The organism is Azonexus sp., from assembly GCF_049652925.1.
Classification (GTDB): domain Bacteria; phylum Pseudomonadota; class Gammaproteobacteria; order Burkholderiales; family Rhodocyclaceae; genus Azonexus.
This window is the reverse complement of the sequence record NZ_JBASFI010000014.1, coordinates 1-56473: the sequence shown is the minus strand read 5'-3', so window position 1 is coordinate 56473 and position 56473 is coordinate 1. Positions and strand designations below refer to the sequence as shown.

Here is a 56473-nt window from a genome sequence, read left to right as displayed (position 1 = left end):
GGAAGGCTTGGCGGTGGGCATCGCAGCAGCGGCCGGGGCCGACCACGGCATGAGCCTCGGCATCGCCTTGCAGAACATCCCGGAAGGCTGGATCGTCGCCAGCGCCATGGTGGCGCTCGGTGCCGCGCCCTTGCGGGCGGCCTTGATCGCGCTGGGCACCGGTCTCGTCGAACCGGTCGGCGGCTTGTTCGGGGTCATCGCCAGCACGATGGCCGGCGCTGCTTTGCCGATGGCACTGGCCGCAGCGGCCGGGGCGATGCTCTGGGTGGTCAGCCACGAAATGATTCCAGCCTCGCACCAGCCGGGTCGAGTCGGCGCCGGGACGGCCGGCCTGGCCGCCGGTTTTGCCGTGATGACAGTCCTGGCGGCGGCGTTTTGAGCCGGTTTTAGCCGGGAAAAGCCATTCCCACGGTCAACCAGAAAAAAGCCTCAAAAATTGAAATGCCCCTCGCCCTCTGGTAAGGGGCAAAAACTCTCAGAGCGAGCGTTCGATAATCACGCCGACGCGCTTGACGCCCGGCATCATGCCGAGCTTGGCGACGGACACCCGCACCCAATGGACGGCAAAGGTTTCCAGCACGTAGCTGGCCACATGCTCAGCCAGGGCCTCGATCAGATTGAAATGGACAGCCGACAGATCGGTCCGCAGACGGTCGACGACCACGGAATAATCGACCGTGTCGCGAATATCGTCGCTGGCCCCAGCCGAGGCTGTCGATACGCCGATCTGCAGTGAAATTTCGACCGTCTGCGGCATCGCCTTTTCACGCGGATAGATGCCTATCCAGGTTTCGGCGCGCAGTTCTTCGAGGAAAATGATGTCCATAGGGCGGTCGACCGCAGCAGCGGTGTAAAATTTGGCGCGATTGTACCCCAGCGACCAAAGTCACCTAAGCAACCCATGCAAATAGCCCTCGCCCTCGTTGCCGCCTACCTTCTCGGCTCCGTTCCTTTCGCCATGATTTCCTCGAAGCTCTTCGGCCTGGCCGACCCGCGCACCTACGGTTCGGGCAATCCCGGCGCCACCAACGTGCTGCGCAGCGGCAACAAGAAGGCCGCGCTATTCACCCTGATCGGCGATGCGCTCAAGGGCTGGGCCGCCGTCTTCATCGCCGAGCAGATGGGCTTTTCGAACACCGTCATCGGCCTCGTCGCGCTCGCCGTCTTCCTCGGCCACCTCTACCCGGTTTTCCTCAAATTCAAGGGCGGCAAGGGCGTCGCCACCGCGGCCGGCGTCCTTATTGCGCTCGACCCGCTGCTCGGCCTCGCCGTCGCCGGCACCTGGCTGTTCATGGCCTATGCCTTCCGCTATTCATCGCTGGCCGCCGTCGTCGCCGCCGCCATGGCCCCGGTCATTTCCGTCCTGATGCACGGCGGGAACGGCCAGACGGTCGTCGTCGGCATCCTCGGCATGGCCCTGATCGGCAAGCATTGGCAGAACATCCAGCGCCTGATGGCCGGCCAGGAATCGAAAATTGGCAGCAAGAAAAAGGCGTGAGGCCAAGGTCTCGCCCCAACAACGCCGGTTCGCCGGCATTTTTTTCGTCGACGCGATAGCCAATCCCAATCCGTCACATTCGATCAATCGATTGGATCAATAAATCTGCGCTGCCTACACTGAGTCCATCAGGTCATCACGACCCGAATCACTTCAGGAGGCCACCATGATTTCGAATTTCATTGATCGCTGGTTCGACGAGCTGTTGGCATGGCAACCCTGCGTCGACATCCTGGCGACCCTGCCCGACAACTTCTGAGCAATGAACCAAAGCGGAGCGCCCCCGTCAAACGGTGCCTCCGTTCTCAAAACCAAGGAAACCGCATGACCCAGACAGTCACACTCGGCGGCAACGCCATCACCATCGCCGGTAAATTCCCGCAAATAGGCTACACGGCCCCCGCCTTCTCGCTCGTCGCCAAGGATCTCTCCGACATCGCCCTCGCCAGCTTTGCCGGCAAGCGCAAGATCCTCAATATTTTCCCGAGCATCGACACGCCGACCTGCGCCATGTCGGTCCGCCAGTTCAACGCCAAGGCCAATACGCTGCCGAACGCCGTCGTCCTGTGCATCTCGGCCGACCTGCCCTTCGCCCAGGCCCGCTTTTGCGGCACCGAAGGCCTCGATAACGTCGTCACCCTGTCCACCCTGCGCGGCAGCGAGTTCATCGAAGCCTACGGCGTCGCCATCACCAGCGGCCCGCTGGCCGGGCTGACCGCCCGCGCCGTCGTCGTCCTCGACGAAAACGACAAGGTCATCCACAGCGAACTGGTCAGCGAAATCAAGAACGAACCCGATTACGCCGCCGCCCTGGCCGCCCTCTAAGCCAAGCCATGCGTTCAGGCACCTTCGATGAATTCGAAGCACAAGCCCTCGCCGAAGGATTCGACGAGGTGCTTGAACGCAGCTGGCCGGCTGATGCCGTGCTCGATGCGCACACCCATCCGTTCGCCGTAAAGGCCAGGGTCGTGCGCGGCGACATGTGGCTGACCGTCGGCACTGACACACGTCACCTCAAAGCCGGCGACGACTTTGCGCTGGAGCGCGAGGAGCAGCATGCCGAACGCTACGGCAACGCCGGCGCTACCTACTGGGTGGCCCGTCGGAACTGAACGGAGGCCACCATGGGCAAAAAATGCTGCAAGCGCCATCCGCCGTGTAAAGACTGCCCGAAGCTGAAAAAAACACAAGAAAAAGGGCATTGCCACGGTCAACCGGAAATTTTGGCCAATTCTCAAATCGCCGCCTGACGGCGACCTTCAAACCTTCCGGTAACGGGCGATCAGCGCAGCAGTTCGCTCAGCGGCCAGCGCGGCTGAATGGCGAAGCTACCCGCCGCTTTGGCCGGCGTCCCGGCCTGCAAACGCAGGCAACCGGCCAGCGCGATCATCGCGCCGTTGTCGGTACAGAATTCCAGCTCCGGGTAATAAACGCTGAACCGCTTGCGCCTCGCCTCGTCGTCGAGCGTCGCCCGCAACTGCTTGTTGGCGCCAACACCGCCGGCCACCACCAGTTGCTTGAGCCCGGTCTGCTTCATCGCCTTGAGCGACTTCTTGACCAGCACCTCGACGATGGCTTCCTGAAATGCCCGCGCCGCATCGGCCTTGAACGTATCGGTCATCTCGTCGGCGTGCTCGCGCACCAGCGTCAACACGGCCGTCTTCAGCCCCGAGAAGCTGAAACTCAGATCGCCCGAATGCAGCATCGGCCGCGGCAATTCATAAACCCCCGGCGTACCTGATTCAGCCAACTTCGACAGCAAGGCCCCACCCGGATACGGCAAGCCGAGCAATTTGGCGCTCTTGTCGAAAGCCTCACCCGCCGCATCATCAAGCGTTTCGCCGAGCAGTTCGTACTCGCCGACGCCAGTCACCCGCATCAATTGCGTGTGACCGCCAGAAACCAGCAAAGCGACGAATGGAAAGGTCGGCGGCGTAGCTGACAACAGCGGCGACAGCAAATGTCCTTCGAGGTGATGCACCGGAATGGTCGGCTTGTCGATGGCCAGCGCCAGCGCTTCGGCAAAGGCGCAGCCTACGAGCAGCGCACCGGCCAGACCCGGGCCACGCGTGTAGGCCACGGCATCGACATCATCCAGCGTCCGCTTACCCTGCGCCAGCGCCTCGCGCAGCAAGGGAACAACGCGCCGAATATGATCGCGCGAGGCCAGTTCCGGCACCACGCCGCCGTACTCGGCATGCATCGCCACCTGCGAATGAAGGGTGTGCGACAAGAGGCCGGCGGCGCTGTCGTAGAGCGCAACACCCGTTTCGTCGCAGGAGGATTCAATGCCAAGAACTAACATGGCGCGGATTTTAACACTTGGAACAACATGGTTTTCTCGCATATACTTATGGGCTACCCGCAAACTCTGCGGAACAAAATTTGCGCGCACTGCCTTTTACTTGACCTGGCAGGCGCCTAACGGAAGGGGGTGATTTATATGCCAAACGTTCGTGTCAAGGAAAATGAGCCGTTCGAAGTTGCTATCCGCCGCTTCAAGCGCACCGTCGAAAAAACGGGTCTGCTGACCGAGCTGCGCGCCCGTGAGTTTTACGAAAAGCCCACCGCCGAGCGCAAGCGTAAGGCTGCCGCTGCTGTCAAACGCCAGCACAAGCGCCTCCGTAGCCTGACCCTGCCGCCGAAACTTTTCTAATCAGAAAAATTTCGCAGCACAAAAGAGCCGCCCGCCCAACAGCTGGCGGCTCTTTGCTTTAAGAAAGCCAAAAATGAGTTTGAAAGCACGTATCACCGAAGACATGAAGTCGGCCATGAAGGCCAAGGAAACGGCCAAGCTGAGCGCAATTCGTCTGCTGCTCGCCGCCCTCAAGCAAAAGGAAGTCGACGAACGCGTCGAACTTGATGATGCAGAAGTCGTCGCCATCATCGAAAAGCTGACCAAGCAGCGCAAGGACAGCTTCACCCAATACGAAGCCGCCGGCCGCCAGGAACTGGCCGACGCGGAAAAATTTGAAATCGCCGTCCTAGCCGTCTACCTGCCGGAAAAAATGAGCACCGAGGAAACCGCCGCCGCCGTCGCCGCCGCCGTTGCTGCAACCGGCGCCAAAGGTCCGGCCGACATGGGCAAACTGATGGCCGTACTCAAGCCGCAACTTGCCGGCAAGGCCGACATGGCCGAGGTATCGAAACTGGTCAAAGCGGCGCTCGCCGGTTAAGCAGCGAGGCACGTCGTGATTCCGGATTCCTTTATCCAGGATCTGCTGGCCCGGGTCGACATTGTTGACCTGGTGGATGGCTACGTGCCGCTCAAGAAAGCCGGCGCCAACTACGCCGCCTGCTGCCCTTTCCACAACGAAAAGTCACCGTCCTTCACGGTCAGCCCGACCAAGCAGTTCTACCACTGCTTCGGTTGCGGCGCGCACGGCACGGCAATCAGCTTCGTCATGGAATACCAGGGACTCGGTTTCGTCGATGCCGTCAAGGACCTCGCCACACGCGCCGGCATGCAGGTGCCGGAAAGCGAAGGGCGCAGCTTCAAGGATGAAAAGCCCGGCCAGACTCGCACGCTGATCGACATCATGGCGCGCGCCGCCCATTATTACAAAGACCAGCTCAAGGCCTCGCCACGCGCCATCGAATATTGCAAGAAACGCGGGTTGACCGGAGAAATCGCCGCCCGCTTCGGCATGGGCTACGCCCCGGATGGCTGGCAGAACCTGCAGGAAGTTTTCCCCGACTACAATGCCGACGAACTGAAAATAGCCGGACTGGTCATCGAAAACGAGTCCGGCCGCCGCTACGACCGCTTCCGCGACCGCCTGATGATTCCGATCATCAACCCGAAAGGCGAAATCATCGCCTTCGGTGGCCGGATCATCGACCAGGGCGAACCGAAATACCTCAACTCGCCGGAAACACCGCTGTTCGAAAAAGGCCGCGAACTGTTCGGCCTGCCGCAAGCCCGTCAGGCCCTGCGCGAAACCGATACCGCCATCGTCACCGAAGGCTACATGGACGTCATCGCCTTGGCCCAGAACGGCGTCGGCAATGCCGTCGCCACGCTCGGCACGGCAACGACCGCCACCCACGTCACCAAGCTGCTGCGCCAGGTCGACCGCATCGTTTTCTGCTTCGATGGCGACAACGCCGGTCGTAAAGCAGCGTGGCGCGCCCTGGAAAACTCGCTGGAAGCGCTTGCCGACAACAAGCGCCTGGCCTTCATCTTCCTGCCGCAGGAACATGACCCCGACAGCTACATCCGCGAATTCGGCAAGGAACAGTTCGACCGGCAGGTCATCCAGGCCATGCCGCTCTCCGAATTCCTGCTGAGCGAACTACGCCAACGCTGCGACCTGAGTAGTTCGGAGGGCAAAGCCCAACTAATCTACGAAGCCAAGCCGCTGCTGCTCAAGCTGCCAACGCCCCTGCTCCGCCTGCAGTTGGTCAAGCGTCTGGCCGAAGCCAGCGGCTTTGCCCAGGGCGAAGTCGAACGCCTGTGCGAACTCAAATCCTACACGCCAGTTGCCCCGCCCCGGGCCAAGCGGACCGCCCCGTCGCTGACCCGCAACCTGCTGCGCATTGTGTTGCACAAGCCACAACTGGCCAGCCAACTGCCAATAGATCTTCTGCCCGACACACCTGAGCGCGCTGCGCTGGTTCGCCTGCACGACTTGGTCAACGCCAACGACGAAACCAGCAGCTATGCCGGGTTGCGTGAGCAACTGCGCGGCCAGCCCGAGGAAAGCATGATCGAAAACGCGGCCTCGGAACTTCTCGGCCAACCGTTTGACGAAGATGAAGCAGACGAAGAGTTTCGCGACACCCTCGATAAATTGCAGGAAGGCGGCCAGAAACGCGCCTTTGCCGAATTGCAGGCGAAAGCTCATCAATTCGGGGTGGCCGGACTCAGCGCTGCGGAAAAAATGGCTTACATACAGCTACTCAGCAAGCAAGCGAATCGCAGCTAAGTTGTGGTAAAATTTATGGTTTTCTCGAATTCTATGGATCGTGTTCATGGCTAAGGCAAAAGACCCCGTTAAGGAAGCCCCGAAGGCTCGCATCAGCAAGGCCAAGGAGAAGGCAGCCGAGAAGGCGCTGCTGCAAGGCCAGATGGCTGAAGTTCCCGAACCGCTCGACGCCGAAGCGCGCAAGACGCGCCTCAAGACGCTGATCAAGCTCGGCAAGGAACGTGGCTACCTGACCTACGCCGAGATCAACGACCACCTGCCGGACGATGTCGTCGACGCGGAAAGTATCGAAGCGATCATTTCGACGTTCAGCGAAATGAGCATCCAGGTTTTCGACGAAGCGCCGGCTGCCGAAGACCTCCTGATGTCCGACACCGCCGCGGTTGCTGCCGACGACGAAGAAGTCGAAGCGCAAGCCGAACAGGCGTTGTCCACCGTCGATTCCGAATTTGGTCGCACCACCGATCCGGTCCGCATGTACATGCGCGAAATGGGCACGGTTGAACTCCTCACCCGCGAAGGCGAAATCGAGATTGCTAAGCGCATCGAGGAAGGCCTGAAGCACATGATCCAGGCGATTTCCGCCTGCCCGACGACGATTACCGACATTCTCGACATGGCTGCCAAGGTCGAAAATGACGAGATGCGTATCGACGAACTGGTCGACGGGCTGATCGACCCGAACGCCACAGAAGAAGTCGCCGCGGCCCCCGAAATGCCCGAAGCCGAGGAAGAGGAAGCGGACGACGAGGATGAAGACGGCGAAGGTGGCGCTGCCGGCGCTGCATCCGCCTCGCTGCTGCAACTCAAGACCGATGCCCTGGAGCGCTTCAAGGCCATCAAGAGCGTGCACGCCAAGATGCAGAAGCTGCTGTCGAGCAAGGGGCCGCATGACAAGGCCTACCTCAAGCTGCAGCAACAGATTTCCGATGAACTGCTCAACATCCGCTTCACCTCGCGCTCGATTGAACGCCTGTGCGACAGCGTGCGCGGCATGGTCGAACAAATTCGTGGTTCCGAGCGCAAGATTCAGCAAATCTGTGTCGACCGCGTCAAGATGCCGCGTCCGCACTTCATCCAGACCTTCCCGGGCAAGGAAACGACGCTCGAGTGGGTGGACGGCGAAATCGCCTCCGCCCCCAAGACCTATCTCGCCATCCTGACCCGCAGCGCGCCGGACATCAAGGAAGAGCAGAAGAAGCTGATCGCCCTCCAGGATCGCATCGGCATTCCGCTCAAGGACCTCAAGGACATCAACAAGCAGATGTCCACCGGCGAAGCCAAGGCGCGTCGGGCCAAGCGCGAAATGACCGAGGCCAACCTCCGTCTGGTCATCTCGATCGCCAAGAAATACACCAACCGCGGCCTGCAGTTCCTCGACCTTATTCAGGAAGGCAACATCGGCCTGATGAAGGCGGTGGACAAGTTCGAATACCGCCGCGGCTACAAGTTCTCGACCTACGCCACGTGGTGGATCCGTCAAGCCATTACCCGCTCCATCGCCGACCAGGCGCGGACCATCCGCATCCCGGTGCACATGATCGAAACGATCAACAAGATGAACCGGATCAGCCGCCAGATCCTGCAGGAAACGGGTGCCGAACCCGATCCGGCAACGCTGGCCAAGAAGATGGACATGCCGGAAGACAAGATCCGCAAGATCATGAAGATTTCCAAGGAGCCAATCTCCATGGAAACCCCGATCGGCGATGACGATGACTCCCATCTTGGCGATTTCATCGAAGATCAACTGACGCTGGCGCCGGCCGATGCAGCCATGTACTCCAGCCTGCGCGGCGTTACCAAGGAAATTCTCGACACCCTGACGACGAGGGAAGCCAAGGTCCTGCGCATGCGCTTCGGCATTGAAATGAACACCGACCACACGCTGGAAGAAGTCGGCAAGCAGTTCGATGTCACCCGCGAACGTATCCGTCAAATAGAAGCAAAGGCGCTGCGCAAGCTGCGTCATCCGACCCGTTCCGACAAGCTGCGTAGCTTCCTGGACCAGAACGGCAACTAAGTTTCCGGGCCTGTAGCTCAGTTGGTTAGAGCAGAGGACTCATAATCCTTTGGTCCACGGTTCAAGTCCGTGCAGGCCCACCATAAAAATAAGGGGTTACAGAAATGTAACCCCTTTTTCTTTGCCTACGGTTCAACAGGACTACTCCAAGGCTATGCTCATCTCAGTGTGACGACCGGGACGTCCCGCCCTATTTTTCGAAAAATATGCCTCAGTTTATTGCTGTGGGAACGAAGCGGCCGCTCCAGCCCTGAGTTTCGATTTGCAACTGATTTGATATGCGACGGCGCAATGTAAAAACACCTCCGTTGGCAATTGCGAGGCTTAACATCCAATTCGCGGCAGGCCCCAAAACTATCTGCTCTTTGGACATCCGTGCCTCAAGATCAAACCCTGTTTTGCAGATTACACCGGAGATTTCAGCCCATAACCCGTCGCCCGTCTTGATGAATTCGAGCAATAGTTTCCCATTGCGCTCGATGATCGACACCACCATCGGCTTTCCATCATTCATCGAGATTTCTGCCCAGCGATTGGGAAAAATGGGGTCGCCAGCCAAAATGCGGAGTTCTTTAATTGTCGACGCGCAGCCAGAACCATCATCTGCATGAGCACCGACCGAGAGCAGGAGCAAGACAATTGCGATGCATGAACCGCGCATATTCAACGCCTATGGGCAAGGCCACAGTATGCCAACCTGGTGTTACCGCACGCTTACAGTAAGACTTCAATTCCGTCGCACCCCTCTCCGCCCAAGCAGTAGGTTATTGGTCCCGCTTGCAGGAAAACACCTATCCCTCATGCGACTTTGCCATCCATCATCGCCATCAAATCATTTTTCGGCTGAAGGTTCGGTATTTCGGTCGGCCACAAAATTTCTGCACTGCTTTGAATTTGATCGATTTTTGCCAATAAAAACTAGCGGATGAAAGTAATCAGGCTCGGCAAGCCGGTTCGGTATATAATGCCGGGTTCGGCACAGCACGGAAAATCCTTTAGGAATCTTGAACTTCGCAAGGCAAATATGCCAAATGAAATACTCTCAGAATCCTTTGGTCCACGGCTCAAATCCGTGCAGGCCCACCAATGAGCGGTTCTGCGACCTAGCCTCCGGGGTTGGTCGCATGTTTTAGAAGTACCCGGTAGGCACTTCGGCGAAAGCCCCGTTGCTAAGACGAAGTGGCAGGTTTTTTAGGCATTTTTGTAAAGGCATTCGACATGAATACAGAATCCATCCTCACGCACCTCAAGAAGCACGGCCAATTGCTCGATGCTGATATTGCGAAAGGCACAGGCATTGCATTGTCGGATGTTCGTACATCGATCCTCGAACTGTCAGCCCAAAAAGCCATTTCGGTGTGCAGCATGACGACGTTCAAGAATGGCACGCCGACCGAAGGCATGTTCTGCCGCGTTTCCGGCTACATGCCATCCGCCGCTCCGGGCCGCAAGCCGGGCGTCAAGACCTGAGGAAAAGGGTCAGCCTGTGGCTGGCCCAGCATCTTCCTGCTATTCAATTACGCGGCCGCGCTGTAGTTTTACCTGGCCGCGTTTTATTTTGCTCTCGATGCGCTTACGCTGGGAATTTCGGCTGGGCTTGGTCGGCCTCCGGACGGCCGGCACAAAGGCCGCCGAAGCGATCAGTTCGCGCAGGCGAACCAGTCCGTCTTCCCGATTTCGCTCAAGGCTGCGATGTTTTTGCGCCTTGATGACGACAACGCCATCGCTACTGATCCGCTGATCGCGCATGGCCCGCAATTTTTCCTTGACCTCATCGGGCAGGCTTGAAGCCGAGATATCGAATCGCAGATGCACGGCATTCGACACCTTGTTGACGTTTTGTCCACCAGCCCCTTGAGCGCGGATGGCGGTGAATTCAACTTCGCTTTCGTTCAAAACAAGGGTGTTCATTTTTTTGCTTCGAGTTGGTCGTAAACCGCCGTCGCCACTTTGGCCAGTTCGCCCTTGGCGGTGCTCGCCGACAGAGCGTAGCCGAATTTACCATCGACCCAGTAAAAAACGTTGACCTGCCCTTCGCGGGCGAAGCGGAAGCCAGTTTCGGGCTGGGTTGCATTTTCGGTCGTCACGTAAAGCGTCATGCGCTGGCCAGTGACGTCCTGATACATAAACTGGGCGACCGGGCCGGCGTTGCCGGGGAGCAGCCGGCCGCCGACCAGTTCATAGCCGAGAGCGCCGAGTTTGGGCGGACTGACCGGCGTGCCGAGACGCTTGGTCAGCCATTTGACCAACGCCTCCTCCTGATCTGCCGTGACCTCGACGGGGCGGCGCGCATCGGGGCTGTATACCACGTGGGCGACGGCTGCCTGACGGGACAGCGGGACGACTATCTGCGCCATGCGTTCGACGCTCTGGTACTGACCATGGCCCAGCCAGCCGGCGACACCGCCGAGCGTGGCGACAACGACGCCGGCGGCTATCTGCTGCAGCGGCCATGATTTCAAATTTGGCAATTTTTTCGGGTTGACCGTGGAATTCACAGGTTGCACGGTCAACGCATGCAGGTGGTCGGGCAATGCCTCGACCAGGACCGGATTGAACAGCGCCTTCAGCGCCTCGTTCTGGGCGCGATAGGCACGAACGCGTTCAGCATCCTCAGGATAGAGAACCAGATAAGCTTCGATCTCGGCCCGCCGCGCTGGCGTCAAAGCGCCGTCAACGTAAGCGTGCAGATCGTCTTCGGTGATATTGAGCGGGCTCATCGTACGACCCTTAGATTGGTGCCTGCCTGCCGGCCATCCATGATCTGGCGCAAGCGTTCGCGTCCGCGCGACAGGCGGGACATTACAGTGCCGATCGGAACGCCCAGTGCAGCGGAGATTTCGGCATAACTCATTTCTTCCAGACCGACGAGCAACAGCACCTCACGCTGGTCATCCGGCAATTGGCGGAGGGCTGATTCAAGGTCGATTACTTCCAGTAGGTCGTTCTGGGTAGGGCGCGTCGGCACTTCACAGGCATCGTCGTCGAGCGAATGTGTGGACAAACTGCCACGCCGCAATTGATCAACGCGCAGGTTGTGCATGATGCCGAACAACCAGGCGCGCAGATCGCTCCCAGCCCGCCATTGGGCGAAGCGACTCCAGGCTCGTTCGAGGGTGTCCTGCACGAGATCGTCCGCCGCCGCGCGATCGCCCAGCATCGCCCGCGCGTAACGGCGCAGGCGAGGCAATTCGGCGATGATCGCGCGGCTGTCCACGGTTCGGTCAGGGTTTAGCTACGTGCCAGACGTTGTTGAAACCGTCACCGGTCTTGTCGCCGGCCTTCATGTCCTTGGCCCAGAAGTACAGCGGCTTGCCCTTGAAGGCCCACTGTTTCTTGCCGTCGTCGCGCATCACGATACTGTAGTCGCCGCTCGCCATGTCGCCGTCCATGGCCATCAACGGCGGCCAGTTGGTGGCGCACGGACCGTTGCACATGCTCTTGCCGCTACCGGCGGCGTCCTTGTCGAAAACATAAAGCGTCATGCCATTGCTGCCGGTGAGCGTGCCATCCGACACCATGGCCGGCGCAGCGGCACGCGTACCGACACCGGAACAGGCGGCCAGCGTGGCCGACATGAGCAGCGTGACAAGCAGGTTTTTCGTTTTCATGATGATCTCCGTTGGTTTTGGGGGGCTACACCAAGGTATACGGAAGACGCCTTCAATTTATTCCATCGGCCCGGCCGAGCCGCCACAACGAAGTCACCTCGGCCGCCCGCGCCGCGTGCAGCGGATCGCTTGCATCACTAGCCTTCGGGTGTTTCGGCCGCGTATCGAGATGCTCGATCACCCTCAGCCCGGCCATCGCTATCCACCCGAGCAGCTTCTGCCGCGAGCGCAGACCGAGATGTTCGGCAATATCCGAAATGATCAACCAGCCCTCCCCATCCGGCTCCAAGTGCGCCGCCAGCCGACCGAGAAAGCCGCGCAACATGCGCGAATCCGGGTCGTAGACCGCGTACTCCACCGGCGAAGTCGGCTGGGCCGGCAACCACGGCGGATTGCAGACAACCAGCCTGGCTCGTCCTTCTGGAAACAGATCTGTCTTCACGAGGCGGACTGCTGCGGTCAACCCCAATTTTTCGACATTTTCGGAAGCGCAGGCCAGTGCCCGCTCGTCCAGATCGGTCGCCACCACCTGCTTGACGCCGCGTCGAGCCAGGATCGCCGCGATGATGCCGGAACCGGTTCCGATATCAAAGGCCAGCTCACAGTTGGCCGGCAGCGGCGCCTTGGCAACGAGATCGACATACTCCCCACGTACCGGCGAAAACACGCCGAAATGCGGGTAAATACGCCCCTCGACCGCCGGCACCGGCACACCCTTCTTGCGCCACTCGTGGGCACTGACGACCGCCAGCAACTCGCGCAACGACAGTACGGAATCCTCGCCAGTCGGCAGCCCGTAAGCCTCGACGCAGGCCTGCCGAACATCCTGCGCCCGCCGTAGCGGAATACTGTAATCAGCACCAAGCGGCACTAGCAACAAGCCGAGCGTCTGCGCCCGTCGGCCCTGGTTCCGACGATGCTGCTCGAATGCCTCGGCTGGCGTGACGGCCTTTTTCTGGCTACCCGAACGCGGCTGACGCTCAGCGCGGCGACTCAAGCCTTGCAACAGGTGGCGGGCATTCTGCCAGTCGCCCCGCCACAGCATCGCCGTTCCCTCGCTGGCCAGTTTCCAGGTCGCATCGACACTCAGTCGGTCGTCGACCACGACAAGCTTGTCATGCGGCGGCAAGCCAGCCTCGGAGCGCCAGCGGGCGGATTTTGTCTCGCCCCCCTCAGCCCAGCGGATCACAGGAAATGGTGCACGCGTCATGGCCCGCATTGTAGGACAGAAGCCAGCGCCCGCCGCCTGCCACTTTGATGCAAAGAGCCTAATTGCTGAAATTGTGAATTATTCGATAGTCGACTACAGCCTCGACGTAAACAATGTCAGCACATCAAACCCATTCGTTGCAGCAATCCAAACTTATAGGACCAGCCCCGTGGCCACTTTGAGCACACTCCCCGCCGGCGGCATCATTGAATCGGCTGGCGCCTTTTTCGGAAACAGCACGCCGAATACAGCCAGACACCAAGGCAGCCCCGAGAGCAACAAACAAAAACACGCCATGGCGCGCCGCCTTGAGCAACTGCACAACGCGCTCGGCGAATCGGAAGTCGCCCCCGCCAAAGCAGCGAACATCAAGAACAGCCCGGTAGTGGTCGAATCCATCAAATCGTTCGGCACAGGCACGCTCATCATCACCGCCATGATCTCGGCCCTATGTGGCGCGGCGATGATGTGGCTGGGTGCACCTCAAGGTGCTCCTCGGTCCGTCCCGGCGCCCCAACCCCTGGCAGTGGCAGCCCCGCAAGCAGCAATCGCAATGCTGAGTGAACCCGTACCCAGCGCGCCCGCCACGACAGAAATCAGCGACAAGACGCGAGTCGGCGAACTCCTCGATACCTGGCGAAACGCCTGGGTACAACGAGATATCGCGAGCTATCTGAACGCCTACGGCCAGCATTTCGCCCCCAACGACGGCAGCTCGCGCGACGCCTGGGTTGCCGCGAGAACGAAGAAGCTTTCAGCCGGCGCCCCGATCGATATCCAGATACGCGAAATCGGCATCGAGCGCCTAAACGCCGATCAATTCAAAGCAACTTTCCTGCAGGACTATGCCTCAGGCAGCTATCGGGAAACGGCGCGAACCAAAGTTTTGTTGATCGCCCGCGAAAATGGCGAATGGAAAATCACCAAAGAGTGGCTGGAAGAAAACAAGCTCGCAATGAAGTAAGCAGAACAGTTCGAAATTGGAAAGTCGGCCGATAAGCCGGGTTCTGTTCCCCCCTTGCGGGGTTCGGCAATCATTCCTCTAGGCCTGCCGTCACCGACAGGCTCAAGCAACCTACCCGGAAGCAGCGCGGGCCACGCCTCAGCTTCCCTATTTGGTCTTGCTCCGGATGGGGTTTGCCGTGCCGCTGAACGTTACCGCCAGCGCGGTGAGCTCTTACCTCGCCGTTTCACCCTTACCTGTGCGCCTTTCGACGCCATCGGCGGTCTATTCTCTGTTGCACTTTCCGTTGCCTTGGGTCACTCGACTTTCGTCTTGTGACTTATAACACCCAGCCGTTAACTGGCATCCCGCCCAATGGAGCCCGGACTTTCCTCCCGGCGCCGAAGTTATCCCCGGACGCCCAGCGATTGCCTGGCCAACTTTCCGCTGCGGATTATACGCGCCTGCAAGCCGGCCCCAGGCCGCATTGTGGAGGCAGGCAAAAAGTAGCCAGATTCGATCATCCAACAGCCGATTCGTGAAATATCTGACAACCCCTACTACCCCTCATGGCTAAGCTAAGGGCATGAGCGGCCAAAACAATGCAAAATACATAGTCGCCGGTTTTTTCTGGAGAACAATTTTATGTCAATGCACAGCGCACTCAGGCGAGCCATCGAAAAGGGAAACCTTGATGCAGTCAGAACGGCCCTGGATCACGGCGCCCTTATCGAGGAAGCCGACATGCACGGCGACCCCGGCCTGCCGATGCGGATCGCCTGTTTCAAGGGCCATGCCGAGATCGTGCGCGAACTGATCAAGCGCGGCGCTGACATCCATGCCCCCAACGCCCAAGGTGCCGGCGGCCCCATCCGCATGGCCAGCCGCGGCCAGCACACTCATATCGTCGAGCTACTAATAGCCCATGGCGCCGAAGTGCCTGAAGATGTCGAGCTGCCGAACGCCAACGGAGGGGAACGCCGCAAGCGTGGCGAACGAAGAAGGCGGGACATCGGCCCACCCAGCGATATCAGGGAAAGACGTCAATCGCGCGAACGCCGAGTCGTCTCCGTCCGCGAAGTCGAGCTGTCTGACCGGCAATGGGAACGCTACTTCGCCCAAACACAACCGAGTCCGCGGCCAACGCATATTCTCGACCTGGCCGATACCGTGTCGATGGTCTTCGAACGCGTCCGCGACTAAGGCAGCACAATTCGGGTCCTGACGGGCCCGTTGTCTTGCGATAAAGCTAAGCTGGCAAGGTCGTTCGGTCGACCACCTTGCGCAGGACAAAACTCGTGTGCACACCGGTCACGCCCTGAATTCGCGTGATCTTGTTGAGCAGCAGATCCTGGTAGGCATCCATGTCCCGGACCACCACTTTCAACTGGTAGTCCGACTGCTGGCCGGTGATCAGCAAACACTCCAGCACCTCGGGAATATCACCGATGGCCGCCTCAAGATTGGCGAAACGCTCTGGTGTGTGCTGGTCCATCGAGATGCCGATCAACGCCATCAGCGACAGGCCGAGCTTCTTGGCGTCAAGCATGGCGCGATAGCCGGTAATCAGTCCTGACTCCTCCAGCACACGAACCCGTCGCAGGCAGGGCGAGGGCGACAAGCCGATCTGGTCGGCCAGATCCTGGTTGCTGATGCGCCCATCGGTTTGCAGGATGGCAAGAATTTGCCGATCGTAACGATCAATCTCCACAATATTTCCTTAATCAATACATATACGCAATTTTCTGCCAACAATATATCCAATAATGCACCAACTCGCAATCGTCTGCCGGCGCCTTTGGCTTAATATTTCGCTATCGAAAAACTTATCCGGAGCACGCCATGATCACCCAGCCCGCCACCAAATACACCGCCTTCCCGCCGGTCCGCCTCGCTGACCGCCAGTGGCCGAACCGGGTCATCGAGAAACCGCCGGTGTGGATGAGCACCGATCTTCGCGACGGCAACCAGGCGCTTTTCGAGCCGATGAACGCCGATAAGAAGATGCGCATGTTCAAGACGCTTTGCGCCATTGGCTTCAAGGAAATCGAGATTGCCTTCCCCTCCGCCTCGGAAACCGAATTCGCCTTCGTGCGCGAATTGATTGATGGTGGCCACATTCCCGACGACGTCACCATCGAAGTCCTCACCCAGGCCCGCGAACACCTTATCCGCCGCACCTTCGAGTCGATCAAGGGCGCCAAACAGGCCATCGTTCACGTCTATAACGCCACCTGCAAAACCTTCCGCGAGAATGTGTTCGGCATGAGCAAGGCAGAAGTCATGGCCATGGCCGTCGATGCCGTCCGCCTCATCCGCCAGCTCGCCGACGAAATGCCGGAAACGAAGGTCACGCTTCAGTACAGCCCGGAACTCTTCACCGCCACCGAACTCGATTTTGCCCTTGAAGTTTGTGATGCAGTTACCGCCATCTGGGGCGCCACGCCGGAACGCAAGGTCATCCTCAACCTCCCGACCACGGTCGAGATCGCCACGCCCAACATCTACGCCGACCAGATCGAGTGGATGCACAAGAATCTCGCCCGCCGCGACAGCGTATTGATCAGCCTCCACCCGCACAACGACCGCGGCACGGCCGTCGCTGCCGCCGAACTCGGCCTCATGGCCGGCGCCGACCGCGTCGAGGGCTGCCTTTTCGGCAATGGCGAACGGACCGGCAACGTCGACCTCGTCACCCTCGCCCTCAACATGTACACGCAGGGCGTTCATCCCGGCCTCGATTTCTCGGACATCAACGCCGTCGCCCGCACCGTCGAACACTGTACCCAGCTCCCGATCCATCCACGCCACCCGTACGTTGGGGATCTCGTTTTCACGGCCTTCTCCGGCTCCCACCAGGACGCCATCAAGAAGGGGTTTTCTGCTCAAGAGGCAGACGAGCAATGGGCGGTGCCCTATCTCCCGATCGATCCGGCCGATGTCGGTCGCTCCTACGATTCGGTCATTCGCGTCAACAGCCAGTCGGGCAAGGGCGGCATCGCCTACCTCATGGAAACCGAGCACGGCGTCGTCATGCCGCGCCGTTTGCAGGTCGAGTTCTCGGGCGTCGTCCAGCAGCACACCGACGCCCATGGCGGCGAAGTGAGTGCTGACGGCATCTGGTCCATGTTCGCCCGGACCTACCTCGACGCCAGCAGCCCGATCCGCTACCGCGAACATCATCTCTTTGAGCATGGCAACGCCCAAGGCATCCGCCTCAACATCGACATCGACGGCACGCCGCACATCCTCACCGGCGAAGGCAACGGCCCGATTAATGCTACGGTGCACGCCTTGCAGAGCGCCGGCATCAACATCCAGGTGCGCAGCTACGAAGAACGTTCGATGGTGCCGATGGGCGAAGATGGCAACGCCCGAGCCTGTGCCTTCATGGAGGTGGCCGGCAAAAACAGCGGCGAGTGCTACGGTGTCGGCGTCGACAGCAATATCGTCACCGCCTCGATCAAGGCCTTGTTGAGCGGCGTCAATCGCCTCGGTGCCGTGCAGATGCGCGGAGAGCAACCGCAGGCGGCCTGACACAACCCAAAATCCCTTGCCAAAACATCGGCAAGGGATTGAATATTCGGCCCTTTTCATTTTCGTCCCTTGCCACACAGGGGATCGGCGCGTAAGATGCGGGCTTCGTCGGAGTAAAAATATCCGACTCCACCGTTCTGCCCGCGTAAATGCCGTTCCTCTGCCGCCCCGTCAATCGACGATTTCCGGCACGCCGAAGTCACCATTTCCCGTCGCAAAGCGCTGTTTCATTGCTCGTCTGAGCGCTTCCGGATACCCGGAAACCGGACGATCATCACTTTCGGGGAATAAATGGTCCGCATTCAGTTCACTATCGATCTTCACTATGAACTGGGTTTTCAGGGCGCCGATTTCGTTTTCAACATCCACGCGGCCAAGACGGCCAGCCAGACGATCATCAACGAACAGTTGGTCATCAGTCAGCAGGTGCCGCACACAATCCAGACCGATCCAGCGACCTGCACCCGCTACCTGCGCCTGACCGGTGCGCCGGGCCCCCTGCACATCAGCTACAAGGCCGTTCTCGACATCAAGCAGCAGGTAGATCAGCCCGACCTGATCCAGGAAACGCCGATCGCCAAGCTCCCGCTGTCGGCCCTGACTTACATCTACCCGAGCCGCTACTGCCAGTCCGACCGACTGGCTGCGCTGGCGATGAGCGAATTCGGCCATCTGCCCAAGGGCTATCGCCGGGTCGAGGCGATTCGCAACTGGGTCAACAAGCATGTGACCTTCAAGGGCAACACCACCAATTCAGCCACTGCCGCGCTCGATACGCTGATTGACCGGGTTGGCGTCTGCCGCGACTTTGCCCACCTGATGATTGCCATCTGTCGCGCCCTGAATATTCCGGCCCGCTTTACCACCGGCATCGACTACGGTGCCGACCCCTTGCTCGGCCCGACCGATTTCCATGCCTACGTCGAGGTCTTCCTCGGTGACCGCTGGTATCTGTTCGACCCGTCCGGCACAGCGATCCCGATGGGCTTTGTCCGTCTGGCCACCGGCCGCGATGCCGCCGATGTATCCTTTGCGACCATCTTCGGCGGCGTTCTCTCGCCACCGCCGGTGATCACCATCAGCGCCATTACCGAAGCCGGCCAGCCGTGGGAATTACCGCGCCACCGGCATGAGGCGCTATCCACCGACGCGGCACCCGCCGCCGTCACCACCCCCTGAACATTTTTACGATTACTGGAGAAGAACACTTGGCAAAAGAAGAACTACTGGAAATGCAAGGCGTCGTCGAAGACGTGCTACCGGATGGTCGTTTCCGCGTAACGCTGGAAAACGGTCACGTGATGATCGCCTACACGGCCGGCAAGATGAAGAAAAACCACATTCGCATTCTGCTCGGTGACAAGGTGACGCTGGAACTGTCGCCCTACGACCTGACCAAGGGTCGCATCACGTTCCGCCACATCGAGAACCGTGGCTCCCCGATGCCACAGCAACGCCGCCGCTACTAAGCAGCCAGCTTTGCCGTAGCCCGACGACCTGGCCTGAACTGCCAGCTATCGTCGTAGTACGCCGGATCTTCGCTGTCCGGCGTAACGCCAGGAATACCCAGCAAGGGTAGCGGTTGAAAATCGCGTGGCCGGGTGTAACGACCGCTGATCAAATCGGCGGCCAGAAGCTTGTCGACCGCAGCAAGCTGCGCTGAATCGCCCATTTCAAGCCAGGCCTCGCTCACCTCGTAAAGCACTGCCTTGGCTGTCAGGCCGCGAAATGGCCTGAGCATCTGCTCATAGGTGGCGTGGCCGAAAATCACGAAACGCATGTTGCGAATCACCTCGGTACGTCCCTCGACGAACAATTGCTTCCACTGGAAATCGCGCAGCAGATCAAGCAGTTCCGGCTGACTGGACAGCACAACGATGCCGCACTCGTCAAAATGGGTCAGCGCATCGCGGGTTGTGCCGCGCGCCTCGCCCGGCGCCTGCATGGCGCGCATGTGGGCGGCGCTGACAGCAATCTTTGTTTGCGGAAAACTGAGCCAGACCAAGGCATTGAAGAAGTCATGCCAGTTGTCGGGGCGGGTTTCCACCTCACCGCTGCCCCAGATCCGACACTCGTACACCAGGCCGTCCGGGCGCGGCGGCACGAAACGAACACGTTGTCCGTTTTCGGTATGGATAGGAAATTGCTCGGCCAATCTGGCCACTGCCGAAGTATCAGGCTCTTGTGGCAGGCGATCCAGCCAATGCCGCAGCGGATTGAATAACGGAGACGCGTAGAGGCTCACTCTTCAGCCGGCGATTCGTCTTTTTCTTCCTTGACGAAAACCAGTTCGCCCTTCTTGACACGGAAGGTACCAATGAACTGGCCCATCCCCTCAGGCGGCTCGCCGTCCATCTTGGCGAAGTTCTCGCAGGTCTGCGTCTCGGTGGCAAACATTTTCTTGCCAGCCTTAATGATGAAAGCCCCGGACGGCACCTGATAAACCTCGACCCTGGTCTTTTCCGTGCCCGAACCGAGGCTGTGCCGACGCATGCAGGCCGGCATCCGGGAAACAACCAGGAAAAGTTCAACCTTGCTGTCCCAGAAATACGGCTGCTCGCGAATCAGCGACAGCACGTGCTCGCGGGTGTTGTCGATTTCATACGTCGCACCGTCGTTGACGCAGGCAGTGAGCAGCGGAGCAGCCAGCAGCGGCAGCAGGAGGTGGCGCAAACGCATGGCGATTTTCCTCAGAGCATTTTCCAGGACAGCGTTTCGCCGGCGCGCAGCGGAACGATGGTGTCGGTGCTGATATACGGGTAGTCGGGCGGTACGGTCCACGCCTGTTTGACCAGCGTGATCTTGCCGCTGTTGCGCGGCAGCCCGTACCAGTCGGGGCCGTTGAAGCTGGCGAAGGCTTCGAGCTTGTCGAGGGCACCGGCCTGCTCGAAGACTTCGGCATAGAGTTCCATGGCGGCATAAGCGGTGTAGCAACCGGCGCAGCCGCAGGCGGCTTCTTTGGCGCCCTTGGCATGCGGCGCCGAATCGGTGCCAAGGAAAAATTTGGGGTTACCGGAAACGGCCGCGGCGACCAGGGCCTCGCGGTGCGTTTCGCGCTTGAGCACAGGCAGGCAATACCAGTGCGGCCGGACCCCGCCCTGGAAGATGGCATTGCGGTTGTAGAGCAGATGGTGGGCGGTGATGGTCGCTGCCACGGTCACCCCGGAATTTTGCACAAATTCTGCAGCATCCTTCGTCGTGATGTGCTCCATGACCACCTTGAGTTTCGGGAAGCGCTGGGTCAGTGGCAGCAGCACCGTGTCGATGAAGACCTTTTCGCGGTCGAAGAGATCAATTTTCGGATCGGTCACTTCGCCATGCACAAGCAGCGGCAGGCCGACGCGCTCCATTTCGGCCAGCGTGTCGTCGGCTTTCCGAATATCGGTCAGGCCGGCATCGGAATTGGTTGTCGCCCCGGCGGGGTAGAGTTTGACGGCCTTGACGAAGCCGGAAGCGGCAGCCTTGGCGACTTCGCTGGCCGGAGTATTGTCGGTCAGGTAAAGCGTCATCAGCGGCTCGAAGGAGGCGCCGGCCGGCTGCGCCGCGACGATGCGCTGGCGATAGGCGGCAGCCTGCTCGACCGTGGTGACCGGCGGCTTGAGGTTGGGCATGACGATGGCGCGGCCAAACTGGGCGGCGGTGTGGGCGAGGACGGAAGCCAAGGCTTCGCCGTCGCGCAGGTGAAGATGCCAGTCGTCGGGGCGGGTGATGGTGATCTGCATGGCGTTTCTCGGTACGGTTTGCGGTAATTTTAACAGGCTGCCCAGCCTAGTCGGGGCGATTCGGCGAGGCAGAACAAAACCGTTCTTTGCAAGTTCGCCACAATGCTTTACAAAATGACAGACGCAAACTGCTAATCTGTTTATGTCGACTTATCCGCGCGTCAGCAGCGGGATGCCGCCCTACCGCGGCCAGCCTGGCATTCCGAATGATCGACGCAAATGCAAACCAGTTTCACTGACCATCATGCACGACAATATCGTTCACCATCTCTCGACAGAGGCCCCCACCACCGGTGGACTTGCCAGCACCTATCTGGTCCATGCCGCGGTGCTCGAAGTTTCCTCACGCGCCGCCCGACCCGACGCAACGCTCTTGGGAAAACTGATTCGCCGCCGGCTGAGTCGCCTGGAGCGGGTTCTCGCCACTCACGGCGGCTCACTCGTCCGGCAAATGCCGCAAGGTCTGCTCGCTGCCTTCGACTCGGCCGAAACAGCCGTGCTCGTAGCGTGTGAAATGCAACGTCGTTGCGCGGTGATCCCACAGATTCTGGAAACCCAGATCGGGCTGAAGATAGGCATCCATGCGGCGACGCTTCAGAACGAAATGGATAGTGCCTTTGATGTTGCCGAAATCGAGGCATCCCGGCTGGCCAACCTGCTTGGAGAAGGCACTATTGTCGTTTCCGGGTCCGTGGTTAAGGCCCTGCCCGAAATGTTGCGCGAAAACAGCGCCGTCCTTGGCCGTGAAAACATCGGCGCCGCTGCCCATCTGGTCGACTGGGGCGCCATTCCCATGCGTCCCGGACCGGCGCCACCCACGCAACCCGAGATAACGGCACCCACGCCAAAGGCCGCCCCACCGGCGGTCTCCCGCCTTGTCTTGCGCAATGGCGGCCGCAGCTACCGCTTTGCCGCCGACAAATCAGTCATCACGATCGGCCGCGCGCCGGACAACGACATAGTGATCAACGCCCCCAACGCCTCCCGCCAGCATTGCCGGATCATTTACCGACTGGACAATCATGTGCTCGTCGATCTGAGCATGAACGGCACTTACGTCAAATCGGGTGATGCGCCGGAAACAATCATCCGGAAAAGCATGGTTACGCTGAGCGGCAGCGGACGCATCGGCTTCGGCCACTCCTGCCGTGGAGATGACGAGCAGACTTTCGAGTTTCAAATCGGCTGACGTCAGCCCGTAATCCGGACGCGCTTATCCAGCCTTGAGCGCCAGCGCCAGATCGTAGAGCGCATTCTTGGCGGCGCCGGTGATCGCCGAGGCCAGCTTGGCCGCCTGTTTGACCGGCAGCCCTTCGGCCAGCAGCAGCTTCAGAACCCGCTCGCCTTCGCCGCTTTCGGCATTGGCCGGGGCGCCGGACAACATCAAAACGAATTCGCCGCGCTGGCGGTTGGGGTCTCCCTTGAGCCAGGCAAGGCCTTCGGCCACCGGCAGGGAATGGATCGATTCGAACAACTTGGTCAGTTCGCGGGCGATGACCAGCGTGCGGTTACCGAATACTGTCGCCATGTCCTCGACCGTTTCGAGTACGCGGTGCGGGGCTTCGTAGAAGACCAGCGCGCATTGATGCTCGCGCAATTCCTCAAGCGCTTGCCGGCGCTGACCACCCTTGCTTGGCAAAAAGCCGTAAAACAGGAAATGTTCGTCGAGCAGTCCGGAACCAGACAAAGCTGTCGTCGCGGCGCACGGGCCGGGCAGCGGAATCACCTTGCAGCCGGCAGCGCGGACGGCGGCAACGATACGGGCGCCGGGATCGGAAATGCCTGGCGTACCGGCATCGGAAATGAGCGCCACGGCTTCGCCGGCCTGCAGCTTTTCGACGATGCGGGCGGCGGCTTCGTGTTCGTTGTGCTGGTGGGCCGGTATGGTCCGCGCCTGGGCGCCGAGTTGCTTGAGCAGCGGGCCGCTGTGGCGAGTGTCCTCGGCAGCGACCCAGGGCACGGTGCGCAGGATTTCTTCGGCGCGACGGGTCAAATCGGCGAGATTCCCGAGCGGTGTCGGGACGACATACAATGCGGCGGATTCTTCCGTCATTTGAAAACCAGATGCAGGCAAAGACCAACGATACCACCACGACGCGCGGCCGCGAAGCCGAAGAGCGGGCGGCGCGTTATCTCGAATCCCACGGTCAACCGGTAATTTCGCGCAATTTCAAAGTCCGCGGCGGCGAAATCGACCTCATTTGCCGCGACGGCAAGGTGCTGGTTTTTGTCGAAGTCCGCCAGCGCAGTCGCAGCGATTTCGGCGACGCCGGGGCCAGCATCACGGCGAGCAAGCGGCGGCGTATTGTCCTCGCCGCCCAGCACTACCTCATCGGCAAGCGGGATTGCGACTGCCGATTCGACTGCGTGCTGATCGACGGTGACCAGCTCGAATGGATCAAAAATGCGTTTTCTGCTGACGATTAGCCTGGTCTTGTGGCTGACGGTTGCTCACGCCGACAGCGTGCGTATGCTGGTCCAGAATTCGCCGCTGGCCGGCAGCCAGTTTTACGCGATGGAAATCTTCTGGTCTGAGATCAAGGTCGGCGATGCTCTGACACTGATCCGCGAACCCGACAACAAGCACGACCGCAACGCCATCCGCGTCGAGTGGCACGGCAACAAGCTGGGCTACGTGCCGCGCGCCCAGAACCGGGCCGTCGCTGCCGCCATGGATGCCGGCGACCGATTGACGGCCCGCGTGTCGTCTTTGAGCGACAACAAAAATCCATGGCAACGGCTGGCGTTCGAAGTCTTCGTCGAGCTGTGAGGTAGAATGCTTTTACTTCTAGCCCCAACTCATTGAACGATATGGATTTGATCGCCCGCGTTGCCAAGCATTTCGAAGACAGCGCCCAAACCAAGCTGAATGCCGTCGAAATGATGGCTGCCCCGATTGCCGCAGCGATCGAAACGATGACCAACTGCCTGATCAACGGGGGCAAGATCCTGGCCTGCGGCAACGGCGGCTCGGCTGGCGATGCCCAGCACTTCGCCGCCGAACTGATCGGCCGTTTCGAGGCTGAACGCCAGGAACTGGCGGCTATCGCGCTGACTACCGACACCTCGATCATCACGGCCGTCGCCAACGATTACTCGTTCAGCCAGATTTTCTCGCGCCAGGTGCGCGGTCTCGGCCATGCCGGCGATGTGCTGCTGGCCATTTCAACCTCGGGCAACTCGGCCAACGTCATCGAAGCCATCAAATCGGCCCACGAGCACGACATGCACATCGTCGCGCTGACCGGCAAGGGCGGCGGGCTGATCGGTGAAATGCTGCGTGACGATGATATTCAACTCTGCGTGCCGGCCGAGCGGACGGCACGAATTCAGGAAACCCACCTGCTCGTCATCCATTGCCTGTGCGATGGGATCGATGCACTTTTATTGGGAGTCGAATGATGCAAAAAGCCAAACTCACCCTCGCCGCTGCGGCGCTGATCACCCTTTTGCCGATGCTTCAGGGCTGCGTCCCGGTCATCGTCGGCGGCGCTGCGGCTGGCGTCATGTCGGCCCATGACCGTCGCTCGACCGGCACCCAGGCCGATGACGAGACGACCGAGTGGAAAGCCAGCAACCATGTTCCCGACCAGTACAAGACCTTCTCGCACATCAATTTCACGTCGTATAACCGGCGCGTCCTGATCACCGGCGAAGTGCCGAACGAGGAAGCCAAGGCCGCCATCGAAGCTGAAACGCGCAAGCTAGACGGCGTCCGCGAGGTGTACAACGAGTTGGGCATCGGCCCGGCCTCATCTCTGGGCAGCCGCAGCACCGATTCGTACATCGACTCCAAGGTCAAGGCCCGGCTGGTCGACTCCAACCAGATTTCGGCAAACCACATCAAGGTCGTCACCGAACGCGCCATCGTGCACCTGATGGGCATCGTCAACGCCCGCGAAGCCAAGGTTGCCGTCGATGTGGCGCGCACCACTTCCGGCGTCAAGAAAGTGGTCAATGTGCTGGAAATCGTTGGTGACGACGACACCCGCCGCCTCGACAACCAGACGCTTGGTGCACGCAATCCGCCGCCGGCCAGTGCGCCAGTCGAAAATCGCTGATTTTTACGTTACGTAGCAAGCCGGGGCGACCGCTCCCGGGAGTGAGGGCTCCCGGGGAGTAGCTCCCCTGCCAGCAAGAGCCGGGGCGCCGTAAGGGGGAAAGAACAATGAATCTGGAAAAGGTCATCTTCGGTTTCTTCATCGTCCTCGCCGCGACGCTGAATTTCGGCTTCTTCATAGGCGACATCGGGCGGCCGGAACTACATAACATCTATGAACTGGCCGCCGCGCTGTTCGTCAGCCTGATCGCCACCGCCCTCAAATTCGGCGACCGCACGCAGATCGGTGCCATCCACCTGTCCACCAGCCTGGTTGCTGACCTGCAACTGATCGCCGCCGCCATCACCTGGGGGGTGGCCGAACACATCACGGGCGTCGGAATGACCGTGCATGTCACGTCCAGCGTCGTCTCGCTGTCCGGCGGCGCGCTGTTCGCCAATATCGTTTCGGTCATCATCCTCATCGTCGAAACCGTCATGCTACGGCGTTAGCCGGGAGCCGCGCGTGAACAGCGCCTTCTTCCTCGTCCTGCGTCGCATGCGGGCGCCGATCATTGGCCTGATCGTCATCTACGCCATCTCGATCATCGGCCTGACGCTGGTACCCGGCGTCGACGCCGAAGGACGGATGGCACCGCCACTCAGTTTCTTTCACGCCTTCTATTTCATCAGCTACACGGCAACGACCATCGGCTTCGGCGAGATCCCGGGCGCCTTTTCCGACGCCCAGCGCCTGTGGGTCACCGTCTGCATCTACCTGACCGTCGTCGGCTGGTCGTATTCGGTAGTAACGCTGATCGCCCTGCTCCAGGACAAGGGCTTCCAGAACACCCTTACAACAAACCGCTTCGTCCGCCGCGTCCGCCAACTGAAAGCGCCGTTCTACATCGTCTGCGGCTGTGGCGAAACCGGCAACCTGATTGCCCGCACTTTCGACCGCCTCGACCAGGCCTTCGTCGTGCTCGAAAAGGACGAACTGCGTGTCGAGGAAATCGACCTCCAGGATTTCAAGACCGACACCCCAGCCCTCGCCGCCGATGCCAGCCTGCCCGACAACCTGCTGCTGGCCGGCCTCAAGCACCCGAAATGCCGTGGCGTGCTCGCTGTCACCAATGACGAGCAAACCAACCTGGCCATTGCCATTGCCGTCCGCCTGCTCAACCCGGACATCCCGGTCATCGCCCGCGCCCGCACGGCGTCGACCACGGCCAACATGGCTTCCTTTGGCACCGACCACATCATCAATCCTTTCGAGCGTTTCGCCGACCATCTGGCGCTGGCCGTTGCCTCCCCCGAACGCTTTCGCCTGATCGAACTGCTGACCAGCCTGCCCGAAAGCCCCATCCCCGAACCGCACCGCCCGCCGCGCGGCCACTGGATTCTGTGCGGCTACGGCAATTTCGGCCATGCCGTTGCCGACCGCCTGCGCAATACCGGCATCACGCTGACCATCATCGACCCAGCCGCCAAGGATGCCGACCAGCAACTGGTCGGCGACGGCACCGAAGCCATCACCCTGCGCCAGGCCGGCATCGAAACTGCCTCGGGCATCGTCGCCGGCAGCGACAACGACGTGAACAACCTGTCGATCGCCGTCACCGCCAGCGAAATAAAGCCCGAGCTCTTCGTCGTGACACGCCAGAACCACGCTGCCAACAGCGCGCTGTTCACCGCCTACGGTGCGGATTTCACCGTGCTGCCCAGCCGCATCGTCGCCCAGGAATGCATCGCCATCCTCACCGCGCCGCTGCTCGCCCGCTTTCTGGAACGCCTGCACAGCCTCGATGAAACCCATTGTCAGCAGTTGGTCGAACGCCTGCATGCCGAATGCGGCGGCCTGACCCCGGCCGTCTGGGACATCCGCCTGAACGCATCCGAAGCGCCAGCCATCTGGCAGGCTTTGTTGCGTGAACGGACGATCCGCCTCGGCGAAATCCTCCCCGATGGAGCCGACCGCAGTCAGCGACTGCCCGCCGTACCGCTGCTGGTCGAGCGGGGCGCAGACTGCCACCTGCTGCCGGACGATGAGTTCCTACTGCAGGCCGGCGATCAATTGCTCATGGCCAGCCCGCTGCACGCCCAGCGCGATCTCGAACTGACGCTCAAAAATGCCAACGAACTGGACTTTGTGCTGACCGGCAAGGAAAATTCGGGCAGTCTGCTCGGTCGCCTGCTCGCGGCCAGATAGTCAGTCTCTAAAGGCCACTCACTCCCCTTTATGTCCCGCAGGGACGGTATCCCCTGGGACAAGGGGAGGGCCGGGGTGGGGATGGGGTTACTCCGGCGACAAAAAAGCATTCCCACGGTCAACCGTAAAAACCGGCCATTTTTGGCAACCACGTCGCCAGCCAGGGCAAGGCCGAAATGATCAGCGCCCCGATGAACATGGCGAACACCGCCGGCAAGACGGCGGCGGCGACGTAGCGGATCGGCTTGCCGAACATCGCCGAGGCGAAATAGATGTTCATGCCAGCCGGCGGACAGAGAAAGCCCATCTCGATATTGGCCAGGAAAATCACGCCAAAGTGCACCGGATCGACGCCATAGGCAATGGCCACGGGCAGGAGCAACGGCACCAGCACAATGATCGCCGCGTAGATTTCCATCAAGGCGCCGGCCAGCAGCAGGAACAGGTTGAGGGCGATGAGGAAGGCGAATTTGTTGGGCAGGACCGACTGCACCCACTCGATGGCCGCATCGGGAATACCGGCGTCGACGAGGTAGTTGGTCAGACCGAGCGCCATGCCGAGGATGAGCATGATGCCGCCGATGACTTCGGCGCAATCGACCAGCGTCTGGCGGAAGTGCGGCCAGTCGAGTTCTCGATGCGCGATGGACTGCGTGAGCAGCGCGTACATGGCCGTCAACGCCGCGCTCTCGGTCGGCGTCGCGATGCCGCTGATCAGCGAGCCGATGGCGATGACCGGCGCCAACAGCTCCCATTTGGCGCCCCACAGCGCGCTGCCGAGACTTTTCGATTTTGGCTCTTTTTCCCGGTTGACCGTAGCAACGCCGCCCCGCCGCAAATAGCCGCCGACCAGCAGCAAGCAGGCGACCATGAGCACCGCCGGCAGCACGCCGGCGAGGAACATCGTGTTGATCGGCACGCGGGCGATGATGGCGTACATGATCAGCGGCACCGACGGCGCCAACAGCACGCCAAGCGCGCTGGCGCTGGTCACCAGGCTGATGCCGCGCTGCTCGGGAAAGCCAGCCTTGGTGAGCAGCGGCAACAGCAGGCCGCCGAGAGCCAGGATGGTGACGCCGCTGCCGCCGGTGAAGGCGGTGAAGAAGGAACAAAGCACCGCCGCGGCAATCGCCGTGCCGGCCACACCGCTGCCGAAAGCGGCCGTGAACACCTCGCCGAGCCGCGCCGCGGCGCCGGTCCGGGCAAACAGCAGGCCGGCCAGGGTGAATAACGGCAGCGCCGGCAGCGAGGGATTGACCGTGATCTGGTAGTGGCTGAGCGGCACCGAGGCGAGCGGCTGGCCCTCGCTCCAGAACAGCGCCAGGGCCAGCCCGCCGAGCACGGCAAAGATCGGTGCACCGCAGAAGAGGATCAGCGTCAGCCACAGGGCGAAGGGCAAAACCGGCAAAGTGCTGCCGTCGAAATGCTGGGCAAAAACGTAGCCGGCGGCTGGCAGGGCCAGCGCCAGCACGAGGCGGCCGGCGAGCTTGGTTGTGATGCGCGAGGCGAGCTTGAGACCAAGCAGGGCGAAGCCGACCGGCATGGCGATTTCGAACATCCAGCCGGCGACGCCGTAGGCAATGTCGCTCGGCATTTCCATTTCGCTGGCGACAAAAGTCCAGCTCGCCTGCGCCAGCATGCCGCAGAGCACGGCGGCGCTGGCCTTGCCGAAAACCACAGCGCTATTGCGGACGAGCGGATTGCGCGAGGCGGTAAAACCGGCGCCGAGTGCGCTCAGGTGCAGGCCGCGCTCGGCGAGCAGCGCCCCGAACATGGCGAGCAGCAGGCCGCAGTGCTGGACGAGCACCGGCGCATTATCGATGCCCGAACCGAACAACGGGCGCAGGACAATTTCAAGCAGCGGCACGAGCAGCATGACGAGCAGCGCGCCACCGGCGATCAGCGCGTCGAATTCACCGAGACGGCGCAGGGGATACATCCTTTTCAGCTCCGAACCGCCCTACTTCTTGCCGGCGCGGAAGGCCTTGAGCAGCGCGACGACTTCGTCAAACTGCTCGACTGGCACGAGCTTGCCGCGGATGCGCGGGTAGAGCCCATCGGCCAGCGCATTCCATTCCTTCATCTGCTCGGCGTTGGGCTTGTTGACCGTCAGACCGCGCTTTTTCATCGCCTCGACCGCCTCGTCGACCTCCTGCCGGGCCTTGGCGCGCAACTGGACACCGGCCTTGGCGCCCGCCTCCCGAACGATAGCCTGACCTTCCGGCGTCAGTTCGTCCCAGGCCTTTTTGGTGATGATCAGGGCGCCGACAATCGGCGACCAGTTCATGTCCAGCATGTTGTTGGCCGTCGTGTAGATCTGCGTCGCCAGCGCGAAATAGGGCGTCGACGGCACGGCGTTGATCATGCCGGTCTGGATGGCCGGCAGGATGTCAGCCGTTTCGAGTGGCACCGGCGTGTAGCCGAGGTTCTTCATGATTTCCTGCTGGTCGGCCTCGGCGCCCCAGGCAAAGAACTTCATGCCCTTGAAATCGTTCGGCGCGAAGGCTGGCGTCTTGCTGAAAAAGCGCACCCAGCCAGCGTCGCCCCAGGCAAGCACGACAAAACCCTTTTCGAGAAACTTCTTTTCCATGGCCGGGCGCATCTTCTCGCGCACGTAATCGACCTCTTCCCAGCTCTTGAACATCATCGGCATATTCTGCAGCGCGGCAATCGACGGCTCGATCTCGCGCAGCCCGACCACCGACAACAGGCCGCCCTGCAACTGACCGATACGCATGCGGCGCACCATGTCAGTCTCTCCGCCCTGGCTGCCATCTGGATAGACCAGATACTTGCCTTGGCCGCCCTGCGCCGTGCGCCAGGCTTCGCCGAGCTCCATGAGCTGGCGGTGGTAGAGCGAATTCTTCGAGGCCAACGTGCCGATGCGCAACTGCTTGTCGGCGGCAAAGGAATTGAGGGCAAGCACGGCGCCGAGCAGGAGCGCGGCCAGTTTGATTTTCATTGTCATCTCCGGGAATTTCAGAACAGGTCAGGCGCCTGCTCCAGCAGCCATGCCGCACGGCGGCGCATGACTTCGTTTTGCAGGGCTTGTGGGCTGTCCGGCGCATCCTTGATGGCCAGCGTCTGTTTGAGCAGCGACTCGAACAAGGCGCGGTCGCCGGCCGGCTGGGCATAGCCCTCGGCCTTGCCGACCAGCGCGCCGGCACTATTGCCCCCGCCCTGGGCTATCGCCTGGTCGTACCAGACCAGTGCCTGGGCCTGAATACCGCCCGGGCGTGAGGCTTCAAAGGTAGCCAGCAACCCGGTCAGCGCCCCCTGACCCCAAGCCGGATCAGCCTGCCAGGCCAGTTGCGTCAGACGCACAGCCTGCGGCAGATCGGCCACCACATCCGGATCATCCTTGGACAGCGAAATCCAGCCGCCCCACGAGGCTGCGGCCCAGTAAGCGAGGCCGACCTGGGCCGGCGCCAGCTTCGGCCAGTCAGTCGCCTGCGGGGGGTTCAGGGCGCCGGCGAAACCAGGACTTTCCTTTTCCAGTGCTGCCATCGCATGCTGATGCGCCCGGCGATAAAGCTGCGCGGCGCGGCGACGCAGGCGCTCAGCAGCCTTGGCATCCTTCGCCTCGACACGATCAGCCTCGAAAGCCACGAAGGCGTAGGCGTACTGCGTGAAGCCGCCGGCCACCGACTCCGCCAGCCCGCGATGGCCGGGGTCGCTGCGCAGCACGGACTCGGATAATTTCAGGTAAAAGGCGCTCGCCTCGCGGGCCAGATCGAGATCGTTTTCGCTGGCCTGACCTTGCGCCGCCAGTTCGTCGGCGATGCTGCCGACCACCAGTTGGCGCGGCGAGCAGGCCGTCAGCAAAACGCTGGCAAGCAGCGCAACGAGAGCCAGAAAGGTGCTGCGCCGGAGCAAGGGCAATTGAGTTCCGCCGGGTTCAATGAAGTGCCAGCACACTAGCCAGCCGATGTTACGTGGGGATGACAGGCCGCGCCGACAGCCAAACGCCACTAAAATAGCGGCCTGTCCTCAATCCGTGATGTCGCCATGACCTACGCCGCCCCCCGCTTCGAAGCGAAAATCTGCCCGCCGGACCAGCTCGCCATCCGTGCCGCCCAACTGCCCCGGCCACTGGTCTTCACCAACGGCTGTTTCGACATCCTGCATCGCGGCCATGTCACCTACCTGGCGCAGGCCGCAGCCCTCGGCACCAGCATGGTGGTGGCGCTCAATACCGATGTTTCAGTCAAACGTCTGGGCAAGGGCGACGACCGACCGGTCAACGCGCTCGAAGACCGCCTGGCCGTCATGGCCGCGCTCGAATGCGTGGCGCTGGTGACATGGTTCGACGAAGAAACGCCGCTACAGCGCATCCTGGAATGCCGGCCGGACATTCTCGTGAAGGGCGGGGACTGGCCGGTGGACAAGATTGTTGGCTGCACCGAGGTACGCAGTTGGGGGGGAGCGGTGCACTCCATACCCTTCATCCATCAGAAATCCACCACGGCGTTGCTGGAGAAGATTCGGCGGCTTTGATTTGCCGCCGGGGTTCCTGCACCCGGTGGGTTTCGCGCTTGGGGGGCCGGTGCCCCGGCGCACGCGCAGGTTTTCGCGCTTGAGGCGCGAGCGTACTTTCTTCTTGCTTCGCCAAGAAGAAAGTAGCCAAAGAAGAAGGCGACCCTGGGTCGGTGCCGGCTGCGCCGGTACCCTGCGCTACTCGGAAAGCCGGGCGGCTGCGGAACTCGGGGCTACGCCCTCAAACAGTCCTCGCCGAAGGCCCCCGGCCTTCCTGCGTTGCTCGGCACCTCTCAAGGGGCCCGGTGAAACGAGCCGTGCTTGAGCTTGGGTGCCTGAATAACAGATTTCATTTTTGGCCCTTTTTTCCGGTTGACCGTGGAAACCCATTTTTTTCGGATAAACGGTCGAGCCCGGACGCCTTTGGGGTCCCCGTGGAAGGCGCTGAGCAACGCAGGTAGGCCGGGGGCCTTCGGCGAGGACTGTCTGAGGGCGTAGCCCGAGTTCCGCAGCCGCCCGGCCTGCCGAGTAGCGGAAGGAACCCGCAGGGCGCCGCCCCCGGGGTCGCCTTTTCTTTGGCTACTTTCTTTTGGCGAAGCAAAAGAAAGTACGCCCGCCAACAAGGCGGAACCCCAAACGCAAATTCCGGACAACCACCAGAAAACGGGAAGCGCCCCACGCGCCCAAAAACTACAACACCACCTGCGTCCCAAGCTCAACAACCCGATTACTCGGAATCTTGAAGAAGGCCGTCGCCGACCCCGCATTCCGGAACATGGCGACGAAAATCTTCTCCCGCCAGAACGCCATTTCCGAGCCAAGCCGCGGTATCAGCGTCTCGCGGCCGATGAAGTAGGAGGTCTCCAGCGGGCTGAAGTCCAGGCCGAAAACGGCGCAACGCTCAAGCGCACCGGGCACATTGGGGTCGTCCATGAAACCGTAGTGGATGACGACACTCCAGAAATTTTCCTTGAGCTGGTGCACTTCGACGCGATCGATGTCCGGCACGTAAGGCACATCGAAGAACTGCACCGAGAGCAGGACAACGCGTTCGTGCAACACCTTGTTGTGCATGAGATTGTGGAGCAGCGCGTGCGGCACGCCCTTGGGGTCGGCGTTGAGGAAGACCGACGTACCGGCGACACGAGTCGGCATCGAGGAGGCCAGCGAGTCGAGGAACAGTGACAGTTCGAGACGTTCGCCCTTGACGCGCTCGGCCAGCAACTGGCGACCACGTTTCCAGGTCATCATGACGATGAAGATAGCCATTCCGGCGAGCAGCGGGAACCAGCCGCCATCGGGAATCTTCAGGATGTTGGCGGCGAGGAAGACGAGCTCGACCGATAGGAAACAGGCGAAGAGCAGCCCGGCCTTGACCCAGCCCCATTTCCAGACCTTGGCGACGACCACGGTGGCGAGGATGGAGGTAATCACCATGTCGCCGGTCACGGCAATGCCATAAGCCGCGGCCAGGTTGTTCGACGATTTGAAACCGAGGACGAGGATCATCACGGCGACCATCAGGCCCCAATTGACCGCCGGCAGGTAGATCTGGCCTTGCTCTTTGTCCGACGTATGCTGCACTTCCATGCGCGGCACGAAGCCGAGTTGCATGGCCTGGCGCGTCACCGAGAAGGCGCCGGAAATGACGGCCTGCGAGGCGATCACCGTCGCCAGGGTGGCCAGTGCGACAAGCGGAATCAGCGCCCAGTCGGGTGCCGACAGGAAGAAGGGGTTCTTGGCCGCTTCCGGCTCGGCCAGGATCAGGGCGCCCTGACCGAAATAGTTGAGAACCAGCGCCGGCAGCACGAAGGCGAACCAGGCGCGGGAGATCGGCTTGCGGCCGAAGTGGCCCATGTCGGCGTAGAGCGCCTCGGCCCCGGTTACGGCGAGCACGACGTTGCCCATGGCGATCAGCGACATGGCCTTGTTTTCCAACAGAAACTCAATGCCATAAAGCGGATTGATCGCCATCAGGATGGCCGGATGCGCAACGATATTGTGCGACCCGAGCAGCGCCAGGACGGTAAACCAGAGCACCATGACCGGCCCGAAGAAGGCACCGACCCTGGCCGTGCCGCTGCGTTGCACGAAAAAGAGCCCGAAAATAATGAGGATGGTGATCGGAATGACGAAGGACTTGAAGGCCGGCGTGATGACCTCCAGCCCCTCGACGGCGGAGAGCACCGAAATTGCCGGCGTGACCATGCCGTCGCCGTAGAACATCGCCGCCCCGAGGACGCCGAAAATCATGATCAGCCGGGTCTGCTTCGGCTTGTTCTGCGCCGTGTGCAGGGCCAGCGCGATGAGTGCCATGATGCCGCCCTCGCCGCGGTTGTCGGCACGCATGATGAAACTCACGTACTTGATCGAGACAACGATAACGAGCGCCCAGAAGAAGAGCGACAGGCTGCCGTAAATATTGCCGACGGTGACCGGGATCGGATGGTTGCCGGCGAATACTTCCTTCACCGCATAGAGCGGGCTGGTCCCGATGTCGCCATAGACCACGCCAAGGGCAGCCAGGGCCAGGGCGGCAAAACGCTTGCCGGAAGAATCCGCCTCGTGATGACTCATCAATCCAGACCTCCGCTGATCCGGCACGCGACTGGCCGAGCTGGCCCAGGCCCCGGGGCTTAGCCCCCGAGCGCCGCCTTCAGCGATTGCACTTCCTCTTCCGACTCTTCGACGATTTCGGCCAGGGCATCGGCGTCGAACAGCGTGTCGAGAATGGAAGTATCGATCTCGCCGTCCAGTTCCTTGTCGCGCCAGCTCGATGTCCGGTTGGCGATCTTGTTGGCGATGAACAGTACGTTGGACAGGTTGTCGATCGCCGTGATTTCGCGTTCGGTTTCGTGATCCCGGACCGCTTCGAGCACGGATTCCGGCAAGCCCATGGCCGAGAGCAGGGCGTGACCGATATTGTCGTGCCAGCCGACCAGCAAGGCATGCAACTCGACCTTGTCGTTGGCCAGTTCGGGGAAGTTGGCGGCGCGCGACATCAAATAAAAGACGCCGAGATCGTGCACCAGACCGGCAAACATCGCCTCGTCGCCGTTGATGCGGCGCTTGCGGGCCAGCACACGGCACAACGCCGCCACGTGCGAGGTGTGCTCCCACAGCCGATGGGAAATCTCTTCGAACGGCTGCATCTGCTTCGACTTGAGCAACTGTTCCATGGCCACGGCGAACGACACGGTACGCACGGCCTCCATGCCGACCCGGACAATGGCGCTCTTGACGTCGGCCACTTCGCGACCGCTCGGGTTGAGCGCCACCGAGTTGGCCATGCGAATGATCTTGGCGCTCATCAGCGGCTCGGCGCCAACCAACTTGGCCAGTTGTTCGACGCTCAGATTCGGATCCTTGAGCGCAGCACGCACCTGGAAGGTGATGTCGAGGAAGGTCGGGAAAGTGATTTCATTACTGGAAAGATCCCGGGCGATGTCCTCAAGAATCTTGAAAGTGACGGCACTGGCCATGCTGGTTTACCTCTGGGCGAAAAATGGAATTGCGCCGCGCGGCCAAGGCGCGCCGCCGAAGACAGTACCGAGCAGTACAGCGAGGCGGCGCAACGCCGGCAGCGCAAGCAATTTCATTTTCAGAACGGGATGTCGTCGCCAAGATCGTCAAAGGACGGCTTCGGCTTGTTCTTGGCCGGGGCCGGGGCGTAGTCGGTCGGTTCGCTGTCGTAACCGCCACCGCCGGCCGGGGCGCCCATGCCCTGGCGCGAGCCGAGCATTTTCATTTCGTCGCCACGAATTTCCGTCGTGTAGCGCTCCTGGCCTTCCTTGTCGGTCCATTTACGGGTGCGGATGCTGCCCTCGACATAAACCTGCGAGCCCTTTTTCAGATACTGACCGCAGATCTCGGCCAGCTTGCCGAAGAAGGAAATGCGGTGCCATTCAGTCAGTTCCTTCTTCTCGCCGGTCGCCTTGTCCTTCCAGTTTTCGCTGGTCGCAACCGTAATGTTGCACATCGCCTCGCCGCTCGCCGTGTAGCGAACTTCCGGGTCCTTGCCCAGATTGCCGACGATGATTGCCTTGTTAACCGATGCCATGAAATGTCCCCTAAGCAGTTTGTGTCGCAGCGGCAGTGACGCGCCGTTGCGGAAAATTCATCGAGTTTGCCACCACCAGCCAGACCAGAACCAGCCCGGTGCAGGCAGCAAAAACAGCATTATCGCCGAAATTCTGCGCAATATAGCCGCCGGCTGCACCGCCGACGAATAGCCCGAGCGCCTGCGTCGTGTTGTAGACCCCGAGCGCCGCGCCCTTGGCGGATGGCGGGGCCGTGCGCGAGACCAGCGAGGGCAGCGTCGCTTCGAGCACGTTGAAGGCGACGAAGAAAAGGACCAGCCACAGGGCCAGTGCCCACAGGCTTGCGCTGTAAAGGAGCAAGCCAGACTGGACGACGACGAGCAGCGCGATTGCAGCGAGGAAAATCGGCCGCATCTTGTCCTTGCGCTCGGCGGCGATGATGGCCGGAACCATGATGGCAAACGAGAGCAGGACGGCCGGCAGGTAGACCTTCCAGTGCGCGGCAGCTTCGAGCCCGCCGTGATTGACCAGCGCATGCGGCAGAACGACGAACATGGCCATCTGCACCATATGCAGCACGAAGATGCCGACGTTGAGGCGGATCAGGTCGGGATCGAAAACGACCTGGCGCAGTGGCAACTTCTCGTGACCGAGCGGCGGCGGGGCCGGCGGTACGGCCTTGAGCAGCAAGATGATGGCGGCCAGCGCCAGTGCACCGGTCATGATGAACAGGCCGGCCATGCCGATCAGGCCATAGAGAATGGGCGCGCCGACCAGCGACAGGGCGAAAACGAGGCCGATCGACGAGCCGATCATGGCCATCACCTTGGTCCGGTGCTCCTCGCGCGTCAGGTCGGCGGCCAGCGCCGTCACGGCGGCCGAAATGGCGCCCATGCCCTGCAGCACGCGGCCGACGATGATCCATGTCATGTCCGGTGCCCAGGCAGCGACAAAGCTGCCCAGCGCGAAGACAAGCAGGCCGACGACGATGACCGGCTTGCGCCCGAAAATATCGGAGGCGATGCCGTAGGGAATCTGAAAAAATGCCTGCGTCAGGCCGTAGGCGCCGAGCGCAAAACCGACCAGAGCCAGGTTGTCGCCGCCGGGCAGCGTTTTCGCATAGACCGAAAACACCGGCAGGATGAGGAAAAGCCCGAGCATGCGCAGGGCAAAGATGGAAGCCAGGGAGGCGCCGGCGCGGCGTTCCTCGGGACTCATTTTGTCGGTTGGGGGGGCCATTGTCGTTTTTAATTGTTGCATTGCAGCGAGACAACAATATTAGCAGGTTTGGTGAAGGGCTATCGAGACTCGGCAGCTCCCACGGTCAACCGGAAAAATTGGCCAAAATTGAAAGCCGCGCGCCGTCCGGACGAGACCGGTTCGTCGTCGGCGGAGCGGCGCCGACTTCAGAGTTCCCGGCTACCCGTACACGCCGGAAAACCGGTGCAGCCCCAGTCCACCTGAACGGTGGCTCCGCCCTGCTTTTTCATTCGCGGCATCATCGCCTTGCCGCAATTCGGGCAGGCCGGCGGTGCCGGGTCATGGTGCCGCCGCGAGAACATCGGCGAAATGGTGACTTCTCCTGTGCTCGAAGCCGACACTTTCTTGATCAGCCGCCGCAAGGAATCGGCCGGGACGACGCGAATCGAGCGACCCAGCGCGGCTTTTCTTGCTTCATCGGTGAACCGGCCGGAGGCTACGATGAATCCGCCGACGGCCCGTTCAGCGCTGATCACGGCAGCCAACTCGCGCACAGCCAGCGCATCGACCGTTTTTTCCTTCCATCGGCGGCATTGCACGAGATAGCGGTCGCGCCCCATGAATAACTCGAGGTCAACGCACCCCTGGTGACGCGATCCAGTGCGCTCGACGACGAGAAACCCTTCGCGACGAAACCCCTCGGCGACCAGCTTTTCGAAGTCATGAACGCTCATCCGCGCCAGCGCATCGGACGTCGGGCTCAGCATTTCAACCGGGGCAGCCCGGCCGCGACGGCGCACGAAGGAAATCAGCGCAACGATCAACAGTAGCCCGGGAACGATGTACTGGGGAAAGCTAGCCAGATACTGGTCGACGCCCTTGCCGAGAACCATCCACGCGGCGAGGTCGTGAAAAACCCAGTACGCGATCAGTGCCAGCAGCCCGCCAATCTGCCAGGGGAGATTGGCCGCAAAATCGATTGCGCCGGCAAGCGGCGGACACACTTTCCGTGCCATGAACAATCCATAATAAATGTTTAGCGCATATTCTGACGGCAAGTCCGGTGAACGGCAAGTCTGCTTGCCCCACGCGGCATCAGCGGGATTTCAAAATTCGCCGTTTTTCCCGGTTGAACGTGGGATCGGCTCTAGCCCGGTTGAATGCCCCATTTTCATCAGGATGCAAACGAAGCCGGGGCTAACCCGGCTTTTTTGCGTATAGTTTCCCCTTCCCCAAACAGCGAAAAAACAGCGATGGAATTCATCCGCATCCGCGGCGCGCGCACCCATAATTTAAAGAACATCAACCTCGATCTGCCGCGCAACCAGCTCATCGTGATCACCGGGCTGTCCGGCTCGGGCAAGTCGTCGCTCGCCTTCGACACGCTCTACGCCGAGGGTCAGCGCCGTTACGTCGAATCGCTCTCGGCCTACGCCCGGCAGTTTCTGCAGCTCATGGAAAAGCCCGATGTTGACCTCATCGAAGGCCTGTCGCCAGCCATTTCCATCGAGCAGAAGGCCACTTCGCACAACCCGCGTTCCACCGTCGGCACCGTCACCGAAATCCACGATTACCTGCGCCTGCTCTTCGCCCGCGCTGGCACGCCCTACTGTCCCGACCACAACCTGCCGCTCGAAGCGCAGACGGTGTCGCAGATGGTCGATTCGGTCCTCGCCCTGCCGGCCGAAACCCGGCTCATGATCCTCGCCCCGGTCGTCGCCAACCGCAAGGGCGAGCAACTCGACCTCTTCGCCGAACTGCGTGCCCAGGGCTTTGCCCGCGTTCGCGTAGACGGCACGGTCTATGAAATCGACGATGTGCCGAAGCTGGCCAAGACGCACAAGCACACCGTCGATGTCGTCGTCGACCGCCTCAAGGTGCGCGACGACATGCGCCAGCGCCTGGCCGAATCCTTCGAAACGGCGCTGCGCCATGCCGAAGGCCGGGCCATCGCGCTTGAAATGGACGATGGCAAGGAGCACATGTTCTCCGCCAAGTTCGCCTGCCCGGTCTGCTCCTACGCCTTGCAGGAACTCGAACCGCGCCTGTTTTCCTTCAACAACCCGATGGGCGCCTGCCCGAAGTGCGACGGGCTGGGCGTCATCCAGTTCTTCGACCCCAAGCGCGTCGTCACCAACCCGGCCGCCTCGCTGGCCAACGGCGCGATTCGCGGCTGGGACAAGAAAAACCAGTTCTACTTCCAGATCATCGAATCGATCGCCGACCACTACGGTTTCTCGGTCGATACGCCTTTCGAGCAACTGACCGATGCTCAGCGCCAGCTCATCCTCTACGGCTCCGGCAAGACCGAGATCAATTTCCGTTACCTCAACGAAAAGGGCACGCGCTTCGACCGCAGCCACAGCTTCGAGGGCATCATCCCCAACCTCGAGCGGCGTTACCGCGGCAGCGAGTCGAATGCCGTGCGCGAGGAATTGTCGAAATACGTCAGCAGTTCGGCCTGCCCGAGCTGTGCCGGCACCCGGCTGCGCACCGAAGCCCGCCACGTCCGCGTTGGTGAAAAAACCCTGCACGAAATCAGCCGCCTGCCGCTCGGCGAGGCGCGCAATTACTTCAACTGCCTGACGCTGGCCGGCAACAAGGCGCAGGTCGCCGACAAGATTTTGAAAGAGATCACCGCCCGCCTGAGTTTCCTGATCAACGTCGGCCTCGACTACCTGTGCCTCGAACGTTCGGCCGAAACGCTGTCCGGCGGCGAAGCCCAGCGCATCCGGCTGGCCTCGCAAATCGGTTCCGGCCTGACCGGCGTCATGTACGTCCTCGATGAACCGTCCATCGGCCTGCACCAGCGTGACAACGACCGCCTGCTGCAAACGCTCAAGAACCTGCGTGACATGGGCAACACGGTTCTGGTCGTCGAACACGATGAAGACGCCATCCGCAGCGCCGATTACGTCGTCGACATCGGCCCCGGCGCAGGGGTACATGGCGGCGCCGTTGTCGCGCAAGGCACGCCGGCCGAAGTGACGGCCAATCCCCTGTCGATGACTGGCGACTACCTGTCCGGCCGCAAGTCGATTTCGGCCCCAAAATCGCGTCGACCGCAGGATACGAACAAGCAGCTCAAGGTCGTCGGCGCCTACGGCAACAACCTCAAGGACGTCACGCTCGAAATCCCCGGCGGCCTGCTCACCTGCATCACCGGCGTTTCCGGCTCAGGCAAATCGACGCTCATCAACGACACGCTGTACGCCGCTGCCGCCCGCCACCTCTACGGCTCGACGACCGAACCGGCGCCGTACAAGGAAATCATCGGCCTCGAACTGTTCGACAAGGTCATCAACGTCGACCAGGCGCCGATCGGCCGCACGCCGCGCTCCAACCCGGCCACCTACACCGGCCTGCTGACGCCGATCCGCGAGCTATTCGCCCAGGTTCCCGAATCCCGCGTCCGCGGCTACGGCCCCGGCCGCTTCAGCTTCAACGTCAAGGGCGGCCGCTGCGAAGCCTGCCAGGGCGACGGCATGATCAAGGTCGAGATGCACTTCCTGCCCGACATCTACGTCCCTTGCGACGTCTGCCACGGCAAGCGCTACAACCGCGAAACGCTGGAGGTGCAATACAAGGGCAAGAACATTTACGACATCCTCGGCATGACCGTCGAGCAGGCGCGCGAATTCTTCGACCCGGTGCCCAACATCGCCCGCAAGCTGCAAACCCTGGTCGATGTCGGCCTCAGCTACATCACCCTCGGCCAGAGCGCCACCACGCTGTCCGGCGGCGAAGCCCAGCGCGTCAAGCTGGCTCTCGAACTGTCCAAGCGCGACACCGGCCGCACCCTCTACATCCTCGATGAACCGACCACCGGACTGCATTTCCAGGATATTGAGATGCTGCTCAGCGTGCTCCAACGGCTGGCCGCCAACGGCAACACCATCGTCGTCATCGAGCACAACCTCGACGTCATAAAGACTGCTGACTGGATTGTCGATCTCGGCCCGGAAGGCGGCGACGGCGGCGGCCGCATCCTCGTTTCCGGCACGCCCGAACAGGTCGCCAAGTGCAAGGCCAGCCACACTGGGCGCTTCCTCAAGCCGCTGCTCGACAAGAAATAGCCTGAAACAATGATTCCACGGTCAACCGGAAAAAACGGCCAAAATTCAAAACGTCGAAGTGAGGTGGAACGATGAGCGCCGCCGAACTCAAAGGCAAACGCGGCCTGCGGCGGCTGATCAACGCGCTCGGCTACTCGCGTGACGGCATTGCTGCCGCCTGGCGCAACGAGGCGGCCTTTCGCCAGGAAATCCTGCTCGCCGCCATCGCCCTTCCGCTCGCCTTTTACCTCGGCAAAAGCGGCGTCGAACGGGCCTTGATGATCGGCAGCATCGTGCTCATCCTGATCGTCGAAATCCTCAATTCGGCCGTTGAAGCGGTGGTCGACAAGGCGTCGCCCGAGAAGAGCGAACTGGCCAAACGGGCCAAGGACATGGGCAGCGCCGCCGTGCTGCTCAGCCTGATCAACGCTGCTGCCGTCTGGGGCTGCGTGCTCTGGAGCTGAATCAGCGCGAACGGGCGATGCCCTGACGGCGTTCCATTTCGTGGATCAGGGCCGTGAATTGCTCGGCCAATTCGTGGCGCATGAAGCGGACGCCGATACTCGACGGCAGCCAGCGATCCGGAACGACCTCGATCTGGTAATCGACGCGGGCGCCACGCCCCTGCGCCTGAACCCGAAGTTCGCTGCGCATGTGCTTCGTCGAACCACCCAGGGCGCGCCCGAGCAGCCGCCCGTCGGGAAGCAGCTCGATCTGGCGCAGCGACTCGAAGGGGAAGGAAAACGGGCCAAAATTCGCCTTGCCGCGCTGCTTGATGACGAAAACGTTGCCCTGGTGCGAGACGATCTGGCTGCTCTCGAGATTGGGGACGATGCCGACCATGTGGTTGAAATCGGTCAGCACATCGATGACAACAGCCGGTGGGGCGGCAACCAGGAAGGCCAGGCTGGCGAAATAGGTGCCATCGCGATAATCGACCTCGACATCGTCATCGGCCAACCCGCCGCTTGGCGGCTCAAGGGAAAACGCCGGCAGGCCGAGAATGACAATCAGGAAAACAAGGGCGCGGCAAATTCCGGCGACGGCGGGCATGCTCAGAACAGGCTGGCCGTGCGCGTATCCGGCTCGTTTTCGCATGTCGACTCGGGCGCTGGCGGGCCCGACAACACGACCCGGTTGCGGCCGAGGCGTTTGGCTTCGTAGAGCGCCTCGTCGGCGCGCTTGAGAGCAATCTCGATCGGACATTCGCTGGCATCGGCCAGCCCGATGCTGACCGTGGCCCTGACCGAGCGGCCATCGGGCAACGGCACTTCCATGGCATCACAGCGGGCGCGCAGGCGTTCGGCCAGCTTTTGCGTCTCGGCCGGGCCGATTTCCGGGAACAGGAAGGCGAATTCCTCGCCGCCGTAGCGGCAGACCTGATCGGACTGGCGCAAAGTATCCTGAACCAGGTCGGCAAAGGCGCACAACACGGCGTCACCGGCGGCGTGGCCGTAGGTGTCGTTAAGTTTTTTGAACAGGTCGAGGTCGGCCATGGCCACGGTGACCGGCCGCCGATAGCGCTGGGCGCGCTGCAATTCGACTTCGGCCGACTGCATGAAATGCCGACGATTCGTCAGCCCGGTCAGGCCATCCTTGTTGGCCAGCTTTTCCAGCACCTGCCGGGTTTCCTCGTTCTGGATGAGCAGGGCATGGTGTTCGCTGATCGATTCCTCAACGGCCTGGATTTCGAGCATGGCCGACGGTTTGAATTCGGGCGCCGGACGGTCGGCACTCAGCGTCGACAGGGCGAGGTTGATCTGCTGCAGCGGTTGAATCAGATGACGGCGCACGAGAATCATGAATCCAAGCAGGAATACGCCGACCAGAATCAGCGCCATCATCAGCTTCGAACGCGCCAGTTTCATCGCACCCGTCGCCACCACGAGATCGTTATTGGCCAGATTGATCCCCTGGATCGACACATCGTCGACCTGCATGCCAAGGCGCGCGGCAAGGCGCTGCCACTCGTCGTAGCGCATGGCCGGGCGGCGATCGTCGGAGACGGCCTGGCGCACGACGTCGCCGAGAAACTGCTCGGTTTCGCGCGCCAGCTGGGCCGCCCCGGGATGTTCGAGAATGCTCGGATGGCTGGCAATCAGGGTCACGACAAACATCGATTGCTGTCGCGACGCATGCGAACTGACGGCAAAGATGCGCTCGCCTTCCTGGCGGAGCTGTTCGAGATTTCTGGCCAGACGCTGGAAACGGATGATTTCCGGCACCGTCTGCTCCTGCAATCGGCTGGTGGCGTCAATGACACGTTGCTGGTCGAGCGCCAGCAACACGACAGCAGCCCCGAAGGCTGTCACGAAAAGTGCAGCCAGCAACGCAAAGGCCCGACCGGCCTGGATCGCCTGCAGCGACTTGATCACGGCAAGCCACCTGCCACTCGATAGCGGACTGGAACTTGAAAGATAGCTGGCATCAACTCACCCGAAAGGGCAAAAACCGGGAATTGATCCGATCATACGTCCCATTGCGCTTGATGCGATCGAGCGCCGCGTTAATTTCTTTCTGCAATTCCGGCCGATAGGGCGAAATGCCGAACGAGGCATCACCACCCAGCTCGGGGGCTTGCAAGACCGTCGTAGCCAGGCCCAGTTGCCGGAAAGCCTCGTTTTTCTGCAGGCTGATGCCGGTGATCATCGGCACCAGGACGGCCTGGGCCTCACCGGAAAGCAGCGGCGCGCCCAGTTCGCCATGGGTGGCAACCGGGTGCATTTCCCAGCCCTGCTTGCGGCCATAAGCCTCCTGAGCCGAACCGCCGACGACGGCGACTTTGACCCCGGCTTGCCCGGGGCTGATGCCGGAACGAGCCAGCCACAGCGAGATCGACCGGTAATAGGGCTTGGCAAACAACATCCTGGTGCGCCGCTCAGGCGTTTCAAGCAGGCCAACCGCGGCGATGTCAGCCTTGCCCTGGCTGATAGTGGGAATCAAGGCGCTTTGCGTAACGACATCGAAAGCGCAATTGACGCGCATTTCACTGCACACCGCGCGGGCAATCTCGACGCTAAAACCGGTCAGCTGGCCGGACTCGTCGCGAAAGGACATCGGCGGGGCATTATCGAGCACGAGGACGCGCAAGGCGGGTTCATCCGCCGCCAGCGCTCCACTTCCGAGGCTGGCAGGGAGCGCGCAACACAACAGGAAGACAAGCGCAGCGCGAGACATGTTTATCGCATAAATTCGACCGGATCGGCATTATAGTCGATATGAATATGACGTAGCGCCTCGTCGTTACCCTAGCCCCCTCGTTTACGGCGCCCCGGCCAGCTCGACCAGCCGCCCCTGCACCGGGAAGAAAACGGCCAGCCTGAGCGGCAGCCCGGCGTCGGCGAACAGGCCGGCATAGCGTTCGAGCTGCGGCCGGTAGCTTTCGGCGCGTTGCGCCAGCTCGGCCTCGGGCAGGCGCGCCGTCTTGTAGTCGATGATCCAGCGGCAACCGTCGGCGACAAAAACCCGGTCGATCACGTGGTTGACCGTGACATCGCCATCCGCACTGCTCCACGCCTGCTCGGCGGCGGCCTCGGGATGCTCGGCAAGGACCCAGCGACCGCTCTCCGAAGCCAGCGTGGCATGCAGCGCCGCTATGGCTTCCGCCGCCCCGCTGGCGGCCTCTTCGTCGCCATGGCCCTGGTTGCGCAGCCAGCGCTGGCAGGCCGGGTTCAGCGTGGTGATTCTTGGGGTCGACCAGCTTTCCAGGCCATTCTTGGCCATCAACTCGAGATAGCGGTGAACCAGCGTACCGACCGAAGCTTCGAGCGACAGGCCGAGCTCCGCCTCGTCGAGATCGAGCGGGTTGTCGGCCGGGCGCAGGCCTTCCGGCAAAGCACCGAGGCTGGCCGGCAGCGCGGTTTCGCGCAAGCGGACGAGCGGCGGGACGAAGGTCGCCGGATCAATGCCGGAGCTGGCCGGAGGAACCGCGTCGACGCCAGCCAGCGCCGCGACGAAAACCGGCTGGGCGACGCCGGGCCAGAGCAGATTGAGCAGCGTGCCGGCCGCTGGCGGCTTGAGACCGTCATCCTTCTTGTCATCGGCGACAGCGACGCCAAGCAGATGCAGGTTGCGGATGGCGCGGGTGGCTGCGACGTAGAGCAGGCGTTCGTCTTCGTGCGCGGCGCGTTCGGCTTCGAGCTTCTTGAGGTAGTCGTAGGCCGTCGGCTCGCCATTGCCGGCGCCCTTTTGTTTCATCGGCGCGACGAGCAGATGTTCGTCGCCATCGGCCCCGGCCACTTCGTCCCAGAGCAGCAGGCTGCTGTCGTTGCCGCCGGTGCCGCGGTCGAGGCCGGGCAGGATGACGGTGTCGAATTCGAGACCCTTGGATTTGTGCACGGTCATCATCTGCACCATATCGCCGAGCGGGTCGGACGGCGCGTAGAGTTCGGCGGCATGGGCGGCCAGCGTTTCGGCGCTGAGGTTGCGGCTGGCCACGAGCTTGTCGACGAGCTTGAAGAAGGCGTCGACGTCGTTGAGCGCCTCGGGTGCTTCGAGGCAGCGCGGCCCGCCGAGCATGAGCCAGACGCCTTCGAGCCAGCGCCGTGGATGCTGGCGGGCGCGCCCGGCGAAGGCCAGTTGCAGTACCTCGCGCACATGCCTCAGGCGTTGTTGGCCGTCTTCGGACAAGCGGGCGACACGGGCGTCTTCCTGCATGAGCTGCCAGATCGTCGACTTGCGTTCGTCAGCGGCCAGCGCATGCAGGTCGGCCAGCTTGAGGCCACACCACGGGGCGCGCAGGAGCGCCAGCCAATGCACGCGGTCGGCACGGTGATGCAGGGCGCAAAACAGCGTCAGCAGGTCCTGTACGTGCTGGCGACCGTCCAGCCCTTCGATGTCGACGGCCTGGAAGCGCAGGTCGGGCGCGCTGCGGCGGATTTCGGCGACGAGCGCGTTAAGATGGCTGCGCGCGCGGACGAGGACGGCGATGCGCTCCTCCGGGGCCTCGCGGCGCGCCTGCTGGATGATGGCCAGAATGCGGCAGGCTTCTTCGTCAGCTGAATCCGAGCCTTCGCGCTCGATGACGGGATGCACTTCGACGCCGCTGTCGGCGCGCGCCGACCGGGTGGCCGCCGATTCGGCGTAGCGCACGGCGCCGGCCTCGGGGCTGTCTTCTGCCGGAAAGATAGACGGGAAGGCCATATTGACCCAATCGACGATTCCCGGATACGAGCGGTTGTTGCGGAACAGGCGCAGGTGGCCGAGCTTGATGTCGCCGATGCCGCGCTCGCGGACGCGCAGGAACAAGCCGACGTCGGCCTTGCGGAAGCGGTAGATCGACTGCATCGGGTCGCCGACGACGAACAGCGTTCGGCCGTCGTCCGGCATCCAGCCGCGCGTCAGTTTTTCAATAAGCTCGACCTGGGTCGGGCTGGTGTCCTGGAATTCATCGACCAGCAGGTGGCGGATGCGATAATCGAGGGCCTGGGCCAGATCGGTCGGCGCCTCGTCGTCACCGAGCGCCAACCCGGCGCGGGCAGCGATCTCGATGAAATCGACCTCGCCGGCTTCCTGAAAGGCCAGCCACAACTGCCCGGCGGCCAGCCGGAGCAGGCGCGAGAAGCATTCGACCGTGGCCCATTCGCCACCGCTCAGTTCCGGCCGCGGCAGTTTGACGAGCATGGCCAGAGCTTCTTCGAGCCCGGCAACGCCGCGCAGTTCGCCGAGCAGTTCGAGCATGGCCTTTTTCTGGTCGGCGAACTCCTTGTCGGCCGGAAAGCCGATGCGTTTATCGACCGTTTTGCGAATTGTCCCGGTGCCGGTCATGAGCAGAGCGGCGACGGCCTGCCAGCGGGGCAAATCGGCGATTCCCACGGTCAACCGGAAATTCCAGTCAAAAATGGAATCGAGCGTTCCCGGCACATTGGCCGCCGCGAAGCGCGCCAGCGGCATGAGCAGGCTTTGCAGCCGGCCGTCGAGCAGTTCGCTGACGACCGCCAGATCACGCTCGATCAGGGCGGCGAAACCAGCCTCGACCTCGGCCTTCATCGCTCCGCTTTCGATGCGCGAAGCGTGCTGCAGCCATTGGTCGCGGCGGCCGAGCATGGTGATCAGCAGTTTGTCGAGGCGGCCGGCGTTGTTGTCCATGAAGGCCAGCGCCTCGGCCACGATGTCGGCATCGGCGCCACCCGCCTCGACCATTTCCAGCGTCCGTCGCGCCGCCGTCGCGTAGTGCGCCTCGGCATCCTCGGCGACGCCGGGCTGGGCGCCGAAGCGGCTGAGGTAGGGCATCTGCCGGGCCAGGCTGGCGCACAGGGCGTCGAGCGTCGTGATGCGTAGCCGTCCGGGGTGGCTGAGCAAGTGCCAGCCTTGCGCCGCGTCGTGGGCGAGCACCTTTTGCGCCAGGCCAAAAGTCAGTTGCTTGTGCGGCTCGACCGGCAAATTGCCACTCGCCGCGCGCTCCAGACTGCCGAGAATGCGGTCGCGCATCTCGGTTGCCGCCTTGTTGGTGAAGGTCAGCGCCAAGACTTCTTCCGGGTGCTCGACGACGGCCAGCAGGCGCAGATAGCGCTGAGTCAGCAACTCCGTCTTGCCGGCGCCAGCGGGCGCTTCGACGATGAACGAGGCAACATCGAGGGCACGTAGCCGGGCGGTTTTGTCTTCTTCGAGGCGGTCGACCACAGCAGTCACAGGCAGGGAACTTTCCGAGGAGGGAGCCGAGGCAGACGAATGTTGCCCGGCGGCGGCAAATCCTACGCCGGGCGACGGTTTGCCTCAAGCAATCAATGGCTTTTCCGGCCCGGCTGCCCGCTAAAAATCAGGCCTCCCGACGCTGCAGCGCCTTGAGGACGGTCGAGAAAAGCAGACCGGGCGGGCTGGGCTTGGCGAGAAAGTCGTTCATGCCGGCCGCCAGACAATTGGCCTTGTCCTCGGCAAAAATGTTGGCCGTCACCGCGATAATCGGCACCTCGCCCAGGCCGGGCATGGCGCGTATCTGCCGCGTTGCTTCGAGACCATCCATGCCAGGCATCTGGATATCCATGAGGATCAGGTCGTAAATCCCCGGCGCAACTTTTTGCACGGCCTCCCGGCCATCGCCGGCGACGTCGACCACCAGACCGGCACTTTCGAGCAAGGCCGTCGCCACCTCGCGGTTGACCGGCTCGTCCTCGACCAGCAGTATCCGTCGGCCGTCGTACTCCCGGCTGAGAACCACCTCGGCGGGCTCCGCCGAACCGGCAAGGTACTGGGAGGCACCCGGCCCGCCTTTTTTCAGGCGCACAGTAAACCAGAAAATACTGCCCATGCCCGGTGTGCTATTCATGCCGGCCGACCCGCCCATCAACTCGGCCAGCTTGCGGGTGATGGCCAGGCCGAGGCCGGTACCGCCATACTTGCGGGTGGTCGAATTGTCCGCTTGCTCGAAGGCCGAAAAGAGACGGCCAGCTGCTTCGGGATCGACGCCGATGCCGGTATCCTCGACTTCAAAACGAAGCACGGTATCGTCATCCGTTTCTTCGGTCGCCAGAACACGAACGATCACCACGCCATGTTCGGTAAACTTGACGGCATTGGCCACGTAGTTGAGCAGCGCCTGCTGCAACCGGGTTGGATCACCGAGCAGGGGGAATGGCAGCTCCTCGACGTCGGCAAACAGCCGCAGGCTCTTCGCCATGGCCCGCTCCTGGAGCATGGAAACGACATTGCGGGCGATGCCGGCAGGGCTGACCGGGATTTCCACCATAGCGAACTTGCCGGCTTCGATTTTCGACAGTTCGAGCACTGCATTGACGATTGCCAGCAAATGGTGCCCGGCCGCGTCGATTCTTTCCAGACGGGCCAGTTGTTCCGGCGGCAACCCGGCGCGCCGGATGATGTGGGCCATGCCGGTGATGGCATTGAGCGGCGTCCGTATTTCATGCGACATGTTGGCCAGGAAGGCGCTTTTCGCCACATTCGCCGCCTCGGCCGCCTCCTTGGCGGCAATCAGGGCCGCTTCGGCTTTCTTGCGCTGACTGATGTCGCGCACGAAGGAAATCATCCTGGCCGGCAGGCCATCATCGGCTGGAATGTAGTACAGGGTTACCTCGACCGGAATCAGCGCGCCGCTCTTTGCCCGGTTCTGCGTCTCGATCTTGAACCAACCCTTTTTCCGCATCACGGCTACCGCCTGCTCGGTCTCGTCCATGGCCTGTTTCGGATAAATATCCTCAACCCGCAGCTGGAGCATCTCCTCGACCGAGTAGCCGAGCATCTCGGCGGCAAAACTATTGACGTCGATCAGGCGCTTGGTTTCGAAATCGCTCCAGCGGATGCCGATGCCGACGCTGTTCATCGCAAACTGGGTATCGAGCAACTTGCGATGCACTTCGCGCAGGTCGGCCGTCCGCTTCTGCACCAGATCTTCAAGTTGATGCCGGTATTGATCGAGCTCGGCTTCGTTCTGCTTGCGCTCGCTGATATTGACCGAAATGCCGCCACCGCGCAGCGGGCGCCCGTCGGTATCGCGCTCGACGACCATCCCCCGGGAATGAATCCAGCCCCAGCCGCCACCCTGGAGGCCAACACGATACTCGGCGGAAAATGGCGCCCCGCCGACCTTGGCCGTTTCCTCAAAGGCGGCCATGAAGCTGGTCTGGTCGTCCGGGTGTACAGTCGCCAGCCAGCTCTGCAAACTCGTCGGGGGCGGTTCCCGCGGAATACCCAAAACAGTCAACAGTGTCGGGTCATAGCTCAGCGAGCCATCGACAAAATTGAACTCCCAACTGGCCATCCGGGCTGCCTGCAGCGCCGTCATCAAACGGCTTTCCAGGCTCGAAATATCCCGCGTCAGAGAAATGCGCTGCTGCTCGGCCAGTTTTTCCAACAGATAGCTCACCACCACCAGTGCCGGTGGCGCGACCAGCACCGCCGCCACAGCCCCCGTCAGCAGATAGTCCCACGACACCGAGCCCGTCAGCAGAAGGTCCATCGCTGACACGATCAACTCCACCACCGCCACGATGCCGAGGCTGGCCACAGCAAAAAGCCGCCACCCTTTCAGGCGCTGCAACAGGGTGATCAAATCGGATGGCACGTTGAGGCACCTCCATACAAAAGGGTGAGCGAAGCAAAGCCCTTCAGCTTATTTTTCGCCCATCCCGACGCAGATGGGTTGACCTATAACAAACGTACAAGATTGAGGATGGCCTCTTGCTAGCCGGCCTGCGCAGCCGCCAGCAGACGACGCCTTTCAGGCAGCCTCAGCAGCGGCAAGACCTCGCAGTATTGCAAGCCTTTTTCGTCGGCAAAGACGACGCCGGCCTGGCCCTGCCTGACCTCTTTGGCGACGGCGTGCAGGCGTTCGCGCCAATGGGTGATAACGGCGATCCAGTCCGGAAACTCGGCCGGATCGAAGATTTTCTGCTTGTCGTCGCCGATGCCCTGAACGCCGGGCAGGATGTCCTTTTCGTCGGCCACACCGGCGAAGGCCGGCTTGTCGAGCAGTACCTTGGCGAAGACGACGGCGGCTACATCTTCATTGACCAGCGCGGCGTAGATCGGCAGCTGCGGCTCGGTGATGCGCGGCTCGGCCCAGTTTTTGGTGTCGATGCTGGCGCCGGTCTTGTAGTCGATGATGACCTGCCGGCCGTCGGCCAGCTGATCGATGCGGTCGACGATCATCTTGACCTTGATGCCCTCGATCTCGACTTCGGCCGGCGCTTCGCAGGCGATGACATCGAAGCTCTGGCCGCGCTTGGCTTCGACCTGCAGCCAGACTTCGATCAACTTGGCCAGGCGGGCCGCTTCGAGCTCACGAAAACGGGCCGGCAGGGTGATGCGTCGGTCGAGTTCGAAGGTTTGCAGGGCCTTGGTGACAGCCTCGGCGATGGCCTGCTGGCGGCTCAGCTCGCCCAATGCGGCCAGCGCCTCGGATGAGCGAACCGCCGTCCAGAAGGCTTCCAGCGCTTCGTGCACCAGCGTGCCGCGCGCGGCCGGGTCGAGGCCTTCGACCGGCTCGTCCATCGCCTCGCCGCCGAGGCGGTACTGAAAATAGGCCCAGGCCGGGCATATCGCCTGGGCACGCAGGACCCAACTGCCGCCGGAGACTTTCTCGCCCTCGGCGACAGGCGGCGCCATGGCGTCGGCTATCAGCTCGAGCGCCGAGGCCGACTCGCCAGCCATCTGCCGGGCCAGCGTGACGACTTCGCCCGAGGCGTCGGCGGCCAGCGGAATCCCGGCGATCAGCGGACTCGGCCGCAGAACGCGATTGCCATCGGCCAGGGCAAAGGAAAACGTCACCTCCGGCGCCGAAAGCGACAAGCGCTCGTGGACGCGCTGGGCGAAATCGAGCTCGACCTCGGCACTGGCGTGCGCTGCCCCGGCGGCGCGCAGGAGTTCGGCCGGCAAGAGCGGATTGGGGCGCGGCGGCGGTGGCCAGAGGTCGTCGTTCATGCCCATGACCCACAGGGCGTCAAAATCGAGGCCGGCGCTTTCGAGCACGCCGAGCACCTGGATCGCCGGCCGGCCGCGTGTTTCCGGCTGGAACAGGCGCTGGCGGCAAAGTTGCGCCAGGCGACGCACGGCCTCGGCAAAGGCCAGCGGCCCGAGCAGGCCGTCGAGCCGGCCGAAGCCATCGAGCACTTCACCGAAGGCGCGACGGGCCTGAAATTCGTGGCTGGACAACGGCCGATCACCGGGCCAGCCGGCCGCTTTGAGGCAATTGCGGAAAACACTCGCCCATTGCCCGTGCGGCAGCTTGCGGCTGGCCGCAGCGGCGGTTTCAGCGAAAGCGTCGAGGGCATCGACCGTTTGCGGACAGAGCGGCGCTTCGCTTTCGGCCAGTCGCCGGGCCAGACGGACCAAGGCCGGCAGGCTCGTGAAATAGGGCAAATCGCGGCGCAAGGCGGCGTCGAGCCGGGCCCGGCCATCGGCCTCGCCGTCCGCCGCCGACCAGCCGCCGGCCAGCAGCAAGGCCGACAGCCGGCTTTGCTCGACCTTGGCCCGGCCGCTGCCCAGCGCCAACAAATCGAGCGCAACGCGGATGAGCGGCAGATCGGCCAGCGCCCGGCCGAGCGAGAAATTGAAAGCGCGCGGTACTTCGGCCGCATCGGGACGAATCAGCGCCGGATGCAAGGCGTCGTCGAGCAGGAATTCGAGCCGGTCGCGCACGCCAGCCAGATCGAGCGCCACGATGCCGAGCCGGCAAGCCGGTTTGGCCACCAGTTGCGCCTGCACCCAGGCGACCACGGCAGCACATTCGGCGTCACCATCGGCGCAGGCGACGACTTTCTGATTGCTACGGTCAACCGGAAATTTTGGCTGATTTTGAACACGGACCCCGCGCCCCGTCAGGGCTGCCATGAGGTCGCGTTCGGCCGGCGTGTAGCGGTCAAAACCGACGAAGGCGACACTTTCCGGCAGGGCAAAATGGCCATCCGCGATCAGTTCGATGACTTGCCGCTGCAGGCCGGCCGGGTCGATCCAGCCGTTGCTCCGGCAACGTTTGTCGAATTCGGCCTGCCAGCCGATGAAGAGTTTTGCCTCGTCGGACAACTCGCTGCCATCCGCCCTGATTTTCCAGACGCGGGCCAACGCCTGCGCCTCGGCGGCCGAAGCGGCCATGCCCTGGATGTCGAACAACGGCGCGGCGTCGGTCAGCGAAGCTGCGATAACCTTTTCCCAGAGCAGGCGCTCGGAGAAAGCGTCGAGCCCTACAGGCAGTTCGGCGATGCCGCTGAGCAGCGCCTCATCGGCCAGCGTGGCAAACCACTGGCCGAGCGTCAGCGCCTGGCGGGTGCGCCAGACCGCCTGCTCGGCCGGCAATTCGCCCCGCAGTGTTTGCGCCAGACGGGTCGTCGCGCAGAGGTAGAGGCTATCGCTCAAACGGGCCTCGGGATTTCGCCGTTATTTTCAGTACGCGGCAGCGGGCTGTGCCGGGCCGGCGGGCTTGGCCGGCGCACCGGGCATAGCCGGGCCGGCCGGTTTGGCAACGGGTGATGCCGGTTTGGCCGGGGCTGCCGACGGCGCCGCAGGCTTGGCTTCGGCGACGGCGGGTTTGGCCGGAGCCGCGGCCGGAACGGCCGGCTTGCCGGGCATGGCGGGACGAGCCGGGGCATGCACGGCGGGTGATTTCTCATCCGCTGACGGCGGAGCGACCGGCTTGCTCTCGCTGGCGGGCTTGGCGGGCATCGCCGGTCTGGCCGGGGATGCAGGGCCGGCCGGTTTGGCCGTACTCATTGGGGCCGGCGCGGCGGGCTGTGCGGCTTTTTCAGCAGGCTTGGCGACTGGCCTGGGCGGCGGCAGGGCTTTCGGTTTGGCCGGTGTGGCGGAAGCCTCGTTGTCTTTTCCGCCATTTCGCTCGGCCGCGGGGATTTTTGTCGGGCCGCTGTAGGTGATTCGGCCTTTCAAGCCCTCGGCAACCGCGCCGCGTAGCTCGGGAATTTTCCGCAGATCGTCGATGGTCTTGAACGGCCCGTTGTCGCGCCGATAGTCGATGATCAACTGCGCCCGTACCGGGCCGATGCCATTCAGGGTCTGCAGTTCCTCAGCGGTGGCGGTATTGACGTTAACCCGGGCCATGACCTGGCCGACGCAAAGCAGGCTCGCCAGGGCGAACATCAGAAAACGTGATTTCATGCTTTTTTCTCCCGACAGGTAAGTGCTGCAGTATGCCATTCGACGCCGGATCAGGGCGTCCCGACAAACAGGAAGAGGTTCGACACGCCGCTCGTCGAATAGCCGAAGCCAACATAGGCCGGCCCGAACGGCGTCTGGCCGCCAAGGTACAGAGCCGCCGAGTCGAGCACGCCGACCCGCGTCGATTCCGAATAGGGGGAACCGACCTTGGCCATTTCGAGCGCCATGCCGATGCGCATGTCGCCACGCAGGCCGAGCGGCAGGCGGCCGATGATCTGTTCGCCGCGCACGCCAAGATAGCGAATGTCGTCGCCGATGATCTGACCCGGCGCGAAAGCCGTCAGGTTGAGGAAACCGCCCAGCGTGCCGGCGTCAAAAACCGGCAGGTTGCCGCGCGGCGATCCGGTGTAACGCAGCCGGGCGTTGACCACCGTGCCGCCGAAGACGTAGGCGCCGCGCAGGTCGGCATCAGCTCGCGCGTAGTTGCTGCCGGGCGACTCGAACCACGAAAGTTGCGCCGCCCAGCCGCGGGTCGGAAAGTACACGCGGTCGAACTGGTCAAAATCGAGGCTAGCCTTCCAGCCGGTCATTTTCTTGTCGCCTCTGGGCAGGGATGGATCGCCGATATCAAGGTCGAAATAGCGATGGCGCTGAACCCAGCCGAAACGCAGCGGCCCGAGCAGGCCGATGTTGGTGCCGAAGAAGGCGCCGACACTGGTTTCACTATCGCGATACTGGGCGATTCGCTTATCGTCTTCATAGACATTGAGACGGGTTTGGCCGACCCCGGCGGTGCCTTCGAAGAAGACGCGCTGGCGGGCGTCAAGCGGCTGGTAGTAATTGATGCCGAGGCGGTTGTTCGAGCCGATTTCACCGTGGTAGATCAGCTCGCCACCGAGGCGGTTGAGCCAGGTCTGGTGATAGGCAGCGCGCAGGCCGAAGGTCGATCCCTGGCTGTTGTCGGCCTGCAGGTTGATGGCGAAGCGGGCGTAATCCGGTCCCCAGCGTTTTTCGATGGGCATGACGCGCAGAATATTGCGGTCGCGCTGGGCCAGCACCGTGTAATCGACGCTTTCGTAATAGCCGTCGCCATACATGCGGAGCAGGTCGCGGTTGATCACCGACGGCCGGATGACCTCGCCTGGCTGGACGCTCAGATAGCGCTCGATAGCGCCCTGATTGGCCCTTTCCAGCCCGACGATCTCGATTTCATCAATGCGTGGCGAGGGACGCCGGGTGACTTCGATGCTGCGCCACCATGCCGCGTAGGCCGACTCACCGGCGCTCAGGCGGACCAGTTTTGCACTCGCTCCTTCGGCCGCCAAGCGGCCACTCTCGGCGGCCTCGGCATGTTTCGTAAAATCGCCCGCGGTGATGCCGTTGAGCTCGGGCTTGATGTAGATGTCGTCCGGCTTGAGCATCGCCAGCGAACGACTGACGTTCTGCTCGGTCAGGATGCCGACCATCTGCGCCGACACCGTCAGCAGCGAGCCAACCTCCTCGGCCTTGAGCAGCGGCGAGCCGACATTGACGGCGATCACCACGTCAGCCTGGCAGCGCTCGCGCACTTCTGAAATCGGCAGGTTATCGACCAGCCCGCCATCGACCAGCTTGTGGCCCTGATGGTCGACCGGGGCGAGCAGGCCGGGCACCGACATGCTGGCGCGCATCGCCGTGGTCAACGCACCATCGCGAAATACCACGCGCTCGCCCGTGCCGATATCGGTGGCGATGATCGACAGCGGCAGCGGCAAATCCTCGATGTTGCGTTCGCCCTGGTTGGCGCGCACCAACTGGTTGAAGAACAGCTTGATCTTCTGACCGGAAACGACACCGCCCTGATAGGCCATGCCGTTGGCTGAAACACCGCTCTCCGAACCGGGCAGGTAGCTCCGCGAGACCAGCTTGTTGCGGTAACTCATCTCGGCGTATTCCGGGTTGTCGACGAAAATGTCGCTCCAGTCCGCCACGGCCAGCGCCTCGCGCATTTTCTCCGGCGACATGCCGGCCGCCCAGGCGCCGGCGATCAGTGCCCCCATGCTCGTGCCGGCGACGCAATCGATCGGCACGCGCAGCTTCTCCAGCACTTCCAGCACGCCGATATGCGCTGCCCCACGCGCCCCGCCCCCGCCCAGCACGAGGCCGATGCGCGGTCGTGCGGTGTCAGCGGCGAATGCCACGGTCGACTGGAAAAAAAGGCCAAAAATGAAAACGGCAGCAAGGCGTCGGAGCAGCAAGATCAATCCTTCATCCGAAAAAAAACCCCGCGAGGCGGGGCTTTCATTGAAGCGTCGGCAGATTACTTGGTGCCGATGACTTCGATATCAACGCGACGATCCGGCTGCAGGCAGTCGATCAGGGCCTTGGTCTTGGCGTTGCCCTTGCACTTGTCGCCGGTAACCGGCTGCTTCTCGCCCTTGCCTT

54 protein-coding genes, 1 tRNA gene, 1 other RNA gene and 1 pseudogene (1 of these 57 cut by a window edge) are annotated in these 56473 nt (G+C 62.1%); 26 read left to right on the top strand and 31 right to left on the bottom strand.

The window, feature by feature from the left end:
* Nucleotides 1-379 carry the end of a ZIP family metal transporter gene (locus WBK19_RS06680; RefSeq protein WP_511288098.1) on the top strand. Its footprint begins 497 nt before the window's first position, so 379 of the gene's 876 nt are visible here — the last part of the coding sequence; its start codon lies off the left edge, out of view; its stop codon occupies nucleotides 377-379.
* A gap of 96 nt (nucleotides 380-475) precedes the next feature.
* Here the strand turns inward: WBK19_RS06680 and WBK19_RS06675 are convergent, their stop codons facing one another.
* Nucleotides 476-826, bottom strand: a complete 351-nt coding sequence (locus WBK19_RS06675; protein ID WP_511288096.1) for a dihydroneopterin aldolase — start codon at nucleotides 824-826, stop codon at nucleotides 476-478.
* 75 nt (nucleotides 827-901) lie between these two features.
* Here WBK19_RS06675 and plsY point away from each other — a divergent pair, with 75 nt between their 5' ends.
* From plsY to WBK19_RS06655, 4 genes are all read left to right on the top strand, one after another.
* Nucleotides 902-1498: a glycerol-3-phosphate 1-O-acyltransferase PlsY gene (gene plsY / locus WBK19_RS06670; RefSeq protein WP_511288094.1), complete on the top strand. Its 597-nt coding sequence runs from the start codon at nucleotides 902-904 to the stop codon at nucleotides 1496-1498.
* Nucleotides 1499-1822: 324 nt separating this feature from the next.
* On the top strand, nucleotides 1823-2323 hold the full coding sequence (tpx, locus tag WBK19_RS06665; RefSeq protein WP_511288092.1) for a thiol peroxidase: 501 nt from the start codon (nucleotides 1823-1825) through the stop codon (nucleotides 2321-2323).
* An 8-nt stretch (nucleotides 2324-2331) separates the two neighbouring features.
* Nucleotides 2332-2610, top strand: coding sequence for an AraC family transcriptional regulator (locus tag WBK19_RS06660; protein WP_511288090.1), 279 nt, complete (start codon nucleotides 2332-2334; stop codon nucleotides 2608-2610).
* Nucleotides 2611-2622: 12 nt separating this feature from the next.
* Nucleotides 2623-2748: a hypothetical protein gene (locus tag WBK19_RS06655; protein WP_511288088.1), complete on the top strand. Its 126-nt coding sequence runs from the start codon at nucleotides 2623-2625 to the stop codon at nucleotides 2746-2748.
* Between the two features lie 32 nt (nucleotides 2749-2780).
* On the opposite strand, the gene tsaD is transcribed toward WBK19_RS06655, so the two are convergent.
* A complete protein-coding gene (tsaD, locus tag WBK19_RS06650) occupies nucleotides 2781-3803 on the bottom strand; it encodes a tRNA (adenosine(37)-N6)-threonylcarbamoyltransferase complex transferase subunit TsaD (RefSeq protein ID WP_511288086.1) in 1023 nt (340 codons plus the stop codon).
* 138 nt (nucleotides 3804-3941) lie between these two features.
* On the opposite strand from tsaD, the gene rpsU reads away from it, so the two are divergent.
* The 5 genes from rpsU to WBK19_RS06625 all read left to right on the top strand — a co-directional run bounded on the left by rpsU (nucleotide 3942) and on the right by WBK19_RS06625 (nucleotide 8532).
* Nucleotides 3942-4154, top strand: coding sequence for a 30S ribosomal protein S21 (gene rpsU / locus WBK19_RS06645; RefSeq protein ID WP_226496168.1), 213 nt, complete (start codon nucleotides 3942-3944; stop codon nucleotides 4152-4154).
* A 73-nt stretch (nucleotides 4155-4227) separates the two neighbouring features.
* Entirely contained in the window at nucleotides 4228-4674 is a 447-nt protein-coding gene (locus WBK19_RS06640) for a GatB/YqeY domain-containing protein (RefSeq protein WP_511288084.1), read from the top strand.
* Nucleotides 4675-4689: 15 nt separating this feature from the next.
* A complete protein-coding gene (gene dnaG / locus WBK19_RS06635) occupies nucleotides 4690-6426 on the top strand; it encodes a DNA primase (RefSeq protein ID WP_511288082.1) in 1737 nt (578 codons plus the stop codon).
* 46 nt (nucleotides 6427-6472) lie between these two features.
* A complete protein-coding gene (gene rpoD / locus WBK19_RS06630) occupies nucleotides 6473-8449 on the top strand; it encodes an RNA polymerase sigma factor RpoD (protein ID WP_511288080.1) in 1977 nt (658 codons plus the stop codon).
* A gap of 6 nt (nucleotides 8450-8455) precedes the next feature.
* Nucleotides 8456-8532 (top strand) — tRNA-Ile (locus WBK19_RS06625).
* A 128-nt stretch (nucleotides 8533-8660) separates the two neighbouring features.
* Here the strand turns inward: WBK19_RS06625 and WBK19_RS06620 are convergent.
* The gene (locus WBK19_RS06620) at nucleotides 8661-9110 is read right to left on the bottom strand and encodes a hypothetical protein (protein ID WP_511288078.1); all 450 of its coding nucleotides are present in this window, start codon (nucleotides 9108-9110) and stop codon (nucleotides 8661-8663) included.
* A gap of 557 nt (nucleotides 9111-9667) precedes the next feature.
* On the opposite strand from WBK19_RS06620, the gene WBK19_RS06615 reads away from it, so the two are divergent.
* Nucleotides 9668-9919, top strand: a complete 252-nt coding sequence (locus tag WBK19_RS06615) for a transcriptional regulator (RefSeq protein WP_226403662.1) — start codon at nucleotides 9668-9670, stop codon at nucleotides 9917-9919.
* Nucleotides 9920-9958: 39 nt separating this feature from the next.
* Here WBK19_RS06615 and arfB read toward each other — a convergent pair whose 3' ends face one another.
* The 5 genes from arfB to WBK19_RS06590 are packed head-to-tail and all read right to left on the bottom strand — an operon-like array spanning nucleotide 9959 to nucleotide 13279.
* The gene (gene arfB, locus WBK19_RS06610) at nucleotides 9959-10360 is read right to left on the bottom strand and encodes an alternative ribosome rescue aminoacyl-tRNA hydrolase ArfB (RefSeq protein WP_511288076.1); all 402 of its coding nucleotides are present in this window, start codon (nucleotides 10358-10360) and stop codon (nucleotides 9959-9961) included.
* On the bottom strand, nucleotides 10357-11169 hold the full coding sequence (locus tag WBK19_RS06605; protein ID WP_511288074.1) for an anti-sigma factor family protein: 813 nt from the start codon (nucleotides 11167-11169) through the stop codon (nucleotides 10357-10359). The genes arfB and WBK19_RS06605 overlap by 4 nt, the downstream gene beginning before the upstream one ends.
* Nucleotides 11166-11666, bottom strand: a complete 501-nt coding sequence (locus WBK19_RS06600) for an RNA polymerase sigma factor (protein ID WP_511288072.1) — start codon at nucleotides 11664-11666, stop codon at nucleotides 11166-11168. The genes WBK19_RS06605 and WBK19_RS06600 overlap by 4 nt, the downstream gene beginning before the upstream one ends.
* 7 nt (nucleotides 11667-11673) lie before the next feature.
* The gene (locus tag WBK19_RS06595; RefSeq protein ID WP_511288070.1) at nucleotides 11674-12060 is read right to left on the bottom strand and encodes a COG4315 family predicted lipoprotein; all 387 of its coding nucleotides are present in this window, start codon (nucleotides 12058-12060) and stop codon (nucleotides 11674-11676) included.
* A 52-nt stretch (nucleotides 12061-12112) separates the two neighbouring features.
* Complete coding sequence (locus WBK19_RS06590; protein ID WP_511288068.1) at nucleotides 12113-13279, bottom strand: 50S ribosomal protein L11 methyltransferase; 1167 nt, start codon at nucleotides 13277-13279, stop codon at nucleotides 12113-12115.
* On the opposite strand from WBK19_RS06590, the gene WBK19_RS06585 reads away from it, so the two are divergent.
* On the top strand, nucleotides 13269-14234 hold the full coding sequence (locus WBK19_RS06585) for a L,D-transpeptidase Cds6 family protein (RefSeq protein WP_511288066.1): 966 nt from the start codon (nucleotides 13269-13271) through the stop codon (nucleotides 14232-14234). The genes WBK19_RS06590 and WBK19_RS06585 overlap by 11 nt on opposite strands.
* 16 nt (nucleotides 14235-14250) lie before the next feature.
* On the opposite strand, the gene rnpB is transcribed toward WBK19_RS06585, so the two are convergent.
* Nucleotides 14251-14657, bottom strand: an RNA gene (gene rnpB / locus WBK19_RS06580) — RNase P RNA component class A.
* A 201-nt stretch (nucleotides 14658-14858) separates the two neighbouring features.
* Here rnpB and WBK19_RS06575 point away from each other — a divergent pair.
* Nucleotides 14859-15416, top strand: a complete 558-nt coding sequence (locus WBK19_RS06575; protein WP_511288064.1) for an ankyrin repeat domain-containing protein — start codon at nucleotides 14859-14861, stop codon at nucleotides 15414-15416.
* 46 nt (nucleotides 15417-15462) lie between these two features.
* Here the strand turns inward: WBK19_RS06575 and WBK19_RS06570 are convergent, their stop codons facing one another.
* Nucleotides 15463-15924: an Lrp/AsnC family transcriptional regulator gene (locus WBK19_RS06570; protein ID WP_511288062.1), complete on the bottom strand. Its 462-nt coding sequence runs from the start codon at nucleotides 15922-15924 to the stop codon at nucleotides 15463-15465.
* A gap of 131 nt (nucleotides 15925-16055) precedes the next feature.
* On the opposite strand from WBK19_RS06570, the gene leuA reads away from it, so the two are divergent.
* The 3 genes from leuA (at nucleotide 16056) to infA (ending at nucleotide 19219) form a co-directional block, all read left to right on the top strand.
* Nucleotides 16056-17750, top strand: coding sequence for a 2-isopropylmalate synthase (gene leuA / locus WBK19_RS06565; protein ID WP_511288060.1), 1695 nt, complete (start codon nucleotides 16056-16058; stop codon nucleotides 17748-17750).
* A gap of 291 nt (nucleotides 17751-18041) precedes the next feature.
* Nucleotides 18042-18929, top strand: a complete 888-nt coding sequence (locus WBK19_RS06560; RefSeq protein WP_511288058.1) for a transglutaminase-like domain-containing protein — start codon at nucleotides 18042-18044, stop codon at nucleotides 18927-18929.
* Between the two features lie 29 nt (nucleotides 18930-18958).
* Nucleotides 18959-19219: a translation initiation factor IF-1 gene (gene infA / locus WBK19_RS06555; RefSeq protein WP_226403651.1), complete on the top strand. Its 261-nt coding sequence runs from the start codon at nucleotides 18959-18961 to the stop codon at nucleotides 19217-19219.
* On the opposite strand, the gene WBK19_RS06550 is transcribed toward infA, so the two are convergent.
* Genes WBK19_RS06550 through pyrC form a run of 3 tightly spaced genes read right to left on the bottom strand, consistent with a single transcriptional unit; the run spans nucleotide 19216 to nucleotide 21472 of the window.
* Nucleotides 19216-19995, bottom strand: a complete 780-nt coding sequence (locus tag WBK19_RS06550) for a DUF3025 domain-containing protein (RefSeq protein WP_511288057.1) — start codon at nucleotides 19993-19995, stop codon at nucleotides 19216-19218. The two genes, infA and WBK19_RS06550, sit on opposite strands and share 4 nt — an antisense overlap.
* Nucleotides 19992-20429 carry a hypothetical protein gene (locus WBK19_RS06545; RefSeq protein ID WP_511288055.1) on the bottom strand — a complete coding sequence of 146 codons (438 nt, stop codon included), beginning with the start codon at nucleotides 20427-20429 and terminating at the stop codon, nucleotides 19992-19994. Before WBK19_RS06545 ends, WBK19_RS06550 begins: the two co-directional genes overlap by 4 nt.
* Nucleotides 20430-20440: 11 nt before the next feature.
* Nucleotides 20441-21472, bottom strand: coding sequence for a dihydroorotase (gene pyrC, locus WBK19_RS06540; RefSeq protein ID WP_511288053.1), 1032 nt, complete (start codon nucleotides 21470-21472; stop codon nucleotides 20441-20443).
* A gap of 142 nt (nucleotides 21473-21614) precedes the next feature.
* On the opposite strand from pyrC, the gene WBK19_RS06535 reads away from it, so the two are divergent.
* Entirely contained in the window at nucleotides 21615-22661 is a 1047-nt protein-coding gene (locus tag WBK19_RS06535) for an FHA domain-containing protein (RefSeq protein ID WP_511288051.1), read from the top strand.
* Nucleotides 22662-22685: 24 nt separating this feature from the next.
* Here the strand turns inward: WBK19_RS06535 and rsmI are convergent, their stop codons facing one another.
* Nucleotides 22686-23525 (bottom strand): 16S rRNA (cytidine(1402)-2'-O)-methyltransferase, encoded by an 840-nt coding sequence (gene rsmI / locus WBK19_RS06530; protein WP_511288049.1) that lies wholly within the window; start codon nucleotides 23523-23525, stop codon nucleotides 22686-22688.
* Nucleotides 23526-23536: 11 nt separating this feature from the next.
* On the opposite strand from rsmI, the gene WBK19_RS06525 reads away from it, so the two are divergent.
* The 6 genes from WBK19_RS06525 to WBK19_RS06500 all read left to right on the top strand — a co-directional run bounded on the left by WBK19_RS06525 (nucleotide 23537) and on the right by WBK19_RS06500 (nucleotide 27720).
* Nucleotides 23537-23899, top strand: a complete 363-nt coding sequence (locus tag WBK19_RS06525) for a YraN family protein (protein WP_511288047.1) — start codon at nucleotides 23537-23539, stop codon at nucleotides 23897-23899.
* On the top strand, nucleotides 23877-24242 hold the full coding sequence (locus tag WBK19_RS06520) for an HIRAN domain-containing protein (protein ID WP_511288045.1): 366 nt from the start codon (nucleotides 23877-23879) through the stop codon (nucleotides 24240-24242). The genes WBK19_RS06525 and WBK19_RS06520 overlap by 23 nt, the downstream gene beginning before the upstream one ends.
* 41 nt (nucleotides 24243-24283) lie before the next feature.
* Nucleotides 24284-24874: a phosphoheptose isomerase gene (locus tag WBK19_RS06515; protein ID WP_511288043.1), complete on the top strand. Its 591-nt coding sequence runs from the start codon at nucleotides 24284-24286 to the stop codon at nucleotides 24872-24874.
* Nucleotides 24874-25533, top strand: coding sequence for a BON domain-containing protein (locus tag WBK19_RS06510; RefSeq protein WP_511288041.1), 660 nt, complete (start codon nucleotides 24874-24876; stop codon nucleotides 25531-25533). Before WBK19_RS06515 ends, WBK19_RS06510 begins: the two co-directional genes overlap by 1 nt.
* 107 nt (nucleotides 25534-25640) lie before the next feature.
* The gene (locus WBK19_RS06505; protein WP_494648257.1) at nucleotides 25641-26024 is read left to right on the top strand and encodes a DUF6394 family protein; all 384 of its coding nucleotides are present in this window, start codon (nucleotides 25641-25643) and stop codon (nucleotides 26022-26024) included.
* Nucleotides 26025-26037: 13 nt separating this feature from the next.
* Nucleotides 26038-27720 (top strand): potassium channel family protein, encoded by a 1683-nt coding sequence (locus WBK19_RS06500; RefSeq protein WP_511288039.1) that lies wholly within the window; start codon nucleotides 26038-26040, stop codon nucleotides 27718-27720.
* A 118-nt stretch (nucleotides 27721-27838) separates the two neighbouring features.
* Here WBK19_RS06500 and WBK19_RS06495 read toward each other — a convergent pair whose 3' ends face one another.
* Genes WBK19_RS06495 through WBK19_RS06485 form a run of 3 tightly spaced genes read right to left on the bottom strand, consistent with a single transcriptional unit; the run spans nucleotide 27839 to nucleotide 31602 of the window.
* Complete coding sequence (locus WBK19_RS06495) at nucleotides 27839-29659, bottom strand: TRAP transporter large permease subunit (RefSeq protein ID WP_511288037.1); 1821 nt, start codon at nucleotides 29657-29659, stop codon at nucleotides 27839-27841.
* Nucleotides 29660-29680: 21 nt separating this feature from the next.
* The gene (locus WBK19_RS06490) at nucleotides 29681-30682 is read right to left on the bottom strand and encodes a TRAP transporter substrate-binding protein (RefSeq protein WP_511288035.1); all 1002 of its coding nucleotides are present in this window, start codon (nucleotides 30680-30682) and stop codon (nucleotides 29681-29683) included.
* A 17-nt stretch (nucleotides 30683-30699) separates the two neighbouring features.
* A complete protein-coding gene (locus WBK19_RS06485) occupies nucleotides 30700-31602 on the bottom strand; it encodes a TRAP transporter TatT component family protein (protein WP_511288033.1) in 903 nt (300 codons plus the stop codon).
* Nucleotides 31603-31728: 126 nt separating this feature from the next.
* Here WBK19_RS06485 and WBK19_RS06480 point away from each other — a divergent pair, with 126 nt between their 5' ends.
* The gene (locus WBK19_RS06480) at nucleotides 31729-32217 is read left to right on the top strand and encodes an adenylyltransferase/cytidyltransferase family protein (protein WP_511288031.1); all 489 of its coding nucleotides are present in this window, start codon (nucleotides 31729-31731) and stop codon (nucleotides 32215-32217) included.
* Between the two features lie 669 nt (nucleotides 32218-32886).
* Here WBK19_RS06480 and WBK19_RS06475 read toward each other — a convergent pair.
* From WBK19_RS06475 to WBK19_RS06455, 5 genes are all read right to left on the bottom strand, one after another.
* The gene (locus WBK19_RS06475; protein WP_511288029.1) at nucleotides 32887-34773 is read right to left on the bottom strand and encodes a potassium transporter Kup; all 1887 of its coding nucleotides are present in this window, start codon (nucleotides 34771-34773) and stop codon (nucleotides 32887-32889) included.
* 59 nt (nucleotides 34774-34832) lie between these two features.
* A complete protein-coding gene (locus WBK19_RS06470) occupies nucleotides 34833-35678 on the bottom strand; it encodes an HDOD domain-containing protein (RefSeq protein WP_511288027.1) in 846 nt (281 codons plus the stop codon).
* A 119-nt stretch (nucleotides 35679-35797) separates the two neighbouring features.
* Nucleotides 35798-36256, bottom strand: a complete 459-nt coding sequence (gene ssb, locus WBK19_RS06465; protein ID WP_511288025.1) for a single-stranded DNA-binding protein — start codon at nucleotides 36254-36256, stop codon at nucleotides 35798-35800.
* Nucleotides 36257-36266: 10 nt separating this feature from the next.
* On the bottom strand, nucleotides 36267-37475 hold the full coding sequence (locus WBK19_RS06460) for an MFS transporter (RefSeq protein WP_511288023.1): 1209 nt from the start codon (nucleotides 37473-37475) through the stop codon (nucleotides 36267-36269).
* Between the two features lie 167 nt (nucleotides 37476-37642).
* Nucleotides 37643-38452: a restriction endonuclease gene (locus WBK19_RS06455; RefSeq protein ID WP_511288021.1), complete on the bottom strand. Its 810-nt coding sequence runs from the start codon at nucleotides 38450-38452 to the stop codon at nucleotides 37643-37645.
* Nucleotides 38453-38689: 237 nt separating this feature from the next.
* Between WBK19_RS06455 and uvrA the strand changes: the two genes are divergently transcribed.
* Both uvrA and WBK19_RS06445 read left to right on the top strand, forming a co-directional pair.
* Entirely contained in the window at nucleotides 38690-41512 is a 2823-nt protein-coding gene (gene uvrA / locus WBK19_RS06450) for an excinuclease ABC subunit UvrA (protein ID WP_511288019.1), read from the top strand.
* Nucleotides 41513-41583: 71 nt separating this feature from the next.
* Nucleotides 41584-41955 (top strand): diacylglycerol kinase, encoded by a 372-nt coding sequence (locus tag WBK19_RS06445; protein ID WP_511288017.1) that lies wholly within the window; start codon nucleotides 41584-41586, stop codon nucleotides 41953-41955.
* Nucleotide 41956: 1 nt separating this feature from the next.
* Here the strand turns inward: WBK19_RS06445 and WBK19_RS06440 are convergent, their stop codons facing one another.
* The 9 genes and pseudogenes from WBK19_RS06440 to WBK19_RS06400 all read right to left on the bottom strand — a co-directional run.
* Nucleotides 41957-42589, bottom strand: coding sequence for an SRPBCC family protein (locus tag WBK19_RS06440; protein ID WP_511288015.1), 633 nt, complete (start codon nucleotides 42587-42589; stop codon nucleotides 41957-41959).
* On the bottom strand, nucleotides 42547-43866 hold the full coding sequence (locus tag WBK19_RS06435; RefSeq protein WP_511288013.1) for a GGDEF domain-containing protein: 1320 nt from the start codon (nucleotides 43864-43866) through the stop codon (nucleotides 42547-42549). The genes WBK19_RS06440 and WBK19_RS06435 overlap by 43 nt, the downstream gene beginning before the upstream one ends.
* 52 nt (nucleotides 43867-43918) lie before the next feature.
* The gene (locus WBK19_RS06430; protein ID WP_511288011.1) at nucleotides 43919-44668 is read right to left on the bottom strand and encodes a substrate-binding periplasmic protein; all 750 of its coding nucleotides are present in this window, start codon (nucleotides 44666-44668) and stop codon (nucleotides 43919-43921) included.
* Between the two features lie 84 nt (nucleotides 44669-44752).
* Nucleotides 44753-48121, bottom strand: coding sequence for a UvrD-helicase domain-containing protein (locus WBK19_RS06425; protein ID WP_511288009.1), 3369 nt, complete (start codon nucleotides 48119-48121; stop codon nucleotides 44753-44755).
* A gap of 127 nt (nucleotides 48122-48248) precedes the next feature.
* Nucleotides 48249-50507, bottom strand: coding sequence for a response regulator (locus tag WBK19_RS06420; protein WP_511288007.1), 2259 nt, complete (start codon nucleotides 50505-50507; stop codon nucleotides 48249-48251).
* Between the two features lie 119 nt (nucleotides 50508-50626).
* Nucleotides 50627-53296 carry a PD-(D/E)XK nuclease family protein gene (locus WBK19_RS06415; RefSeq protein WP_511288005.1) on the bottom strand — a complete coding sequence of 890 codons (2670 nt, stop codon included), beginning with the start codon at nucleotides 53294-53296 and terminating at the stop codon, nucleotides 50627-50629.
* 27 nt (nucleotides 53297-53323) lie between these two features.
* Nucleotides 53324-54049, bottom strand: a complete 726-nt coding sequence (locus tag WBK19_RS06410; protein WP_511288003.1) for a ComEA family DNA-binding protein — start codon at nucleotides 54047-54049, stop codon at nucleotides 53324-53326.
* Nucleotides 54050-54099: 50 nt separating this feature from the next.
* Complete coding sequence (locus WBK19_RS06405) at nucleotides 54100-56286, bottom strand: patatin-like phospholipase family protein (RefSeq protein ID WP_511288001.1); 2187 nt, start codon at nucleotides 56284-56286, stop codon at nucleotides 54100-54102.
* 62 nt (nucleotides 56287-56348) lie between these two features.
* Nucleotides 56349-56473: pseudogene (locus WBK19_RS06400) on the bottom strand (OmpA family protein); the annotation flags it as partial.

Excerpts from the sequence above, each read along its gene's own strand:
- WBK19_RS06620 (WP_511288078.1), bottom strand. The coding sequence starts at position 9,110 with ATGCGCGGTTCATGCATCGCAATTGTCTTGCTCCTGCTCTCGGTCGGT.
- WBK19_RS06575 (WP_511288064.1), top strand. The coding sequence starts at position 14,859 with ATGTCAATGCACAGCGCACTCAGGCGAGCCATCGAAAAGGGAAACCTT.
- tsaD (WP_511288086.1), bottom strand. The coding sequence starts at position 3,803 with ATGTTAGTTCTTGGCATTGAATCCTCCTGCGACGAAACGGGTGTTGCG.
- WBK19_RS06585 (WP_511288066.1), top strand. The coding sequence starts at position 13,269 with ATGGCCCGCATTGTAGGACAGAAGCCAGCGCCCGCCGCCTGCCACTTT.
- WBK19_RS06515 (WP_511288043.1), top strand. The coding sequence starts at position 24,284 with ATGGATTTGATCGCCCGCGTTGCCAAGCATTTCGAAGACAGCGCCCAA.
- WBK19_RS06505 (WP_494648257.1), top strand. The coding sequence starts at position 25,641 with ATGAATCTGGAAAAGGTCATCTTCGGTTTCTTCATCGTCCTCGCCGCG.
- WBK19_RS06490 (WP_511288035.1), bottom strand. The coding sequence starts at position 30,682 with ATGAAAATCAAACTGGCCGCGCTCCTGCTCGGCGCCGTGCTTGCCCTC.
- WBK19_RS06455 (WP_511288021.1), bottom strand. The coding sequence starts at position 38,452 with ATGGCACGGAAAGTGTGTCCGCCGCTTGCCGGCGCAATCGATTTTGCG.
- uvrA (WP_511288019.1), top strand. The coding sequence starts at position 38,690 with ATGGAATTCATCCGCATCCGCGGCGCGCGCACCCATAATTTAAAGAAC.
- WBK19_RS06655 (WP_511288088.1), top strand. The coding sequence starts at position 2,623 with ATGGGCAAAAAATGCTGCAAGCGCCATCCGCCGTGTAAAGACTGCCCG.
- rsmI (WP_511288049.1), bottom strand. The coding sequence starts at position 23,525 with ATGACGGAAGAATCCGCCGCATTGTATGTCGTCCCGACACCGCTCGGG.
- WBK19_RS06535 (WP_511288051.1), top strand. The coding sequence starts at position 21,615 with ATGTCGACTTATCCGCGCGTCAGCAGCGGGATGCCGCCCTACCGCGGC.
- WBK19_RS06525 (WP_511288047.1), top strand. The coding sequence starts at position 23,537 with ATGCAGGCAAAGACCAACGATACCACCACGACGCGCGGCCGCGAAGCC.
- WBK19_RS06615 (WP_226403662.1), top strand. The coding sequence starts at position 9,668 with ATGAATACAGAATCCATCCTCACGCACCTCAAGAAGCACGGCCAATTG.
- plsY (WP_511288094.1), top strand. The coding sequence starts at position 902 with ATGCAAATAGCCCTCGCCCTCGTTGCCGCCTACCTTCTCGGCTCCGTT.
- ssb (WP_511288025.1), bottom strand. The coding sequence starts at position 36,256 with ATGGCATCGGTTAACAAGGCAATCATCGTCGGCAATCTGGGCAAGGAC.
- WBK19_RS06445 (WP_511288017.1), top strand. The coding sequence starts at position 41,584 with ATGAGCGCCGCCGAACTCAAAGGCAAACGCGGCCTGCGGCGGCTGATC.
- WBK19_RS06545 (WP_511288055.1), bottom strand. The coding sequence starts at position 20,429 with ATGCGTTTGCGCCACCTCCTGCTGCCGCTGCTGGCTGCTCCGCTGCTC.
- pyrC (WP_511288053.1), bottom strand. The coding sequence starts at position 21,472 with ATGCAGATCACCATCACCCGCCCCGACGACTGGCATCTTCACCTGCGC.
- WBK19_RS06590 (WP_511288068.1), bottom strand. The coding sequence starts at position 13,279 with ATGCGGGCCATGACGCGTGCACCATTTCCTGTGATCCGCTGGGCTGAG.
- WBK19_RS06475 (WP_511288029.1), bottom strand. The coding sequence starts at position 34,773 with ATGAGTCATCACGAGGCGGATTCTTCCGGCAAGCGTTTTGCCGCCCTG.
- WBK19_RS06595 (WP_511288070.1), bottom strand. The coding sequence starts at position 12,060 with ATGAAAACGAAAAACCTGCTTGTCACGCTGCTCATGTCGGCCACGCTG.
- WBK19_RS06430 (WP_511288011.1), bottom strand. The coding sequence starts at position 44,668 with ATGTCTCGCGCTGCGCTTGTCTTCCTGTTGTGTTGCGCGCTCCCTGCC.
- WBK19_RS06510 (WP_511288041.1), top strand. The coding sequence starts at position 24,874 with ATGCAAAAAGCCAAACTCACCCTCGCCGCTGCGGCGCTGATCACCCTT.
- WBK19_RS06560 (WP_511288058.1), top strand. The coding sequence starts at position 18,042 with ATGGTCCGCATTCAGTTCACTATCGATCTTCACTATGAACTGGGTTTT.
- WBK19_RS06520 (WP_511288045.1), top strand. The coding sequence starts at position 23,877 with ATGCGTTTTCTGCTGACGATTAGCCTGGTCTTGTGGCTGACGGTTGCT.
- WBK19_RS06660 (WP_511288090.1), top strand. The coding sequence starts at position 2,332 with ATGCGTTCAGGCACCTTCGATGAATTCGAAGCACAAGCCCTCGCCGAA.
- rpsU (WP_226496168.1), top strand. The coding sequence starts at position 3,942 with ATGCCAAACGTTCGTGTCAAGGAAAATGAGCCGTTCGAAGTTGCTATC.
- WBK19_RS06675 (WP_511288096.1), bottom strand. The coding sequence starts at position 826 with ATGGACATCATTTTCCTCGAAGAACTGCGCGCCGAAACCTGGATAGGC.
- arfB (WP_511288076.1), bottom strand. The coding sequence starts at position 10,360 with ATGAACACCCTTGTTTTGAACGAAAGCGAAGTTGAATTCACCGCCATC.
- WBK19_RS06460 (WP_511288023.1), bottom strand. The coding sequence starts at position 37,475 with ATGGCCCCCCCAACCGACAAAATGAGTCCCGAGGAACGCCGCGCCGGC.
- tpx (WP_511288092.1), top strand. The coding sequence starts at position 1,823 with ATGACCCAGACAGTCACACTCGGCGGCAACGCCATCACCATCGCCGGT.
- WBK19_RS06440 (WP_511288015.1), bottom strand. The coding sequence starts at position 42,589 with ATGCGAAAACGAGCCGGATACGCGCACGGCCAGCCTGTTCTGAGCATG.
- leuA (WP_511288060.1), top strand. The coding sequence starts at position 16,056 with ATGATCACCCAGCCCGCCACCAAATACACCGCCTTCCCGCCGGTCCGC.
- WBK19_RS06640 (WP_511288084.1), top strand. The coding sequence starts at position 4,228 with ATGAGTTTGAAAGCACGTATCACCGAAGACATGAAGTCGGCCATGAAG.
- WBK19_RS06495 (WP_511288037.1), bottom strand. The coding sequence starts at position 29,659 with ATGTATCCCCTGCGCCGTCTCGGTGAATTCGACGCGCTGATCGCCGGT.
- WBK19_RS06410 (WP_511288003.1), bottom strand. The coding sequence starts at position 54,049 with ATGAAATCACGTTTTCTGATGTTCGCCCTGGCGAGCCTGCTTTGCGTC.
- WBK19_RS06605 (WP_511288074.1), bottom strand. The coding sequence starts at position 11,169 with ATGAGCCCGCTCAATATCACCGAAGACGATCTGCACGCTTACGTTGAC.
- rpoD (WP_511288080.1), top strand. The coding sequence starts at position 6,473 with ATGGCTAAGGCAAAAGACCCCGTTAAGGAAGCCCCGAAGGCTCGCATC.
- WBK19_RS06480 (WP_511288031.1), top strand. The coding sequence starts at position 31,729 with ATGACCTACGCCGCCCCCCGCTTCGAAGCGAAAATCTGCCCGCCGGAC.
- WBK19_RS06470 (WP_511288027.1), bottom strand. The coding sequence starts at position 35,678 with ATGGCCAGTGCCGTCACTTTCAAGATTCTTGAGGACATCGCCCGGGAT.